This is a genomic window from Gilliamella sp. wkB195, assembly GCF_001690445.1.
GTDB lineage: Bacteria > Pseudomonadota > Gammaproteobacteria > Enterobacterales > Orbaceae > Gilliamella > Gilliamella apicola_E.
Genome location: NZ_LZGP01000026.1, coordinates 1 through 56,600, shown reverse-complemented (window position 1 = coordinate 56,600; position 56,600 = coordinate 1). Strand labels below are relative to the sequence as shown.

66 protein-coding genes and 1 tRNA gene are annotated in these 56,600 nt (G+C 37.8%); 18 read left to right on the top strand and 49 right to left on the bottom strand.

Translation table 11 applies throughout. The features are described from left to right. The first annotated feature begins 700 nt into the window (after positions 1 to 700). A complete protein-coding gene (locus A9G08_RS07195) occupies positions 701 to 1,732 on the top strand; it encodes an acyltransferase family protein (protein ID WP_065563034.1) in 1,032 nt (343 codons plus the stop codon). A 17-nt stretch (positions 1,733 to 1,749) separates the two neighbouring features. Here A9G08_RS07195 and A9G08_RS11680 read toward each other — a convergent pair whose 3' ends face one another. From A9G08_RS11680 to A9G08_RS07170, 6 genes are read right to left on the bottom strand one after another with little or no spacing between them, the layout of a single operon-like run. Beyond that, positions 1,750 to 1,926 carry a hypothetical protein gene (locus A9G08_RS11680; protein ID WP_176701527.1) on the bottom strand — a complete coding sequence of 59 codons (177 nt, stop codon included), beginning with the start codon at positions 1,924 to 1,926 and terminating at the stop codon, positions 1,750 to 1,752. Positions 1,927 to 1,928: 2 nt separating this feature from the next. Then, on the bottom strand, positions 1,929 to 2,723 hold the full coding sequence (locus tag A9G08_RS07190; RefSeq protein ID WP_065563033.1) for a hypothetical protein: 795 nt from the start codon (positions 2,721 to 2,723) through the stop codon (positions 1,929 to 1,931). Then, positions 2,723 to 3,376 carry a DUF2612 domain-containing protein gene (locus A9G08_RS07185; protein WP_065563032.1) on the bottom strand — a complete coding sequence of 218 codons (654 nt, stop codon included), beginning with the start codon at positions 3,374 to 3,376 and terminating at the stop codon, positions 2,723 to 2,725. The genes A9G08_RS07190 and A9G08_RS07185 overlap by 1 nt, the downstream gene beginning before the upstream one ends. Beyond that, entirely contained in the window at positions 3,369 to 4,487 is a 1,119-nt protein-coding gene (locus tag A9G08_RS07180; protein ID WP_065563031.1) for a baseplate J/gp47 family protein, read from the bottom strand. Before A9G08_RS07180 ends, A9G08_RS07185 begins: the two co-directional genes overlap by 8 nt. After that, entirely contained in the window at positions 4,468 to 4,833 is a 366-nt protein-coding gene (locus tag A9G08_RS07175; RefSeq protein WP_065563030.1) for a hypothetical protein, read from the bottom strand. Before A9G08_RS07175 ends, A9G08_RS07180 begins: the two co-directional genes overlap by 20 nt. Next, a complete protein-coding gene (locus tag A9G08_RS07170) occupies positions 4,830 to 5,480 on the bottom strand; it encodes a Gp138 family membrane-puncturing spike protein (protein WP_065563029.1) in 651 nt (216 codons plus the stop codon). The genes A9G08_RS07175 and A9G08_RS07170 overlap by 4 nt, the downstream gene beginning before the upstream one ends. 72 nt (positions 5,481 to 5,552) lie before the next feature. Between A9G08_RS07170 and A9G08_RS11870 the strand changes: the two genes are divergently transcribed. Further along, the gene (locus tag A9G08_RS11870; protein WP_065563028.1) at positions 5,553 to 5,735 is read left to right on the top strand and encodes a type II toxin-antitoxin system HicA family toxin; all 183 of its coding nucleotides are present in this window, start codon (positions 5,553 to 5,555) and stop codon (positions 5,733 to 5,735) included. Positions 5,736 to 5,756: 21 nt separating this feature from the next. Continuing rightward, complete coding sequence (locus A9G08_RS07160; protein WP_065563027.1) at positions 5,757 to 6,203, top strand: type II toxin-antitoxin system HicB family antitoxin; 447 nt, start codon at positions 5,757 to 5,759, stop codon at positions 6,201 to 6,203. 129 nt (positions 6,204 to 6,332) lie between these two features. On the opposite strand, the gene A9G08_RS07155 is transcribed toward A9G08_RS07160, so the two are convergent. The 30 genes from A9G08_RS07155 to A9G08_RS07015 all read right to left on the bottom strand — a co-directional run bounded on the left by A9G08_RS07155 (position 6,333) and on the right by A9G08_RS07015 (position 27,869). Beyond that, positions 6,333 to 7,037, bottom strand: coding sequence for an OB-fold protein (locus tag A9G08_RS07155; RefSeq protein ID WP_065563026.1), 705 nt, complete (start codon positions 7,035 to 7,037; stop codon positions 6,333 to 6,335). 42 nt (positions 7,038 to 7,079) lie between these two features. After that, positions 7,080 to 7,904, bottom strand: coding sequence for a phage protein (locus tag A9G08_RS07150; RefSeq protein WP_065563025.1), 825 nt, complete (start codon positions 7,902 to 7,904; stop codon positions 7,080 to 7,082). After that, positions 7,873 to 8,214 (bottom strand): phage baseplate plug family protein, encoded by a 342-nt coding sequence (locus A9G08_RS07145; protein WP_065563024.1) that lies wholly within the window; start codon positions 8,212 to 8,214, stop codon positions 7,873 to 7,875. Before A9G08_RS07145 ends, A9G08_RS07150 begins: the two co-directional genes overlap by 32 nt. A 1-nt stretch (position 8,215) precedes the next feature. Next, the gene (locus A9G08_RS07140; protein WP_065563023.1) at positions 8,216 to 8,929 is read right to left on the bottom strand and encodes a phage baseplate protein; all 714 of its coding nucleotides are present in this window, start codon (positions 8,927 to 8,929) and stop codon (positions 8,216 to 8,218) included. Continuing rightward, positions 8,929 to 10,707, bottom strand: a complete 1,779-nt coding sequence (locus tag A9G08_RS07135; protein WP_065563022.1) for a phage tail protein — start codon at positions 10,705 to 10,707, stop codon at positions 8,929 to 8,931. The genes A9G08_RS07140 and A9G08_RS07135 overlap by 1 nt, the downstream gene beginning before the upstream one ends. A 145-nt stretch (positions 10,708 to 10,852) precedes the next feature. Continuing rightward, positions 10,853 to 11,269, bottom strand: coding sequence for a phage tail assembly chaperone (locus A9G08_RS07130; RefSeq protein ID WP_065563021.1), 417 nt, complete (start codon positions 11,267 to 11,269; stop codon positions 10,853 to 10,855). Further along, on the bottom strand, positions 11,269 to 11,700 hold the full coding sequence (locus A9G08_RS07125; protein ID WP_065563020.1) for a phage protein: 432 nt from the start codon (positions 11,698 to 11,700) through the stop codon (positions 11,269 to 11,271). Before A9G08_RS07125 ends, A9G08_RS07130 begins: the two co-directional genes overlap by 1 nt. 8 nt (positions 11,701 to 11,708) lie before the next feature. After that, positions 11,709 to 13,220 (bottom strand): DUF3383 domain-containing protein, encoded by a 1,512-nt coding sequence (locus A9G08_RS07120; RefSeq protein ID WP_065563019.1) that lies wholly within the window; start codon positions 13,218 to 13,220, stop codon positions 11,709 to 11,711. 2 nt (positions 13,221 to 13,222) lie between these two features. Beyond that, entirely contained in the window at positions 13,223 to 13,651 is a 429-nt protein-coding gene (locus tag A9G08_RS07115; protein WP_141673948.1) for a phage neck terminator protein, read from the bottom strand. Beyond that, entirely contained in the window at positions 13,638 to 13,964 is a 327-nt protein-coding gene (locus tag A9G08_RS07110; RefSeq protein ID WP_065563018.1) for a hypothetical protein, read from the bottom strand. The genes A9G08_RS07115 and A9G08_RS07110 overlap by 14 nt, the downstream gene beginning before the upstream one ends. Next, the gene (locus A9G08_RS07105) at positions 13,961 to 14,476 is read right to left on the bottom strand and encodes a hypothetical protein (protein WP_065563017.1); all 516 of its coding nucleotides are present in this window, start codon (positions 14,474 to 14,476) and stop codon (positions 13,961 to 13,963) included. Before A9G08_RS07105 ends, A9G08_RS07110 begins: the two co-directional genes overlap by 4 nt. Then, complete coding sequence (locus tag A9G08_RS07100; RefSeq protein WP_065563016.1) at positions 14,473 to 14,850, bottom strand: DUF4054 domain-containing protein; 378 nt, start codon at positions 14,848 to 14,850, stop codon at positions 14,473 to 14,475. The genes A9G08_RS07105 and A9G08_RS07100 overlap by 4 nt, the downstream gene beginning before the upstream one ends. Before the next feature lie 15 nt (positions 14,851 to 14,865). Continuing rightward, on the bottom strand, positions 14,866 to 15,822 hold the full coding sequence (locus tag A9G08_RS07095; RefSeq protein ID WP_065563015.1) for a major capsid family protein: 957 nt from the start codon (positions 15,820 to 15,822) through the stop codon (positions 14,866 to 14,868). Continuing rightward, positions 15,822 to 16,322: a gp53 minor capsid family protein gene (locus tag A9G08_RS07090; protein WP_065563014.1), complete on the bottom strand. Its 501-nt coding sequence runs from the start codon at positions 16,320 to 16,322 to the stop codon at positions 15,822 to 15,824. Before A9G08_RS07090 ends, A9G08_RS07095 begins: the two co-directional genes overlap by 1 nt. Position 16,323: 1 nt before the next feature. After that, the gene (locus A9G08_RS07085; protein ID WP_065563013.1) at positions 16,324 to 17,463 is read right to left on the bottom strand and encodes a DUF2213 domain-containing protein; all 1,140 of its coding nucleotides are present in this window, start codon (positions 17,461 to 17,463) and stop codon (positions 16,324 to 16,326) included. 70 nt (positions 17,464 to 17,533) lie between these two features. Next, complete coding sequence (locus tag A9G08_RS07080; protein ID WP_065563012.1) at positions 17,534 to 18,373, bottom strand: phage head morphogenesis protein; 840 nt, start codon at positions 18,371 to 18,373, stop codon at positions 17,534 to 17,536. Further along, a complete protein-coding gene (locus A9G08_RS07075; RefSeq protein WP_065563011.1) occupies positions 18,330 to 19,598 on the bottom strand; it encodes a phage portal protein in 1,269 nt (422 codons plus the stop codon). The genes A9G08_RS07080 and A9G08_RS07075 overlap by 44 nt, the downstream gene beginning before the upstream one ends. Continuing rightward, the gene (locus tag A9G08_RS07070) at positions 19,595 to 20,821 is read right to left on the bottom strand and encodes a PBSX family phage terminase large subunit (RefSeq protein ID WP_065563010.1); all 1,227 of its coding nucleotides are present in this window, start codon (positions 20,819 to 20,821) and stop codon (positions 19,595 to 19,597) included. The genes A9G08_RS07075 and A9G08_RS07070 overlap by 4 nt, the downstream gene beginning before the upstream one ends. Before the next feature lie 5 nt (positions 20,822 to 20,826). Further along, positions 20,827 to 21,222 (bottom strand): DNA-packaging protein, encoded by a 396-nt coding sequence (locus tag A9G08_RS07065; RefSeq protein ID WP_065563009.1) that lies wholly within the window; start codon positions 21,220 to 21,222, stop codon positions 20,827 to 20,829. Positions 21,223 to 21,231: 9 nt separating this feature from the next. Further along, positions 21,232 to 21,816 (bottom strand): phage antirepressor N-terminal domain-containing protein, encoded by a 585-nt coding sequence (locus tag A9G08_RS07060; RefSeq protein ID WP_065563008.1) that lies wholly within the window; start codon positions 21,814 to 21,816, stop codon positions 21,232 to 21,234. 311 nt (positions 21,817 to 22,127) lie between these two features. Beyond that, positions 22,128 to 22,559 carry a hypothetical protein gene (locus tag A9G08_RS07055; RefSeq protein WP_065563007.1) on the bottom strand — a complete coding sequence of 144 codons (432 nt, stop codon included), beginning with the start codon at positions 22,557 to 22,559 and terminating at the stop codon, positions 22,128 to 22,130. Further along, positions 22,549 to 22,785: an Rz1-like lysis system protein LysC gene (gene lysC, locus A9G08_RS11865; RefSeq protein WP_442902912.1), complete on the bottom strand. Its 237-nt coding sequence runs from the start codon at positions 22,783 to 22,785 to the stop codon at positions 22,549 to 22,551. Before lysC ends, A9G08_RS07055 begins: the two co-directional genes overlap by 11 nt. Continuing rightward, complete coding sequence (locus A9G08_RS07050) at positions 22,682 to 23,041, bottom strand: DUF2570 domain-containing protein (protein ID WP_065563006.1); 360 nt, start codon at positions 23,039 to 23,041, stop codon at positions 22,682 to 22,684. The genes lysC and A9G08_RS07050 overlap by 104 nt, the downstream gene beginning before the upstream one ends. After that, on the bottom strand, positions 23,038 to 23,478 hold the full coding sequence (locus A9G08_RS07045) for a D-Ala-D-Ala carboxypeptidase family metallohydrolase (RefSeq protein ID WP_065563005.1): 441 nt from the start codon (positions 23,476 to 23,478) through the stop codon (positions 23,038 to 23,040). Before A9G08_RS07045 ends, A9G08_RS07050 begins: the two co-directional genes overlap by 4 nt. After that, positions 23,478 to 23,786, bottom strand: a complete 309-nt coding sequence (locus tag A9G08_RS07040) for a phage holin family protein (RefSeq protein ID WP_065563004.1) — start codon at positions 23,784 to 23,786, stop codon at positions 23,478 to 23,480. Before A9G08_RS07040 ends, A9G08_RS07045 begins: the two co-directional genes overlap by 1 nt. Positions 23,787 to 24,005: 219 nt before the next feature. Further along, a complete protein-coding gene (locus tag A9G08_RS07035) occupies positions 24,006 to 24,413 on the bottom strand; it encodes a type II toxin-antitoxin system HicB family antitoxin (RefSeq protein ID WP_065563003.1) in 408 nt (135 codons plus the stop codon). 48 nt (positions 24,414 to 24,461) lie between these two features. Then, on the bottom strand, positions 24,462 to 24,641 hold the full coding sequence (locus tag A9G08_RS07030) for a type II toxin-antitoxin system HicA family toxin (RefSeq protein ID WP_065563002.1): 180 nt from the start codon (positions 24,639 to 24,641) through the stop codon (positions 24,462 to 24,464). Positions 24,642 to 24,888: 247 nt separating this feature from the next. After that, complete coding sequence (locus A9G08_RS11860) at positions 24,889 to 25,197, bottom strand: antiterminator Q family protein (protein WP_442902911.1); 309 nt, start codon at positions 25,195 to 25,197, stop codon at positions 24,889 to 24,891. A gap of 27 nt (positions 25,198 to 25,224) precedes the next feature. Further along, a complete protein-coding gene (locus tag A9G08_RS07020; protein WP_065563000.1) occupies positions 25,225 to 25,443 on the bottom strand; it encodes an Lrp/AsnC family transcriptional regulator in 219 nt (72 codons plus the stop codon). Positions 25,444 to 25,715: 272 nt separating this feature from the next. Next, complete coding sequence (locus tag A9G08_RS07015) at positions 25,716 to 27,869, bottom strand: VapE domain-containing protein (RefSeq protein ID WP_218058436.1); 2,154 nt, start codon at positions 27,867 to 27,869, stop codon at positions 25,716 to 25,718. Positions 27,870 to 28,198: 329 nt separating this feature from the next. Between A9G08_RS07015 and A9G08_RS07005 the strand changes: the two genes are divergently transcribed. The 13 genes from A9G08_RS07005 to dcm all read left to right on the top strand — a co-directional run bounded on the left by A9G08_RS07005 (position 28,199) and on the right by dcm (position 40,184). Beyond that, positions 28,199 to 28,846, top strand: a complete 648-nt coding sequence (locus A9G08_RS07005) for a S24 family peptidase (protein WP_065562997.1) — start codon at positions 28,199 to 28,201, stop codon at positions 28,844 to 28,846. Positions 28,847 to 29,179: 333 nt separating this feature from the next. Beyond that, on the top strand, positions 29,180 to 29,335 hold the full coding sequence (locus A9G08_RS11670) for a hypothetical protein (RefSeq protein ID WP_176701526.1): 156 nt from the start codon (positions 29,180 to 29,182) through the stop codon (positions 29,333 to 29,335). Positions 29,336 to 29,339: 4 nt separating this feature from the next. Next, positions 29,340 to 29,765, top strand: coding sequence for a hypothetical protein (locus A9G08_RS07000; protein ID WP_065562996.1), 426 nt, complete (start codon positions 29,340 to 29,342; stop codon positions 29,763 to 29,765). Between the two features lies 1 nt (position 29,766). After that, on the top strand, positions 29,767 to 31,005 hold the full coding sequence (locus tag A9G08_RS06995) for a DUF2800 domain-containing protein (protein WP_065562995.1): 1,239 nt from the start codon (positions 29,767 to 29,769) through the stop codon (positions 31,003 to 31,005). A gap of 2 nt (positions 31,006 to 31,007) precedes the next feature. Then, positions 31,008 to 31,556 carry a DUF2815 family protein gene (locus A9G08_RS06990; RefSeq protein ID WP_065562994.1) on the top strand — a complete coding sequence of 183 codons (549 nt, stop codon included), beginning with the start codon at positions 31,008 to 31,010 and terminating at the stop codon, positions 31,554 to 31,556. Positions 31,557 to 32,079: 523 nt separating this feature from the next. Continuing rightward, the gene (locus A9G08_RS06985; RefSeq protein WP_065562993.1) at positions 32,080 to 32,919 is read left to right on the top strand and encodes a phage antirepressor N-terminal domain-containing protein; all 840 of its coding nucleotides are present in this window, start codon (positions 32,080 to 32,082) and stop codon (positions 32,917 to 32,919) included. 70 nt (positions 32,920 to 32,989) lie between these two features. Continuing rightward, complete coding sequence (locus A9G08_RS06980; protein WP_065562992.1) at positions 32,990 to 35,089, top strand: DNA polymerase; 2,100 nt, start codon at positions 32,990 to 32,992, stop codon at positions 35,087 to 35,089. A 4-nt stretch (positions 35,090 to 35,093) separates the two neighbouring features. Continuing rightward, positions 35,094 to 35,357 (top strand): hypothetical protein, encoded by a 264-nt coding sequence (locus A9G08_RS06975; RefSeq protein WP_065562991.1) that lies wholly within the window; start codon positions 35,094 to 35,096, stop codon positions 35,355 to 35,357. Positions 35,358 to 35,424: 67 nt separating this feature from the next. After that, positions 35,425 to 36,009 (top strand): Nmad5 family putative nucleotide modification protein, encoded by a 585-nt coding sequence (locus A9G08_RS06970; RefSeq protein ID WP_065562990.1) that lies wholly within the window; start codon positions 35,425 to 35,427, stop codon positions 36,007 to 36,009. 1 nt (position 36,010) lies between these two features. Beyond that, on the top strand, positions 36,011 to 36,274 hold the full coding sequence (locus A9G08_RS11855) for a VRR-NUC domain-containing protein (protein ID WP_065562989.1): 264 nt from the start codon (positions 36,011 to 36,013) through the stop codon (positions 36,272 to 36,274). A 358-nt stretch (positions 36,275 to 36,632) separates the two neighbouring features. After that, the gene (locus tag A9G08_RS06960; protein WP_065562988.1) at positions 36,633 to 37,343 is read left to right on the top strand and encodes a BRO-N domain-containing protein; all 711 of its coding nucleotides are present in this window, start codon (positions 36,633 to 36,635) and stop codon (positions 37,341 to 37,343) included. A 62-nt stretch (positions 37,344 to 37,405) separates the two neighbouring features. After that, positions 37,406 to 38,791 (top strand): SNF2-related protein, encoded by a 1,386-nt coding sequence (locus A9G08_RS06955; RefSeq protein ID WP_065562987.1) that lies wholly within the window; start codon positions 37,406 to 37,408, stop codon positions 38,789 to 38,791. A 31-nt stretch (positions 38,792 to 38,822) separates the two neighbouring features. Continuing rightward, a complete protein-coding gene (gene dcm / locus A9G08_RS11515) occupies positions 38,823 to 40,184 on the top strand; it encodes a DNA (cytosine-5-)-methyltransferase (protein WP_081299527.1) in 1,362 nt (453 codons plus the stop codon). Between the two features lie 215 nt (positions 40,185 to 40,399). Here dcm and A9G08_RS06940 read toward each other — a convergent pair whose 3' ends face one another. After that, complete coding sequence (locus A9G08_RS06940) at positions 40,400 to 41,569, bottom strand: tyrosine-type recombinase/integrase (protein WP_081299526.1); 1,170 nt, start codon at positions 41,567 to 41,569, stop codon at positions 40,400 to 40,402. 169 nt (positions 41,570 to 41,738) lie between these two features. After that, a tRNA-Arg gene (locus tag A9G08_RS06935) sits at positions 41,739 to 41,810 on the bottom strand. Between the two features lie 119 nt (positions 41,811 to 41,929). On the opposite strand from A9G08_RS06935, the gene A9G08_RS06930 reads away from it, so the two are divergent. Further along, positions 41,930 to 42,688 carry an MlaA family lipoprotein gene (locus A9G08_RS06930; protein WP_065562984.1) on the top strand — a complete coding sequence of 253 codons (759 nt, stop codon included), beginning with the start codon at positions 41,930 to 41,932 and terminating at the stop codon, positions 42,686 to 42,688. Positions 42,689 to 42,733: 45 nt separating this feature from the next. Here the strand turns inward: A9G08_RS06930 and A9G08_RS06925 are convergent, their stop codons facing one another. Next, positions 42,734 to 43,513, bottom strand: coding sequence for a TIGR03915 family putative DNA repair protein (locus tag A9G08_RS06925; protein WP_065562983.1), 780 nt, complete (start codon positions 43,511 to 43,513; stop codon positions 42,734 to 42,736). A gap of 3 nt (positions 43,514 to 43,516) precedes the next feature. Further along, positions 43,517 to 44,782 carry a putative DNA modification/repair radical SAM protein gene (locus A9G08_RS06920; RefSeq protein ID WP_065563055.1) on the bottom strand — a complete coding sequence of 422 codons (1,266 nt, stop codon included), beginning with the start codon at positions 44,780 to 44,782 and terminating at the stop codon, positions 43,517 to 43,519. Between the two features lie 310 nt (positions 44,783 to 45,092). On the opposite strand from A9G08_RS06920, the gene fabB reads away from it, so the two are divergent. Beyond that, complete coding sequence (gene fabB, locus A9G08_RS06915; RefSeq protein ID WP_065562982.1) at positions 45,093 to 46,304, top strand: beta-ketoacyl-ACP synthase I; 1,212 nt, start codon at positions 45,093 to 45,095, stop codon at positions 46,302 to 46,304. 77 nt (positions 46,305 to 46,381) lie between these two features. Here the strand turns inward: fabB and A9G08_RS06910 are convergent, their stop codons facing one another. From A9G08_RS06910 to fdrA, 9 genes are all read right to left on the bottom strand, one after another. Continuing rightward, a complete protein-coding gene (locus A9G08_RS06910; RefSeq protein ID WP_065562981.1) occupies positions 46,382 to 47,104 on the bottom strand; it encodes an amino acid ABC transporter ATP-binding protein in 723 nt (240 codons plus the stop codon). Next, entirely contained in the window at positions 47,091 to 47,852 is a 762-nt protein-coding gene (locus A9G08_RS06905; protein ID WP_065562980.1) for an amino acid ABC transporter permease, read from the bottom strand. The genes A9G08_RS06910 and A9G08_RS06905 overlap by 14 nt, the downstream gene beginning before the upstream one ends. A 12-nt stretch (positions 47,853 to 47,864) precedes the next feature. Continuing rightward, the gene (locus A9G08_RS06900) at positions 47,865 to 48,647 is read right to left on the bottom strand and encodes a basic amino acid ABC transporter substrate-binding protein (protein ID WP_065562979.1); all 783 of its coding nucleotides are present in this window, start codon (positions 48,645 to 48,647) and stop codon (positions 47,865 to 47,867) included. Positions 48,648 to 48,902: 255 nt separating this feature from the next. Further along, positions 48,903 to 50,174, bottom strand: a complete 1,272-nt coding sequence (locus A9G08_RS06895) for an MFS transporter (protein ID WP_065562978.1) — start codon at positions 50,172 to 50,174, stop codon at positions 48,903 to 48,905. 192 nt (positions 50,175 to 50,366) lie between these two features. After that, on the bottom strand, positions 50,367 to 51,599 hold the full coding sequence (locus A9G08_RS06890; RefSeq protein ID WP_065562977.1) for a pyridoxal-phosphate-dependent aminotransferase family protein: 1,233 nt from the start codon (positions 51,597 to 51,599) through the stop codon (positions 50,367 to 50,369). 50 nt (positions 51,600 to 51,649) lie between these two features. Further along, the gene (gene allS, locus A9G08_RS06885) at positions 51,650 to 52,573 is read right to left on the bottom strand and encodes an HTH-type transcriptional activator AllS (protein ID WP_065562976.1); all 924 of its coding nucleotides are present in this window, start codon (positions 52,571 to 52,573) and stop codon (positions 51,650 to 51,652) included. Between the two features lie 3 nt (positions 52,574 to 52,576). Further along, the gene (locus A9G08_RS06880) at positions 52,577 to 53,503 is read right to left on the bottom strand and encodes a DUF2877 domain-containing protein (RefSeq protein ID WP_081299525.1); all 927 of its coding nucleotides are present in this window, start codon (positions 53,501 to 53,503) and stop codon (positions 52,577 to 52,579) included. A gap of 3 nt (positions 53,504 to 53,506) precedes the next feature. After that, entirely contained in the window at positions 53,507 to 54,766 is a 1,260-nt protein-coding gene (locus tag A9G08_RS06875; protein ID WP_065562974.1) for a DUF1116 domain-containing protein, read from the bottom strand. Between the two features lie 11 nt (positions 54,767 to 54,777). Then, entirely contained in the window at positions 54,778 to 56,445 is a 1,668-nt protein-coding gene (gene fdrA, locus A9G08_RS06870) for an acyl-CoA synthetase FdrA (protein ID WP_065562973.1), read from the bottom strand. Positions 56,446 to 56,600: the final 155 nt, after the last annotated feature.

The following is a 56,600-nucleotide window of genomic DNA, read 5'->3' as shown; positions in this document are numbered from 1 at the left end:
AAGTGATATCTATTATTCTATTAAAAACTCATTCAAATAAAACAACGATCATAACCTTTTATACACTGATGACGTTATTAATTCATAGTACATTTAAATTAAATATATGAAATTTAGCTTTCGACATTTGGCATATTATACAATCTGTTATTAAGCTTTGCTGATTTGATACCTTCTATGAATTAGTCCTATCACGGTATTTTTGATGTATTATCTCAAAATATTTTCAAATAACTGCAAACAGTTCAGAAAAGTTATCTATTTGGAGTAAATGAAGAGGTTTTTAAGATACATTATCAATGAAAAAATCAGTTCAGATAAGGTTGTATAAAGACGTGTTATTAATTTGGCATGATTAACAAATACGACCCCAGCAGGAATAATTAAAAGAAAATAACAATATGATATTTAATAAATTATTTAATGTTATATGAATTTATACCGTTAAGTATACCGTTAAAGTATTGAAAATGGAATTTATTTGTTTCAATTATTCTAACACTTTTTGCGATCCACTTCCCACAATTTCACTTCAATTCACACTCCAGAAAAATATTAGTTATGATGAATAAAACTAACTAATCTTTCATAACATGATCACAATAAACTACACAAAAACATTTTACATACGTCATTGATCGGTATCGATAATTTTTAATTAATGTTAGAATGACAATACATAAAGAACAAAAAAGTTAGCATGAAGAACAGAATTATTTTTTTAGATTATTTACGATCTCTTTCAATTGTACTAGTTTTTGTCAGTCACATTTTTAAAGATCAATTGCTAAATGTCGCAAACGGGCAATATCATTTGATATTTAGAGTTATTTCTAAATTTATTATTGATAATGGCGGAGAGCTCGGTGTTATTGTTTTTTTTCTCGTGTCTGGTTATATCATAACTAATTCAATTTTACACGAAAACACAAAAACATTTTTGACTAAACGTTTTTTTAGAATTTATCCAGTTTATATTACAGCGATTTTAATGGAAACCGCGTATAATTATATGCAATATGATTATTCCACTCCTTTAAATATATTAATACCTCGTCTAATGTTGCTGGGTGATATATTTAACACGCCAGTAGCTCTTTATGGTGTTGAATGGACACTACGTTGCGAAATTAGTTTTTATTTGTTGATTGCTATTTTTCGGCTTTTAAAAATGATAAATCACACTCATCTATTAGCGATGCTTTATTTAATTATATCAATAACTTTATTTTTACTTCGTCCATTGCCAGTATCAGAATCATTCAATAACGGGAGTTTTTCTCTATTTTTCCCGATTTTGTTTACAGGCTCTCTAATATTTTTGTATGAGATAAAAAAAATAGATTTTTCATTGTTAATATTTGTTAATGCAATAATTATAATTTTATTTGCAATAAATACTGTAAAAATCAGACCAGATAGTTTAAATAGCATGCAAATATTTTACGGGTTAATCATATTTGTGATCACGTGGTTTTTTAGAAAAAATTTTATTAATAATAAAATGATAGAATGGTTTTCAAATTTAACGTATATAATTTATTTATTTCATTTCTGGACGTGGCATATTATATTTGAGTTTACTAGTAAACTATTCAAAAGCGTAAAACTAAGCTATTTAATTTCAACACTGATGTTATTATTGATATGCTATGTAATCAGAAAGGCAATAGAAATACCGGCAATAAATTTCGGGAAAAAATTAATAAAAAAATATAATTCAACAACATAATAAATGACGCAAGCGCGTCATTTATTTAAAACAGGATATCCCTTTTTGTTTGATGTAATTGTAGCGCCCAAGCTCTGTTTTTCAATAAGTTCAGAATAAAAATCGTGAGTTATCTCAACTGCGTCATCTGGTATATTTTTATGCATTACATCTAAATAAAATCCGCCCGTTGATTTACTAAAAAATATTTTCATATTTATTCTCCTATTGCGGTTAAATACAATGCGGGACGCACACGTGGATCATATGACGTTACGGCAACAGTAACTCGTGATAAACTATCAGTAATATTTGCAGACGCACTCAACGTAGCCATCCCGCCCTGGTTTGACATTGTTCCGCATGCAACTGTTACCTGAGCGTTATATGCAGCTCTCAAAAACGAAACAGGCAACACAATAGAATAATATTTGGTATAGTATGTTATGTTACCGATCTCTTGGGCCAAGGATTCACCAACCTCGTTTAACACAACTAACATCCATTGTCTGATAACACCTGTTGGTGAGACCTCAAAACCAACATTTCCGGACTGCAAATAAAAATCAGACATTGCGATCATGTCTGAGTCATTTAGCCGTGGACGTTTTTTAAAATTTAAATCTGAATTTGTTTCATATGATTCATTGGCGATTTTTTTGACTGGTAAGTATTTGTCATCAATAATGGTAGCCCATTTTCCAGTTTCAGTAGATGGTTTTGCGTTATCATTTTCAACTATAGCGGTATACAACACGCCGTTATATTTAATAATTGCATTTACTGGGTAAGTAACCAACTCACTCCATTCTGGCACGCCCTGCTGTAGCAAATACAGCATATTTTTATCAATGCGGTTAAATGCACCATTCATCCATTCCATCGGAGGTTTTGAGCCTGTTTGCTCAATAGTTATCCCCCACCCTCTGCTCACATCTGGGAAGTCATTGACTTCCCCTTTTTTTGCTGAATCTGCAAAAATTAAATAATCTGGTTTTTCTTGAATTTTCATTAATTAATTCCTATTTCTTGAAGTCGCACAAATTTACCTAAATTAAACCCATATGAGTATTTATCATGTAGAAATCCGAATGGTTCATTATTTACTAAAACCAAATAGCGATACATAACGCCTATTGGGCGTACTAAAATATCCATCTTACTAATTGCATATAGCGTTAATGAATTAAGCTGATCGCTATTTACTAACACGTTCATCGTCATATCTTGCGCATCGATGATGTTTCCGTATTCGCCGATAATGAATTTAATTGAATTAACAATGTTTGATATTTCGCCATTTTGGTAGTTTTTTGTTATGCGAGCCTTAATAAGAAAACGATAGTCATTGTCATTTAAAACGACTGATGCATGTAATGCATCACCATTTCTATAAAACTCACCAACATTGAATGAAAGCGCAGTGTCGTCTTCTAACCACCCAAAATACTCTTTGGCAATAGCTGTTGGTAAAACTCTTGACACGCCAACATGTTTACCGACTAAGTCAAGCGCATAACCTTTTGCATCGTCAATATTGAGAATATCTGCTAATTGAACAACATTTTTAAACGTGTTATCGGTTTCTGCGTAGATAGCTCTAATCGTGCCCAAAGCCTTTGGCTTTGTTCGATATTGCCAAATAATAAATTTTTCTCTATTCAATTATCACCTCAACATTGTTTATCTGTGCATATTCTCGATGATCGATATTTGCTATATTTGAGCCATTAACCGTGAGTTCTTTAATATAAAACCCGTCAACTAGGTTAATGCTTGAGATAATGCGTGATGAATAAACATTTTCGCCGATGTCAAAATCAAGATTTTTAAGGTTGCTTTTGATTTGCTCAGTATTGATATCGTTAAATGATTTATAACGACCAATTACCATTGAGACGTTGATATCGACCTTTTTTGGTCTATCGAAATAAACTCTACGCGGTATACCATCTAATAAATAAGAGGATTCAATTTGACCATATAACCCACATCCACCAATTTTCTTTTTAGTAATAACTTCCGCTATTTTTTCATCAGCTCCACCCAAAATAACAGCGTTAAATGAGTGAGCAGGCACACCTTTTTCATCGGTTTTATTCGTATAATTTTCATATACAACGCATTTAGTCACACCTGTTATATTCATTAATGAAGACTGTATACCTTGCCGATCATCGTAGTTATTAATTGAGTGCGATAACATAAACCTTTTTAATAATTGATCATCCGTTTCTTCATCAACGCCACCATAACTTTTAGTATTCGCAGTGACTTTATCTACGCCTATGATTATTGTACTTGGCGTGAACTCGTCCATTGCATTAACAGTGTAATTACCGAGTTCTAACGACCTGAATTTGACGCGAGCGCTACCTAAATTGTTCAATGTTATTGATTCTGTCGTAACCCATTTATTTTTGTTTTTATCTATGTAAATAGAATTATTTGGTATTGTCGTTTTTGCTGAGCCCGTGAAAATTACTTCATCAATATAAGAATATGACGCAGTAATTCGGGTTATTCCTGCGTACATTGCTCGCTGTTCCAGCCAATGCCCAGTTGCTTGGTACGGGTCTAACATTTGCACCATAAAAGAAACAGCTTGATGTATGTTTGCAAGCTCTTGTGAAAATAACCCTAATAATTGACCGTCAGGCGTATCGCTATCGAGATTGACATCATCACCGTATATCGATTTAAATGCGGAAACTAATCGATTTTGAATAGTGTATAAGTCATCAATTTCGATACCTTTATCTGTTATCTGTAACATTAAATGATGCCTCGTTAGTTTTATTGAATTTATCGGTGTATGTGATTTGAATTAGAAATTTGCGGTTATCGGTATCTAATAAAATGTCGAAACTATCGATATTTACAACTCCATCAACTTTAAAAACTTCTGTTCTTACATCAATTTCTAATTGTTTTGTGTTAGGATTTTTAGTTAGATAATCAAACCATGCGATGCCGTCCTCACGATTTAAAAACCAGTCTCTTTTTAGTGCTAATAATTTGGTTTTCACGCATTGCGCTATTGCATTAGAACAATCTAAATAGTTGCCCAAACCATGACCAAAAGTCCAATCGTGATTGTTATCTAAGCCTCTAACTATCATGTCGGTGCTCCTGTTTTTTCATTGCCGCTTTTTACATCTGTGTGCGTATGCGTATTCAAATCAATACCTTTATTGGTTTTAACCTCCTGAGCCGTTATCGTGCCAGAGCTATTTGTATTACCATCTGTTTGATTGTAGCTTCCGATTTGATTCATATTGCCCTCATGCTCAATGTTCCCTTTTATATAGATTGTTCCATTTGTAAGCCTTATATGTGTCGATCCGTCGTCAGTTTGCATCGAAAGGCCATCATGATAAAAATCAGGTATTTTGTTTGGCACACTATTGCAACCGACAATAAAAAAACCATCGCTTAAGTCGTTAATTCGATTATCAAGCGGTTTTGATGCATTACCCGATGCAAACCAACCATCTATACAACGACTCGAAAAGATAACAAGCCCCTCATCACCCGCTGTTATAGGTACGGTAATGCAAAAACCACCCGCATGTGGAAACTGAGCAGGAACATCTACCAACGGTGGGATCGTTATTTCTTGCCCGTTTGCCATTACTCGATTAACCATCACTTGACAGCTAACAGTATGCCCATCAAATGCAATAACTTTAGCTGGTAGCGCAGTGTATACATTCGATTGAGCGCGCTTTATTTGATTTTCAATTGCTTGAAATAGTGAATCTGTCATAATTTACCTAATCAAAAAATATTGATTTATGTGTATATGTGTGTATAATTATTTTCAGGTTAGGAGGTAAACATGAAATCAACTGACCTGATAAAGGAGCTTACTAATGCAGGGTGTGTTCTGAAACGAGTTAGAGGTAGTCATCATATGTTTTACTCACCAATAACTAATAAAACGTTTCCAGTGCCTCATCCAAAATCGGATTTACCGATTGGCACAGTAAGATCAATCAAAAAATCGGCGGGCCTTTTATAGCCCGCCATCTTTGGAGGTATTATGTTTTTTACTCTTGGCATTGAAACACCGAGCGATAGCGACACAGCTTACGGCATTGTCGTGCCTGCGTTATGTGATAATAAATATAGTTGTTATTCTGCTGCCGACAAAGAAAGCGATATCCCAGCAATGGCAACAGAAGCTATCTTGTTAACTGTGCAAGATATGATTGAATCAGGCGATTATGATGTCAAAGATATTCATAATGATCATGTCTCGTATAAAAATAACGATGAGTACGCTCATTGCGATACGTGGGTCATTATTGATGTTGATTTGTCATCATTTGTTGGTAAACAAAAAAGAATTAACATCACATTGCCAGATATTCTTATCGATAGAATAGATAACGCAGTTAAAGCACCAAATTCTTTTTATAAAGATCGAAGTAATTTTTTGGCAGAAGCGGCTATTAATGAATTAGCGTCACAAAATAGAGCGCGTTGATGAATTTTAGTTGTTAATCCATCATTTTCTGGTTTATCCCTGTATACAGGGAACACATTGCACTTGTGATTATTATAGAGGGCGTCTTCTTGCTGATATCAAGATTGAATAAAGCCCTTTCGGGCTTTATTATGGTTTCGGCATTGATATTTCTTGGTTTTCTTTTGTAAAGCCTTCTTTTATAAACTTTGTTATCTCATTAAAATCTGCTTTATTTTTTAGTAGTTCACTAACTGTTTTGTATTTATACAGTACGTTAGGTTTTTGAGTATCAAACTTACACAGCCCCAAATAAATAGCTTCGAACTTATTTGACGGTTTGTCGTTTACTTCTAATTTATTAATATTTTCTATCGTTACTTCAATAAACTTTTGAAAATAACTATCAGCAGTCACACAATTTTTTAATGTTGGAAACATAACATTATTTTTCGTGCCAACACAGATCATATCAATTTTGTTACCTTTATTGATATTCATTGCGTCATCTTTATTTTTTAGCTCAAGAGACACATATTCAAATTGATTTTTACCGTTCGCAACAATATAAGGATCGCCTGACAAATCAGTTTTTACGCCCGAAGCAACTGTTTTAATATTAATTAATTTTCCATTATATGTTTTTTCATATTTATACTGATTGTTACTGTATTCACTAATTAATTGTGATGCTGTAACTCTGCGAATTGTCTCATCAATTAACGAATCACCCCCATCACGAAAGATTGATATATCATCTTTAATCAAGAGTTCTGTGAGTCTTTTTGCATTATCATTGGCTGACACATTAAAACCAATTAACATTAATAGCGAGACAGCGATTATCTTTTTCATTTATTATTTCCCATTCATAAAGACGACAAAATAACAAATTAATCATACTTTTTCAAACTTTCCGCCAACACAAACTAGCTTGCTGTGCCAGTTTGTACCGTATAAATCGCCGTTATGCTCAATCGATTTGACTTTATAATCGCCGTTATACTCGGTGAGTTTTGACTCAATACGAACAAGCGAACCAATTCTATAATGCGGATTGCATAGCGTTGTAACTTCTAGCCCCTCATTAGATTTTTTAGGACTACCAATCATCCCTGTGCTTCTAGAAATAACCCAGCCCTCGTTATTTGCTAACGCTTTATTTTTGGGGATAACAACTAGCTGATCATCTTGTATAGACCAGTCCGCATTATTGTTAATAGCGATTTTATGCATAGCCTCGCGTGTGTCGCACATAAGCACCTTGCCACGAGGCAGAGCCCTATCATTTGGCAAATTAATAGCGCCCTTTTGAACACCAAAACTGCTCACAGCTTCATTTAAAAAGTCGCTATCTTTTTGCCCTTTTTGCATCGTTTTAATAATGGTTTTTTCGGTATAGGCTCGATGTCCATCACCACAACGCATTGTTGTGATGATATCCTGCCCTGTCAGTTTATTTTCAACTGTCAAAATATCACCACAAAATATCAATCTTAATACATCTTCTTTATAGCAGACTGATAACTCTAAAAAATGATATTGTTTACTCGTAATGAGGTTACGATTTGACGCATTGAGATTATAGACTGATATTTCGGCAGTATTTGGCTCTGAAGATAGTGTTTTTTTGATAGAAAACGTAACTCTAAGATTATTAATAACAATGCTTTCTTTACGATTACCTATTTTAAGCTCTAAAACCCTGCCGAATTGCCTCACGATATTCGTCCTTAGTCATGATTAATAATTGCATACGATTTTCTAAATCGTCTTTAGATATTGCATTAATTCCAAGCTTTGACTTGTCATCTAATACCAACACGAAAGGTAAATTGAACTCAATTAAAGATGGACTACCGACTGATAGCCCCTTGTTTTTTGTTATATACTCGTCATTATTGATATCAAATAAATCAAATTGATATCCTGTTGATATTGCGTTATATCTCAACGTTAATCGCAAATTCATATCGTATAATGAAAATGATTGCTCTAACACATCATCTGTTGTTGTTTGTATTATAAACATATCACCCCACAATCTTATCAATAGCCGATTTTCTTTTTTCGGCCGCTTTTGGTTGAGTTTTACCAAGATTTCTTGTTTTTGGTTTAGGCACATTCAAACCGCTCGCTGTCTGGGTATCTACAATGAAAATTTCACGAAACGTTAATACAAATTCACCGCTTGTGTTTTGCTTTTGAGTCAGCCCAACAGATGTCAAAATCATGTTTTTATACTGCCGTGTATTTGTTTGTAGCGTTACAGGCTCACCACTTCGCTGTACAGCTAACAATTTTTCATGAGCATCAGCGATACGGTCTGATGATAAACTATTTAAAAGTGGAGATTGATAATCAGGTAGAAAATCAGCTATAACTTGGTTCACAGCTTTAGCGCCAGCTCTAAAGTGTGATGCAAAACGATTTACCATACTCTCCGCCTGAGCTGTTATGGTTTTAATCGGCATTGGTAGCGGATAATCTGAAAAATTAAAACCCAATAAATTGTCAAATGAAAATGTATTGGTTTCATATCCAACAACTAAACCATAAACAGTCACCTCTTTAGGGTCTAATACCGCATGGTCTGCAATATTAGCCCCGTTTTCGATCGGGTTTTCAGTTACCCTCAGCTTTGATGCATGTTGTTCTACGGTGTTAATATCAAGATTAAAAGTAAAATTATCACTGATTATCAAACCGCTGTCTTTTGATGATTTATTTAATATAGATTGAAACATTAGTTAGACCCCAAAGCTGTTTTTGTGTTATCTGCTAAATTGCGTATCTCTTTCTTAGAAACTTTATTCAATCTATCAAAACCATCTTGTGGAGTCGTGACGTTCATTGTGTTATTTATAGTTACTGCATTGTTATTGTTTACATTTTTATTAGATGGTGTAAGTTTACTAAATTTTGCATTGTCCGTGCTAAGCTTGGCTCGAACTAATCGCTTGGTCGTGACTTCAACCTCGTTATTATCGTCACCACCTATTCCTAACCATGATAATGCGCTCTTTATTTTGCTTTTAATTGAATTAATAAATCCATAAAATTTGTCCTTTATCCACCCCATAGCCTTTTTAAACGGCGCTGTAATTGACTCATGAATTTTTAAAAATGTTTTAGCAAAATTTTGCGTAGTTTTGTTAGTATCATCATTCCAAGAGCTAAATAACCCCTTAACAAACTTCCACGCAGACTTAAACGGCCATGTGATGAAATCCCATATTGCCCACAACGTTTTACCTATCTTGTCAGTTGTCGAGGTAGTGTCATCTTCCCAAATGTCAAATAAATCGTTGACAAATTCCCAAGCGGCTTTGAATGGGGCAGTAATAAAATTCCATATAGCCTTGAAAGTTTCACCAATGGCGTTAACAACATCACCGGCATCAATGCCAAGCCAATCCATTATCGCGCAGATAGCGTTGTATGCCATTCTGAAAGGAAACGTAAGCACATCAATAATAAAATTGAAAATTTTACCGATTCTATCAACCGTTTTACTTGCTTCACCTTCGGACATGCCGAAAAACATTAGTATGTTTTGGAGTGCAGTTGACAATAACGACTTAATACCCGATATTAGCGATTTAAAACCGCCTACTATTGAATCAAATAAGCTTTTTGATAATGATTTTATTTTTTTTGTATCGCCAGACCACAGCGCCTTAAGAAATTCCCAAAATGTTTTTGCAAATTCCCATGCCGCCTTGGCCCCATCAATAAATGGTTGCCAGTATTCACCGAAGAGGCTTTCACCGCCTTCCATATAGACCATCAAGTCATCAATGAGTAATAATAAGCCTGCAATTAAACCTATTACTATGCCTATTGGACTAAACAGCAATGCAGCATTAAACGCTGCCCATACCACACCAAGCGCAATAATTGCATTTTTCCATCCGATTGTGCTTGAGACAATTTTATCAGTGAATTTAATGAAATTAACGACAACCTGAACAACCATCCCTACGGCCTGTATGACTTTTGTAATGCCGTTAGCAATAAGTTCTTTATTTATTGTTAACCAGTTTCTAAATCCACCGATTAAATTCGTTAGCGCAGGCGCAAGATTTAGTGCAATTTTAGTTTTGATACTATCGAGTGCAAGCCCCGTCTTGCTCATTTCTCGTTTATAAAGCTCGGCTTGTTTAAGTTCCTTTTGTGAGATTTTGAACAGTGCGCTTTTTTTTGTTGCCAGCTCTTTTGCTTTATCCATTGCATTATTAAATGCGCTAACAATTTTTTTACCATACAAGACGGCGATCGCAATTAAACCAGCAATACCAATTTTCAACTTGCTAATTTTAGATTTAGTTTTATCTACCGCTTTACCCGCCTCCGATGTTGATTTTTTTGTCTCACGGATCGCTTTATTTGTGTCTTTTTGTATGCTATTTGCTGTATCAGAAAGCCGATTAGCGCCTGATTGCAAATTATTAACTATCTTTGCAATTTCACCAGCTTTTGAGGCGTCAACGCCAATTTTTATCAAAAATTCTTCTAAAACCATTATTGCGCCTCGTGCTGTTGTTTTTCGGCTAGTTTAATTTCAGCTATCACATTATGCATATCAATAACATCATCAAGAGAGTAGACGGTCCGAAGTTCGTGGAGCGTTGCATATCTATTTACGATAACGCCCCACACAAACCAGTCTACATCACTGTCTCCGCCACCGTCTCCAAGCTGGCTGTACTTAGCTTGGATGCAATCCCATTTGGTAAAAAACCCAAAAAATGAAATTTTAAGCCCTCAACTATCACTTGATAGTAATGGCTTCGATGTGTATTGAAAAATTCGCCCGCTTCTTGTGGCTTTTGAAACAAAATTTTCTTACCGTTTTCATCGACAGCAGTAACATAATCAAGGATAAATTTTTCTATTTCTGCAAATTGTTCAGAGCCAATATTTGATGCTAGTTGTCCGATATCAAAACCTGATTTATTACCTTCAAATGAAAAACAGCCCTGAAGTAGAGCTGTTAATTTTTTTAGATATTTATTTGATTTGAAAAAATCAGCTTGCGTGAATGTGTAAACCACATCATCAATAGTAAAATCTGTGCTTTGCATTATAAACCACCTTTAATGTCAAATTCTGCTTTAGTTGCTTTAAATGTCCATGTTACGCCGTTGTGTGACGTTCCGCGCGCGTGCGTTGGTGGTGTTGTAAACCAGCAACCAGTAAGTAAAAATTCATCACCATTGCGCAAATCTCTGTATGTAATTAATTTGCCCGTCGCTGTTGTCGAGTTATTAATTTGAGCATTGCGCAACTGATTTAATTTCTGATTAGTCTCAGAATGCTGTAACGTTTTAATAGTAACAGTTGCGCCACGATTGCAAGAATGAACAAACACCCCTTTTCCGTTGACGCCATACGTGATATCGCCGTCGTCGCCAATCGGTGCGATACTAATAGCATCCTGCGCATTCTCGTAGCCTGTAATTTCCGTGCCGTCGATAGTCAAAACGGCATCTTCTAAAGAAAATGATTTAGTCATGTAAACCTCTATCGATTAAATTGAACAATGATATCGACGCTGTGACCCGCACCAGCTAATTTAAGTGCGCAGTTAATTGGCATCATCTTGCGGGCTTCGCGATCTGCTGTATCTTGCATATCAAATGAATCAGAATAGAAGTAATAGCCATTGATTTGGTCGCCATATGACAGTTCGCCTAAGTCACCCAATGTCCATTTACCCAATCCTAAGAAGCCGTTATTAATAAATTGCTCGCCAACCACTTTGATTGAACTGATTAAAATTTGCTGACCTCGGTCGGTTTGCGGGATTTTAGTCGGTTGCCCCTGTAATGTATTGAAAGCTTGAACCTGAACTGCGTTAATAAAAGCATCCAAGCCTGTCGTTTCATCAATAAACGTACCGCCAAGCATAACGCCCTCGGCCAGCATGTTTACACCTGCATAATCGGTGTAGTAATTAATACCTAGACGTCGGCATTTTGTGGCTTCGTTAATTGTGATTTTATCATCTGATGTAACACTAACTTCCTGCTTGAATTTAACAGTTTTAGCAGTATTAACACCAGTCCAAACGGTAGTTAAGGCAATCCCCATAAGTTCGGCTGCTGCATGTGTATTACCCTTGTTGTTATACTGAACCATCAGACGACCGCTGTTACGTTTTGATAGTGTTTTAAGCACGTTTGTATCAGTATATTCAATGTTAGCTGGCCGTGTTTCTGTGTACGCCATGACTTTTGCATTTTCAACGCCTTGAGCCACCACCCAGTCGTGGGCTTCAACTAATTCAGCGTCAGTGATCGTATTAGCAAAATAAACGCCGTACCAATTCTGGTATTGATTTTGCAACTTGCTCAGTGCTTCGGCAGGTGTTTCTTTGTTGTAAGTTATTGCGTCTTCACCGTTGATTAGTGTACCTCTACCATCAATTAGATTAGTCATACTACCGATATATGTACCGTCTAATTGCGCATCAAACACATAACCAAAATTAGCGCCTTTACCTTCTGTCTCAGATGATAAAATAAATCGACTACCGACTAAGTCATAAATAAATTTAACGCCAATATCGGCTAGTTTTGTATTAATGACATTTGCTACATCTTGCATACTTGAAACAGTAGAGAAATCAAGCTCTTTAACATCGATTTTTGCATCACCAAAATAAAATGTTAGGTAACCATCGGTGATATTTTTAAACTGAATGTATGAAACAGCTAATGCTGAACCGTTAATTTTTGAATTGATTGCGGGAGCTGTAAATCCATTTTGCATATATTTAGCAATGATTGCCGTTTTTGGTTTTGGCCGTGCTGAAAATAACGCAGATGCCGCACGATACACATCTGAATTAGTGCCGAACAATGACGCTACACTGTTGGCATCTGTTACAACAATATATCGTGTATCTGGATTAGTAAACTCGTCGCACATTTCGTGAGTGAAAATAGCAACCACGCTTAAATCACGTTTTTGTGCCCCGCGAGGCGATTGTTGTAGTGTTACATCTACAACTTGACTGATTGGTAAACTCATTATTACCCTCTTTCTATGTTGAATTTTACTGTATCGCCACGGTTTACTGGAGCCTTGACGATTGGATTAATTGAAAATGTAAGATCGACCTGCGCGCGTTGTTCTTTACCACCTGCGATAGTCGTTGGTAGACTACGAATTTGCGAGCATTTTAGATATCCCATACCTAAACGCCTTAGCCTTTGCCAAACTACTGTTAATCGCATTGATTCAGTCAGTTTGCACAACATATCGTAGGCATTTTTACCGTATGCGTTGATTGAGATAGTTACCTCTCTAAGAGTTGACGCTATTTCTTCTTCAGCACCTTTAAATTTAATTTCAGTACCGATATCCGACTGATACGCATTTAGTACCGTGATAAATTTATTCAGCTTTGAAACGTCCTGCATATCGTTAGCATCAAACACCAAGGATTCAGGTAACGTCAAAACCTCCGCTATCATGCGCCTGACTTCCGTCATATCGAGTCGCAAGACAGTCGTAATAGCCATAATCACTCCATATTGATTCTGAAATTATGCGAAATCTCATGCCGTGATGCTGAAACATCATGCCGTTAGTGAGTTTTGCACGAGAAAATACCCGTACCGTTGGGTTATATCTGTCGCCCTCAGGTAATATTTGCAAATCATCATTGCTGGCAGGTTGAATAATGCATGTAATGCTACCCTGTGACTCAAAATTAACTTTGGTTGCAAAAAACGGATCGCTTAAAAATTGTGATATCAATTCACGCTTCATTTTTCCCTGACCTCGTAAGTTATTGATGCTCTTAGTTGCCCAGTGTCGATAAGAGGTTTATCAGCATCTTTGGCTCGCTTCTTTTTCTTATTTTTAACTGGAGTCAACTTTCTTTTTAATGTTTCAGGGGTGTTAGATTGAAATTCTCCATCAGTGATTTTTTCAATAATTTTTCCTTGAAGATAAGCCCCCACTTTAGAAAGAGCATTTTTAGGCGTTATTTGTCCAGATAAGCATTCTGTTACCATAACATTAGTTAATTGATTTAGGTTTTCAGCTTCTTCTGATGCAGTAGAGCGCATAAATGAACGCTCAGGTATGCCTTTTTCAGGTACACCAAACTCATGAATAACTCCAAGCTCAGCATTGGTTATATCCGTGCTAGTGTCTTCTTCTGAGCTTTTACGTGGCTTTCCGTCACTTGGTATACCAACAACTAACTGCATACGGTTTAACTGCTCAGCTCGCTTCATAACCTTTTTTAGTCGTTTTACGATTTCTAATTCACTCATCCAACAACCCCGATAGGTGTTATTAAACGGCGTAAACGTAGATACTCTTGACCGTAAGAAGTTGAAGTTAAATCATAGTCGCTAGGATTGCCTGATGATGTGTTTTGTGATGTGTAGCTAAGAGATAAACTTCCCGCTGATTTACTCGATACTGATTTAAAGTTTTCGCCATTATTGAAAATAACGTTATCGTCTAAATCCCGATTTAAAAAGCCTTTAACAGCCAATCTGTGCGCAGTGTAAGCAAACAAGCCGAGGTCGTATAATTTGCCCCATGCTTTTTTACATACGACTAGCGCACTACTATCTAAGAAATGCTTGATTGTGCTGTCATCGACTTTTGAAAATTCGGGGTATTCGTCACGAAAGCTCATAAATACCCCTATTTATTAGGATTTATAATCTACATACTGCGCAGATTTAGGCTCTTTCCACATTACGCCAGTAAATGCTGAGCGGTAGCCACTTTGATATGAGAGTAAATCTTTTCGCATTACATCTAAGATTTCTGGCATGTGTACTTTCATTTCAAGATAATCTTCATCAGGCGTATAGATTACTAAGCGTGATTTGTTTTTGTTAATGTTTTTTGCGTATCCTGCTGGAATTTTAACAAAGTTGACATTAAAGCTATCATTTTGTGACGCTTTACGTAACGCAGCCATGACACGATCCATTGCTGCAATCGGTAATAAATCCGTGCCGACAATTTGTGGGTTTGGGTCGAATTTCTGCATTGCTGTCATGAAATCTTTTGCATCAATTGCAATATTTGTAGGCTGAATAGCATAGTCGGAACGAGACCAAACGTTATCATATGCATCAAGAATCATTTTAACAAACTCATCAGATGACATTTCTTTCAATGTTTTACCTGACGCCTCGTTATAAACTTCAACCTGCTTCCCAGTTAACAGCCCTTCTTGACCGGGCTTTTGTTCATGCCCAACATAACCAGCATACTGAATTGTTGCTACAGCATTCGCGTACAAATCGTTTTGCTTTTTAGCTGGTAAATTGATACCTAGCTTTTGAGCTTTCTCAATTTCTTGTTGTGTGTATACAAGCCCTTTAGCCCACTGAACAACTGGTGATTTTTTCGCTTCAATGGTACTATCGATTGTTTCAAGCGATGTTGTTTTGATACCAATCACACCATTTTTAACAGAACCACGAACCTCCGTTACACCGTATTCCCATTCTTCCGTTGCAAAATCAAGACCTTCTGTAACAGGTACCGCTTGACCGATATTAATTTCTGGTAATTCTTTTTCTTGTAACTGTTTATCACGCTCTAACAGTTGTTCTGTGATAACGTCACTATAATCTACATTTTCATATGCCATTATGCTTTAGCTCCTCTGGTTCCTGCTTTTACCGATTGAAAATAACCTAATGTAATTGCCGCACAGTGATTACCTTTGCTTACGCGTTCAACCCAGTAGCCTAAATCGATATTGTTTTCTGCCACATTTGTGATTTTTCCTGCATCGTCGCCAGTTGGAACGATATAAACACGCTCACCACGCTTCAACTCGATATCATTTACTGCTAGTGCAACAACAGAATCGCCATGAGAGAAGTGTCCGATGTTGATTTGACGATTATTTGGGTGTTTGTCACCGTAAATATCTCGAACAATAATTCCGTGGATTAAATCATTTGCAGATTCGATTGCTTTAATGCCTCCCTCAGCGTTTACTGCCACGAAAGTACCGCACAATAAATCTTTGCCAGTTAAATTTTCTTCACCCCAGACTTTACTGTCTGAACTTGATACACGGTGAATAGAACCAGGTTGCATTGTCCCTTGTTCAGAATCCCAACTTGTAAAACTGTAACCCATATTATTTACCTCCTAATCGCGCACTGGCTGATTTTGTTTGAGCGGCTTTGCTGTCATTAAGCAAGCTTGAAACAACCCTGTTCTTCTTCGTGCTTGTTGCTACTAAACCAGCATAAGCCGCGCGAATTTCAGCATCTGTTAATTTTGATGCTTGGTCTTTTGTGTAAATACCATGATCCACTAACACACCGACACGAACATCACGACCGCTTTTAGCGTCATTTAGTTTAACTTTTGGGAATCTGACTTTGGCGTCATTCATCACGCTTTCCTTGTCTTTTTCAGCCTCCAGCTCTTCAACTCGTGCTTTCAATTCATCACGTTCTTTTTTGACCTGTTCAAGTTCTACTGTTAACGATGCTATTTGTGCATCTTTATCATCTTCACCTGTTGCTGGTTCTTCATCGTTCAAAGTCTCAAGCTTTGCTTTTAGCTCATCGATTTGTTTTTGAAGTTCGTCAGCTTTTGCTTTTGACTCTTCATCCTCTTTACCTTGAACTTCTTCAAGTTGTTTTGTGAGTTCATCAATCATTTTATTGATTTCCTCTTTTGACAACTCCCCCTCGGCATCATTTAGACGTTTACGAAACGAATCGATCAATGCGAGTAATTTATTTTTTTTAGGCATTAAATTTGCTCCTATTTTGGGTTTACTATCGTTTAATCTGCAATCTGAGCCAGCGCGCCCCTCAGCAACGATAGCAACATGATTGACTTTGATATTTTTGTGATAAAACTTTCCGTTTTCTTCTTGAATATCCGCAGGCTCGTAGCCGACAGATAATTCGCGAATATCTTTGTTTTTGAGTAATTCAATTGCAGACGCATCTTGAATAAATGCATCACATACAATATAATTGCCTTCTGCTCTCGGATTTTGAACATGGCCAACCGTTTTATTTTTCCAGTCTTTAGCATCAACTGATTTTTTATCAGGATGTGTAATTGTGATCGGCATACCGTCAATTGATTTAAGCGTGTCAGGCTTGCTAAGCTCCTCAATTGTGCGGTTAACATCAACAAGCCTATTTGCTCTACTGTCTGTTAATCCAATTTCATGCCCGTAATACTGTAAAACCGTTCCCTTGGTGATTTTAGCGGTTGTTTTTAAGTAGCCTTGTGGCGTTATTTCCCAAGCCATAAAACCTCTCTATGTTTTATTTGGGCGCAAATAGCCCTACTCAGTTAAGAGCATTCAGTTAGTAATTTTGTTAGAATTTAATGTATGGAATCGCTAAACATCGGCACTGAAAGTCTTCGCCACATTTACCAATGAATCCGCCTATTGATTTGCGTTTTTTCCAAGTTTTACCCTCGTCATCTGAGTAGACTGTAGGGTCTGAATATTTGCACAGCATGTTATTTAAAACTAAATGCGATTCGCGTTCTCGTGCGTCACCTGTCCCTTTCCATTTGTAAATGTCGAAACCTAGCTTTTTATTACGCTCTTCTTCAAAATCAGCGTTAATTTTAGCTGTTTGATCTCTTGCAATGAGTTTTGCACGTGAGTATGAAACATTACCTCTTGCACGAATTTCATTGATTAGCTCGCCATGCCTAAAGCCCTTTTTATAGTTTGTGAAAACGTTCGAGCCGATGTCGTTGATAAAGTCATTTTTGATTGATGTTATAAGCTCAACGTTTTGTTGAATAGCCACCGCCATCGTATCACCCAACATCTCTTTTTCAATGATGCCACTTAAATCAATATCAAACGCATTTTTGAAATTGCGCGTAAACTGTGTTTTGTTCTGATAGTGAACCTTGTTAGCGAATCGAGTGGCTAACAAGGTGGCTTTTTCCTCAATGCGCTCACCAGCAATTGACGCCAAAACTTCAATTAACGAGTTAATGTAATTATCATCACTAATCGCTACAGCATCGACGAGATTTTTTTTACTGAGCGCAGTAGTTATCCGATTTACCATTGCTTTGATAAAATCGGCTAATGCTTCACGATAATAAACCTCAGCACGCTTACTCGGTGTTGTTGGAGGTAAGAATCTATCACGCCCCGACAGCGAACTCTTCAGTAGAGAATAAATCCCCATCTCTGAAATCCTCTTCTGTGGTGTTAATTAGAAGTTTGCGAGCAATTAGCTCTGTTTGAGCAACTTTATCAGAAATGATATTAGCGGTAACTAAAGCGGAAAGAGCGCTCGCGAATTGACCGACTCTAGCTGCTTCTTTGTCTTCGTTAACCACTTTTATCGAAGGATATTCAAACGTTAATCCGTGATTAGGCATCATTTTATCGAGAATAAATTTATCGATAAATTCTTGTGCGGGTCGTAATCGATTTTCTTGCAGTGCGTTGATTGTGCCGTGATATGATTCTAAATCTTCCTCACCGGTTGAAAATCCGCTCGCAGATAGCCCAAATAACACTGTAATCGGTCTATCTAATGCGCCAGCGGTAACCGTAATTAACTTAGTTAGAACTTCCGACAACCCAGCGTATGTAGCTGTTTTTTGCTCCCAACGACCTTGCGCTTCACTATTACCCGCATCTAACGCAATAGCATTCATTGACGATTTCGTATGATTGATTAGATTGATGAACTTTCTAATATCATTCTCTTTGCCTTGTGCTACTTTGGCTATCAAATCAGGGATAAACAGCACATCAACATTACTATCCTGAATAATGTCGCCAATACACGTAATCGTTGTATCGAACAAACGAATAGCATTATATTTATTTTGTAAATCAGATGTGCCAAATTGATTTCTATCTGTCAGTTTTGATTTACCTAACTTTAATCTGTGACAGCGTGAATGATGCACCTTATCATTTTTACCGATTGTGTAGTAAGTTGGCTTGCCAAAATTCGCAGATTTTAAATCATCATCGATATTACTGTCAGGGTTAAACTCACCTTTAGTTAACACAATGAAACGTTGAATATCTTCGTCATCCGATAGCGGTTGCGACAAATCATCAGTATCAGTAATAGCGACAATTAACGCATCACCGAGCAATGAGCTAAACGCCAAAAATTTCTCTTTTATCTCGTTTAGCTTTAATCGATTTTCTTTCTCGATAACGAGTTTTAGCAGGTTTTCATCATAATCACCGCTAAACACTCTCGGCAATTTGAGCATGTCATCTGCTGTTTTGTCGATATATTTACCCGTTAGCCACGAACTGCTATACATATTCAATAATTGCCTGTCAGATATTTTCTTATTCGAATATCTCACTGAATCATTTTTGTTACCAAGTGATGTGTACAGGCTTTCTAATGAATCCGTAAGATAGTTAATTTTTGTCATAAAACATCCAAGATTGATAATTTGTTTTTAATGTAACCGTCTAATGAGTACCTGACAGCATCCCAGCAATGATTGTTTGCATCAGCAATAATTGGCAAAACTTCACCCGTGACGCGATCAATTTTATAACTATATAATCGCGCCTCTTCTGCTGTATGCTTGCATCTAGGGTGGATGATGATTTGTTTAAATCCACGCAGAAATGCGATACCGTCCTCAACGCTGCCTTGCCATTTTTTTGCCGCTGAGATATTAAAACCCTTGCGCTTGATATGACTGATAGTTTCAGGTCGCGAGCAGTCGCCTTTAATCGGCCATTTTCTTGATTCGGGGACTGAATCATAAAAGACTGACATCTCGTCGAGCTCAATATTAACGCCGTATGCTTCGTATTCAATATACAAACAATCATTTAGAATAAATGAGCGGATTAATGTGTTCGGGTCATTAGCAAATCCAAAATCTGCACCAAATAATAAGCGATCAGCCTGTTTGTGCAGATTGTTATTGAATTCTTCAACAACATATCGACCACTTAAGACTTGTTTATCAGAGTTTTCGAGATAAGCCCCCTCCCAAATCCAAGCGTATGATGCATAATCCAATCTAGCCAAGTCGTTTAATCGTTCTTGCTCCAAAACATCGGGAAAAAATGGGTTATCGCTATAATTTAGTTCAACAATAATTGAATTTTCAGGTGGTGTTTTTCTGAATCGTTTATCTGTTGGGCTTCCATCTATCTCAGGGTTCCATGTTACCCATATTTCGGAATTTTCCTCACGAACGGTAGGAGTTAGTTTTTTCCATGCTATTTCGGATACGTTTTCCGCTTCATCGACCCAACATAGCAATATGCGCGCTTTTGATTTAATGCTATCAAGATTATGACGTAGACCACAAAATACATAGCTAACTAATCCGTTTTTAGTTCTGATATAGTTCTGCCCAATATCGTAGCAATCTTTTAACCAGTCAATAGAGCGGATAGCTTGTTTAACTTCTTCCATTGATGAGTCAGCTAATGAATTCATAAACTCACGAGCGCAAAGTATTACGCCGCTTTTCCCTTCTTCTGCAAATTGATAACCTTTAACCGCTGTCATTAATGCAAATGAACGGGTTTTAGCACTACCTCGACCACCATGTGCGCCACGATACCTGACATTTTCAGCTACAAACACAGATATCAATTTTTCAGGTAACTGGATTTGTGCTGTTGTCATAGTATTTACTCTTTAGGCGTGACTAACTCTATTCGCGTTGGTTTTGGTGACATTGTGCCGTCGGATGATTGGTGATCTATTTCTTGTTTTTCGCTATAGCCGTGATTAGATAGCATCAGCTTTGTAATGGTTGGATTAAATGAACTAGCTAATCCGCCGTTTATAAGTTTATTTTCTTGTAACGTCTTGATTGCTTCTAACGTGTCGGAAAAATCTTTGTTTTGTTTTGCGTATTCATACATTGATGACTTATGCTTACCAAGATAGCAAGCAAGACCTGCAACGCTTGGAACTACATCGCCAAATGTTTCATAGTCCCCAAGCAAATACTCCTTAGCCTTGACTAAACATTCGGCTAATTCACTTGGGCGACCTATTTTTTTCTTTTCGCCCTTTACCATACTTATTCCTTATGCTGCTAAATGATTAACTCGTAGCCCTGTGCTAATCAATTGGTAATTAAATTTAAGTTGATGTTTATCTTCCCAAGCTTGAATTCGTGACTTGATATTCTTTTTAGCTGCTTTCCTAATATTCATTGCTGAAGATCCTTTGCTCGCTGCTACAAAGGTAACTGAATCTAATTTAGCTATTTCATGGGCTTCTAACTCGGCAACTGATAACAGCATAACTTTTCTAGTAGCCTGACCTAACACCCAATAATCATATAAAGCGGCAAAGCATTCTTCTTGATATTTGATTAATTTACCTCGAAGTGATTCTTTTACCTTCTCAGGGTTAATGCTAAATAACCAGCCGTTTAACTTTTTAAGTGGCACACATAACATCTTGTATTCTTTACCATCCGAGGCAGTTGAGGAGATATGTCTACAACTGAATTTATCTTTTTGTGAATTAAGCTTTTTACGTTGCCCTGCCCAGTCTAAACCAATACCTTCAACAATGGATCGCATTGCTACGTACTCAATGTTATCTTGTTTAACGGTAATTAATTTTGATTGATCGAAGTTTACTTCTGCTTTAATAATATTCATGGTGTTCTCCATTAGAAATGAGTTTTAGTCACACAGGGAACCAGTCCAAGAGAGGTAACCATGAAAACCATCTGGTGCCCTCTAAAACTCATTCCTAAGTGATCTCTTGTTATTGTGAATTGCCGTGTGTTGGCATTATGATTGATTGAAAAATGATTTAAATTTATTCGACTTGTAGATATCGATTTTACAAGTCAGGGGTAATTATGATTAATTAAAAGTTGAATTGGGTTTGTGATGTTTCAAAAAAAATAGGTACAAAAAAACCGCAGTTAAGCGGTTTAAATAAATTTTTTATTACAAAACTATTTTTATAGAGTTTTTATTCCTAATATGAACGATATAAAATAAGAAAAGTTTAACAAAATAGAACTTAATAATATGAATAACCCATAATACAATGTATTTAAGCAAAAAAATTTATCATTTTTTTTAACATATAATTTATAACTTTTAGAAACAACAGAAATTAGCAAAAGAGAAAATAATATTACTGAAAAAGTAAATAATGTGAGATTTTCCTCAGTATGAAATAAAACAAGAGATGAGGATGAAAGGAAAATGAAAGCAACCAATTTATTATATAAATTACCAATATTCTTAAATAAATCAATTAAAGAACAAGTTATAGATTCCATTTTAACTCCCTTTAATATATTGTAAAATGGAGAAATATTATACTTCATATGCTTACAAAGCCTTATTAATTTTTTAAACCCATCCCAACCATCTTTATTTTGCATTACTAATCTCCCTTATTGCCCTTTTATCTGCATTACACTTCTCAATGACATTTAATAAATGCTCGTTATATCGAAGACTATCAGCAAAAGTCATGTGATTAGGTGGTAAATTTGGTAAACAGTCACTTAATAGATTGGCTGGTATAGGTCGATTCACGTATACCTTTCGCTCGGTTGAACACGCTTGCAGAAACAGACATAGGCACAAACTGCTTAGCACAATCATTATCTTTGAGTTGCTCATTAATTTGCTCCTGCCGTTCTAGTGATTGTTTTTCTAGTTCACGTTTTGATAATTCGTTATCTGCGATGATTTGGTTGTTTCTAGATATGGTTTGCTCTAGCTGGTTAATTTGATTAGTTAGCTCGGCATTGGCTTCTTTTAACCGCTTTTTCTCCTGATAATTGTTGTAGCCAAAATAAATAGAGAAAACAAAACCGACAATAAGCAATGCTATGCTTAATAATTTTTCTTTATTCATAATAAACCGTTCTTATAAATCGTCTTACCGCCCTGTCTAACCGCTGTTAATACTATTTGACGATTATTTGTAGGACTAAAACCTATGTGTACCCATTGATTATGCTCTTGGATAAGTTTGTCGAATTGAACACCAGCATCAATCAATCTTTGACATATTTCTTTAGGGGTACCATACAGTGAATGAAAATCGACAGCTAACCCCTGTGTATGCGCACTGGTTGACACTCCGCCTACTCTTGCATTTAATGCGGGGCAACGATAACCAGAGGTAATAATTATCGGCTTACCCAGTGCTTTTCTAACCATCTCTAATTTGATAGCGGTCAGTTGCACATTTGGCATTAAACTTTGGGGTACTGAATTATCAATTTTTAAACGACTAGCAGTTAATGAACGTGTAAATTCTTCTAGAGTGAAATGTTCAGTTAATTTCATTAATCGTCTCCTTTAGCTTTTCTTATTAGCCGTTCTTCTAATGCTTTTATTAGAGCTGCTCCAGACCAGCCAGCTAAACCAGCAATACCGCCTGCTAATTCAAAATCCCAGTTGAAATAACTTGCGGCTAATACAACAAGCGTTCCAGCAAATATCGATATAAATATTTGCGCAAATAACACCCAGATATTGAATTTATTGCCATTTAGAAACTGATAGCAATAACTTGATAGAGAACCAAGCAAAGTAACAAAAAATAAATACACAACAACAGTCCAATTGACGTTGTTAGGGTCTTTTATCGGCATGTTTAAATCTTCTTATTAAATGAGAGGTAGCGTACTAGCTAATGTTTAGTTATGTGTGTGTCTAGCATTGCTACCGATTCCGTGATTGAGTGAATACTCAATATTGATAATAAAAAATACAATCAGCGTAAATATAGTGTTTTGATGTGTGTTAATGCTGATTGCAAAATAGGCATAAAAAAACCGACTTTCGTCGGCTTAAATTAATTCTTTGAAATACTAAATTTTTACAATTTTTTCCATTGATACTTCGGCAAGAAAACCGCTTCTACTTTTGTATTGCGGATTATTTGCAACAATTCTATCAATCTCTTTTAATAATTTTCTTGGAAGGGTTATATTAATCTTCTCTGCCCCGCCCATTAAATGGGTTAGGTCAACATCGACCAATGCAAAAATCATCCCTTTGTAATCATCATTATTTAAAAATGACTCAACATTACTTGGCGCTGGGATTTTTTCACCATCCTCAACCAAAATTTCAATATGACTTGTAATTGCTTCTTTAGCATTACTTAACGCTTCCTCAAATGTATCGCCAGCGGAAAAACAACCAGTAACATCGGGAACGACAACACCATAAGCGTGCTCTTTATCACCTAATTCAATAGCAACCGGATATAACATAGTTCACCTCAATAATTATCGAAACAATAAATAGCAATGTAGCAGGGCTTATAACCCTGCTTGTTTCATTATCGACTTAACTGTTTTTTCTTTTAAGTCTTTTTTGGGGTGTGGTATTGTTACTAGCCCCTTTTTAGTTTGATGTTTGAAGTGATGATGACTGCCTTTAACTCTTACCAAAAACCAACCATCTAACTCTAACATCTTGATTATTTCCTTGCTATTCATTGTCTCCTCTGTTTTGTCAATTCATAGTGGTTATTATACCCACCATTTTAGAGAAGTCAACTATTTATACCCACTATAACCACTTTTTTTATAATTAGGCAATAAAAAAGCCCGCACTTGCGAGCTTCATATGATGAAAGGTATTTAAATGCGCGTTACCGCACTATTTGCATATATTGTTATACGGATATCCGGACAAATCAAGACTTTTTAACAAATCACATTAAAATCCGCAATTTTTTTCATATTATCGACCCTTAAAGTAATTTATAACCTGCCCACGTATGAAAAATTCGGCCTCTGATAACATCGCCGTGATTTTGTCTGTTCTGCAATTTAGTAGCCGGGCTACGCTCGAACATGATTTTTCATGTATATATATTGATTTTATTAAGCTATGTCTCTCGGGGCTATCATTAAACAATTCAGTCATCGCCGTTTCTACTATATCAACCTCATCATCAAGCAAATATTGCCGATTTGCGATCGGTACGTTGTATATTGTCGGTCGGCTTGCATTCGGTAGCCCACTAGCTACAACTGAGTTTGACCACATTTTTAGTAAAACTTTTGTTTCAATCATCTATCGCCCTCCCCCTTTCCTTTGTGGTAGTTGGTTTTTGTTTGTCGTTTTCTTCCACAATTCAACGAGTGTTACTCCTGCTGAAAATTTAGGTTCTGTTACACCTTTCCAGTTAGCAATCGTCCGTTCGCTAACGTTAAGCTCTTTCGCTAACCATGACATCGATATTTTATTCCGTTGTAAATCACTAATAATCTTAAACCAATCTATTTTTTGCATCTTTCATCCTCGGCTTGCAAATTTTTGCAAGTTAGATATTTTTATAGAAGTGTAGAAAATTATAAAACACGATTAAAGCATTACCCCGTAAGGTTTCGTAGCCTTTCTATTTTTTAATTTTCTACGCTTTCTACTGATCTTCTCCTATATATACTTTTAAAGCACTATATACGTCGTTTGTAGGTGTCCATTTATATAACTAGTGTAGAAAGTGTAGAAAGTGTAGAAAACCTTTTATGCACTTGATTGGGTTTCTACACTAATCTATATAACTAGTGTAGATTTCTACACTTCGCAAAAACCCTTAAACTTTTACCACCTACTTTAGTAACTGTCTTTTTATACCCTAATTCTTGCAGAGTTTTACTTATTCTCAGTTCTTCACGTCGTCCGATACTTTTAGCATCCAAACCAATCGCCCCTTTAAGCACCTCAATAGATGTAACGTAATCTTTATCAATCGGTTTCTCATCAGTTATAATATCGGGCTCATGTAACCATTTATTAACAGTTTCCTGCCAAGCATCTTTAATCATATATTGATCGTGCTCTCTTGCCGCCAACTGTTCAGCCACACTGAACTGAATACCACTATCAGCAAACATTTTTTTGGCTTCTGCCCATAGCTGATCACGATTAGCTTTGACGCCTTTTACATTCACGTTATTAACACGGACAGGTAAGAATCGACGATTGCCGGTATCATCTGATAAAAATTCGTCTTGATTTGTTGTACCGATGAAAACTAAACGCCGAGGGAATTGGGTTGCGAACTCTCGATATTTTGGGATCCAGTTTTCATGTGTGCGGGTGATGAACGCTTTAATACTCTCTAATTCTTTTGTATGTAATCCGCGTAGCTCGCCAATTTCGCCAACCAAGCGACCTCTCATCTTTCTTGCCAAATCATCATCCTTTTCTGCAAATGACACCTCGCAAAAATAATCAGGACTCGGAGACAATGCAGCCACCCCGGTTGATTTACCGCAACCTTGGTCACCAACTAAAATTGGTACCATGTCAGCTTTTATGCCCGGTTTGAGAACGCGACCGGCTAGCGCTGTCCACATGTATAACGATACCGCCTCGGTGTATTCGTTTTTTTCAGTATTAAAATAATCAGATAAAAACGTTTTGATACGTGGTACGCCATCCCACTTTAAACGTGATAGCCATTCCGTCGCTGAATCGAAAGGATTTTCATCGGCAACGAGCAAAACAATATCGCGTATTAGTTCACGCCCAATGGGTTTAAATCCGCCCTTTTCTAACCCTATGCGCAATCTTGAATAATCTGCATCTGTAAACGTTTGCCACTGATCGCTATTCACGTGGGTAAACATAATTTCATCGCGAAACTGATCAAACTTAATATTAATTTGACAAATATCGGGACGCTGAACAGCAAGATAAACATTGTTAATCGTCGCCTCAATTTTTCCGTTTTTGTCACGTTGGAATTTGGGTAGCGGTTTTTCGTCTACGGGGAAGGGGATAACATCGAAATCCCGCGAACGATAACCGATAGCGTTCAGAAAGTCTCCGTCGTCTTTATCGATACAATGTGCGTGTAGACATCTAAAATGCCCCTGCTCGAACCCGCCGGTACCAGCAGGAAAATACACCGTTGATGTGCCATTTGATTCTGTTGTGTGGGAATCGGAAAACGGGCATTCAATATAACGCTCACCGAACGAGCCCACACCAATAACCTGCCATTTCTCATCTAAATATTGTGTAATACCGTCGTCCATAACACCCAGATTTTTGGAGACATCTCGAATTTTATTTTCTCGAGTACCGACGATATCCCCCCCGAAAACTTCAGACAGCGACAGCCACAAGCTATTAAATTGTTCAGCTGTCAGCGTAGGTATACTCCAGGGCAACCCGTCGACCCATTGATAGCGTTCGCCGCTCGGGTGCGTACCTGCGGCGATAAACTGTTGCCCGTTTGCCAAAAACTCGATGATGTTATGATCGTCGAGCCTAATAATTTGTTTAGTAAAATTGCCGGGCATAGTAAAAATACATAAAAATTTACTGCTATTGGCGCGAAAACGGCACGGTAGGTTTGCATTCGTGTGCGATGCGATATACGTTTTTATCTCTGCCGCTAATACAGGATCTGACACGTCAACGTCAATCGCCCTAACATGCCGCGTTTGTATACAAATGCCATAATCGGTATTCGTCGCCCAGTTTTCGATCTGTGCTGAGTTAGTGGTAATTCGAGTCCAGTTAGGGATCCCCACTGCTAGACCAGCGTTGTTATACCGTGACGGTGTTTTGCCAATCGATTTTAGTGTACTGTGTTTAGATATAACAGCATTGGGGCTCGACACTACAGGCAATAAATCCGACGTTAAACCCAACCCCACATCAAAATGCAACCAGTCATCCAGTGATGCTCCATATATTTTCATATTAAATATTCTCGTCATCAAATTGGTTAACCGTATCTAGAAACGATTGCAAAGCCGCAACCGTTTGCCAACGAGGATTACATGTAGGGTCATTTAGTAGTCTACTAATAGTCGGCTGTGGTATTTTCGTATGTATTGATACCTCATTTTGGGTGAAGCCCAAAGATAGAATTTCTTTTAGTAGTATTTGTGGATTTTTCACAATAATCACCAATTCATTAATGAATACAAAACAATACTGTAATGTATTTTTAAAGCTTTTACAATATTCATAAATGAATTAAATTGGTTATTTTTATAAAAATAGCTAATAAATGGGGCTTTATATCATGATTGATACAATCGTAAATAATTTAAAATTATTAATGAGGGAGAAGGGGATCGTTAACGTTACAGAGTTGGCTAGAATAACTAAAATACACCAGCCGACTTTGCACCGTCTATTAGCGGGGGAAGTTAAAGATCCCAAATATGCAAATTTAAAACAGTTAGCTGACTACTTCGGCGTTACGGTATCCGATATAGTTGAAAAGGATATGTCTAACATGCCGAAAGTCGATACTGTGAGTTTTAAATGGGCGCCTGTCCCGATAGTAGGCAACGCCCAACTAGGTGATGGAGGATTTTGGACTGATATGGAATACCCGGTGGGAACAGGCGACGGTTTCATCCCGTGGCCAACAACAGATAAAGATGCGTACGCATTAAAATGTAAAGGCGATTCTATGATGCCGCGGATAAAAAACGGCGAATTTGTAGTTATAGAACCCAACCACGGCTATATACCCGGTGACGAAGTACTAGTAGTGACCACGGATAGTAAAGTTATGGTGAAGACATATTTATATGCTCGAAGCGGGGTTGTATCGTTGGTGTCGATTAATGAAGAGCACCCGCCGATCAACATCCCTGAAAGCGAAATAGCAACTATACATTATGTGGCAGGCATTGCAAAAGAAAGCCTTCGCAGTGAATAATAGTATCAAAATACCCTTCCCTTCTTGCTGTTAAAAAATAGAAACAGTTTATAACACGTCAAAAATAACCCGCAAAGCGGGTTTTTCTTTTTCCTATAAAAAAAATAATTCATTTTTGAATTGACAGCGTATGCATTGTCGCATAATATATATTCGTAAATGAATTTTATATTCAATAACGAATATAAAAATATGACAGTCGAACGGCGCGACTTTAAACCCTGCGTCGGGTGCTTGGCGGGTCAGGATGACGGCAATAAGACACGATAAATAATCAAACTAAATGCCTTTCAATGAGAGCTATTTAGTTTGAAAACAAAAAGGAACGAAAACATGACCGATTTAAACGCTAAAAGATTAAAACAGGCGCAGGCTACACGTAATCGTCACGTAAGTTTGGAGCCCCAACCGCCAACACCGTGGAGTCCGATATTACTTATTGTATTTTGCGCCATTTTTATTGCAGCATATTTATCATCAGGAGTATAAGAAAATGTCATTAGAACAAGCCATCACAGAAAACACAGCGACAATGCGTGAACTAATAGAAGCGATATCAAAATCCTTTGCTGTTTTTGGACAAACACCGCAAAAATTGGGACAGCTAAACAAAGATAAGGGACAAGAAACTGCGAAAACGGGGCAAGAAACTGCGAAAACGGGACAAGCAAAACCCGAACCAAATACCCCGTTAAAAGAATCGAAACTAACCGAGCCGCAAACCCCACAAGCCCCAAGCATACCCACCGAACAGGAAGCTATTCGTTGTCTTATGGAACTTGCTAAAAAAGAACGTACCAGAGCAGTAGCGATATTAGCCCAGTTTAGAGTCAGTAAAGCCAGCGAGCTAAAAGAAGATCAGCGAGCCCCATTTATGGAAGCGGTTAATTTACAACTAAAAGAGTTGGAAGGTAAATAATATGACAAACCATGCGTTAATATCCCCATCCGGTGCTGAACGTTGGTTTAACTGTCCCGCCTCACTGTGGCTTAGTAAAGATGAGCCTGATCAGTCATCTGAGTATGCAAAAGAAGGCACCACCGCACACGCACTAGCTGAATACTGCTTTAATTTCAATAAAAAAGCGGACGGCTTAGTGGGTATGAAAACAGTGGTCAATGATATTGATGTCGATGAGGAAATGGCCGAAGCGGTTCAAATTTACGTTGATACTGTGAATGGTATCAGATCCTCCATGTCTGATGTTTTAGTGTTTGATGTCGAACAAAAGTTAGATTTTAGCGAGTTACTGGATATCAGCACAAACATAAACACCATGAATACCGACTATAAACCGGAAAAATCGTTTGGTACTGCCGACGTTGTGTTACTTGGCGACGGTGAGCTACAAGTGCACGATCTTAAATATGGTAAAGGTGTACGTGTTAGCGCTGAAAACAATAAACAGTTGTTGATTTACGCACTTGCAGCCTATTACTACTACAGCCTAGGTTGCGAAATTAATAAAATTTCAGTGCACATACATCAGCCCCGATTAAACCATTACTCCGACTTTACCTTAACACCTGACAAGCTTTTCGATTTCGGCAAGCAGTTAAAAGAAAAAGCAGGCATCGCCTACAGCATCTACTTAAATGGCCCCCAAAGTGATACTGATTTTTGCGCAGGTGAATCGCAATGCCGTTTCTGCAAAGCAGCAAGTAAATGCGAAACACTAGCAAATCATGTAGCACAAACCATCGAAGCTGATTTTGAAAACCTAGACGATACTTTTGTCGAGCATGTAGATAAATTATCAAACGAAGCGTTAGCAAAAAAATTCAAAGCTATAGACATGATCAAGTCATGGATAAAAGCAGTCGAAACCCGGGTACAAGCTCAAATACAACAGGGCAATGCTGTACCGGGGTTTAAATTGGTTATCGGCAGACAAGGCAACAGGGCGTGGATTGACGAAGAAGATGCCGAAAACGCGTTAAAAAGTTTCAGATTAAAACAAGACGAAATGTACAGCCGGAAACTTATTAGCCCCACGCAAGCCCTTAAAGTTTTGAAAGGCTCGGAGATACGAATCAAAAAACTTGAAAGCCTCATAACCCGCCCCGAGGGCAAACCAACGGTCGTACCAGAATCAGATAAACGCCCCGCCATTTCACCTGCGGACGATTTTACAGACTTAACACAAGAGGAAATTTAATAATGAAAGTAAAACTACAAAACGTACGATTAGCATTCCCCCGACTATTCAAAGCTGAACAGGTAAACGGTGAAGGTGATCCGCAATTCAGTGCAACGTTTATTTTGCCTAAAAGCCACCCGAACGTGAAAGATATTGAAAATGCCATTTTACAAGTAGCTAAAGAAAAATGGGCGGATAAAGCCGATGCGATATTGAAAAAAGTCAAAGCGGAATTAAAAACCTGTCTAAAAGATGGTGATTTAAAAGCCGACCTCGAAGGTTTCGCCGGCAACTACTTTTTAAGCGCTAGCAATAAAACCCGACCATACGTTATCAACCGGGACAAAACCCAACTAAACCCCGACGACGGTGTGATTTACGCAGGTTGTTACGTTTACGCAGTTATCGATATCTGGGCGATGGATAACAGATTTGGTAAACGTATTTGCGCATCACTATCGGGAGTCCAATTTTACAAAGACGGGGACGCATTCACAGGCGGCGGGATCGCTTCAGATGCGGACTTCGATGATCTGTCCGTCGATAGCGAAGAAGAGTTTAGCGTGTAGTATAGAACAAAGCGCACTATATGAAGGGGTGCGCTTGATTGTGTACTATTGACAATAATTTTATCGGGTTGTATAGTTGTAAATACTACAACTTTACGCGGACTTCCGCACCCGATAGCCTAGCGGTTTTTTTATGCCTGTTATTTAGGTATTTGATCATATCTATGATCGGGTCGAGAAGACGAAATACAACACCAGAAATGGGAAATAGTCTCGCCGTCGTAAAGCGGTAGTTGAAGCCCGATCACCCACTAAACCTTTTTCTTATTTACTACATTTTAAAATGTTGACTTCAACTATCATATTGCGATATATTGGCTATAGGTGTCAGAACCTACAGCCATAAGCGGATTAATCGCCCCGTCAGTGTGATTTTTTTATGCTCAAAATCTATGCCGAGAGGGCGAGGAATAAAAGACCGGTAACGGGAATAACTCCAGCCCTGCTTATGGTGGGCTTCTGAACCTCTTGGCACCCATGTCAGAATGGGTTTTAACAGAAAAAACCATAAGGGGGCATAACTATGTCAAACACAAAACTAGAAACAATTCCGTTTCGCAATCAACAATTAATCGTTCTTAATCACAAAAATAATCCCTATATTGCAATGAAACCCGTATGTGAAAATATCGGGTTAGATTGGCACGCTCAAAGGCAAAGAATACACAGACATCATGTGCTCAGTAAAGGTGTGGTTATGATAACCTTACCCTCTAAAAGCGGTGACCAAGGGTACTTGTGCTTGCCGATTTCGATGATAAATGGGTGGCTATTCGGCATTGAAACTAGCCGAGTAAAACCCGAAATCAAGGATACCTTAGAACAATATCAGTTAGAATGTTTTGATACCCTATACAATCACTTTATGTCTAAATTAGCGCAGCCTTATACTAGCACGACAAACGTTACACCTAACCGTGAAATTCTACCAAAAATGGTTTATCACAACAAAAGCGCACACAAACCCTACCGAGCGTACGTATACGATATGTCTCTAAAAAAAGAGGTATCGGTCGGCACGTTTGCCACAATAGAAGAAGCGCTGGATGCGCAGAAAAATTACTTTCAAACAAAGGACACCAAAACAGCACATATACCTAACCACGGTAGGTGGCTAGTGATTAGTGATGCTGACGGGCTGGATGTTAAAAATATCGACGACTACAATTGTGTAAATTACAAACATTTCACGCGGTTACAGTCGGATGCACGAGCGTACGCCGATGAAACAATCAAACTACTGCATAAAGTTCAGGATATAGTGTCATTGAGCCACGAGTTCTTATATCGATTAAAGGTTTTGGAATGCGATAAAAGCGCCTCACGGCTCGCTACGCCTCTTCGAAAACTAATTAAAAGTTAACCCGCAAAAAAGCAGCTCAATCGCTGCTTTTTTTACGCCTATAAAACACCATAATTCAGGAAATAACGCAATGCCTCAAATTTTGTATCTAGATACTGAAACCTACAATGAACAACCGATTGCTAACGGGGTGTACGCGTACGCCGAAACGGTAGAAATCATGCTGTTTCAATATGCATTTAATAACGGGCCGGTATACGTTGTTGATTTAGCCAACGGGGCAAAACTACCCCAAGAAGTGATAAACCTACTATTGAACCCAGACGTGCTACTATTCGCCCAAAATTCGATGTTTGACAGAACGGTTTTAACCAGAGGGAATCTATTTAAAGATAGACCCGATATTATCGACGCAATCAGTCAACCGGAACGCTGGCGGGATAGTATGATTATTGCATACGCGCATAGTCTAAAAGGTAGTTTGGGCGATTTGTGTGAGATATTTAAACTCGAAACAGACAAAGCAAAGGATAAGGAAGGTAAAGCCCTCGTCCAACTCTTTTGTAAACCGCGCCCGAAAACCAGCAAAATCCGCAGAGCAAATAACAAAACACACCCCGACGAGTGGGATAGATTCAAACAGTATGCTAAACAAGATATCGTTTCAATGCGTGAAGTTGTTAAAAAGATGCCTAACTGGAATATGCTGGAGAACGGCTTCGAGCTATCTTTATGGCATTTAGATCAGCGTATCAATGATCGTGGCGTTTGTATTGATGTCGATTTGGCCGAAAAAGCCGTTGAATGTATCGACATCGAACAACGGCGGTTAGCAGATGAAACCCATAGTATGACCGAAGGAGAAGTTCAAACGGCAACACAACGCGACGCAATGCTAAAACACATTGCAGGCGCTTATGGCATTACGTTAGATGATTTAACAGCCTCGACAATCGAACGCCGGTTAAATGACCCCGATTTGCCTGACGGGCTAAAAGAGCTGCTCGCCGTTCGGCAGCAAGCGAGTACAACAAGTACTAGTAAATATAAAGCGCTACTTAATCGTGTTAATAGTGACGGCCGACTAAGAGGTACATTGCAATTCATGGGCGCACCGCGTACGGGTCGCTGGGCAGGTCGAGGATTCCAACCCCAAAACTTAACACGCCCTACTTTACCACAATGGCAAATTGATCTAGGTATCGAGGCGATAAAATCCGGTAACGCCGACCTGTTAACGGATAACATCATGAAGCTAACAAGTAACACATTAAGGGGGTGTATATGTGCTCCTGAGGGAAAAAAGTTAGTTGTCTCGGATTTATCCAATATTGAAGGTCGAGTACTGGCGTGGCTCGCTGGTGAAAGTTGGAAAATAAAAGCATTCCAAGATTACGATAACGGTACGGGTCACGACCTCTACAAATTATCGTACTCAAAATCGTTCGGAGTCAACCCGGAGTACGTAACTAAAGAGCAGCGCCAAATAGGCAAAGTCCAGGAGCTGGCATTGGGTTACGAAGGCGGCGTAGGAGCTTTTATTACTTTCAGCACAGCATACGGCATCGACTTAGACGATATGGCGGATATAGCTATCAAAAATGTAGATTTACGTATTCTGGACGAGGCTAAAAATGCATACGAATGGGCTTTAAAAAATAAACGTACATACGGGTTGTCGGAAAAGGCGTATATAGTCTGCGATGCATTTAAAAGGTCATGGCGCAAGGCGCACCCTAATATCGTTGAGCTATGGAAAAAACTTGATTCAGGCGTACGTTATGTGATTACGGGAGAAGCTAAAACTTTACGCATTAATGAAAACCTAGTAATCGATAAAGTCGGAGCATGGCTACGCATTCAATTACCGTCGGGGCGATATCTATGTTACCCCGGTGTACGTATCGATGAAAACGGCAAAATAAGCTACATGGGATTAAATACATATTCACGTAAGTGGGAACGTATTAACACCTACGGCGGAAAAATTGCGGAAAACATTACTCAAGCCGTGGCTCGTGATGTGATGGCGTGGTCTATGCCATGTATAGATGAAATTGGTTTTAACATAGTGCTAACCGTACACGATGAAATCATCACCGAAGCGCCGGACGTGCCCGAATATTCGCATGAATACCTCAGCCAAATTTTATCAACCGCGCACGAATGGGCAAAAGGTCTACCGCTCGCTGCGGCGGGTTTCGAATCGTACAGATATAAAAAGGATTAATACAATGCAATATCCAGAACAACTACTTAAATATCGGCATAAAAAGGAGGGGCAAGAAAGCGTTGATTATTTCAAATTCGATAACGGATTATGCGTACACGTTCTCACGCTTTCCGAACAACCCACCGAAGAGCGCCCGGTTAGAGAAATTGGTATATACACAAAGGCTTTAACCGGAGAATGGCTACCGGATAATCTATTAATAGAGCCCTTAACCGAAGAAGAAGTTAATAAAATTTTATGGAGGGTACACGATGAAACTTGCTGAATAATTAATAAGTGTACCCTGATATTCAAAGATTTTGAACCATACAGATATAAAAAGGATTAAAAATATGACCAGACTAAACAAAGATATTAAAGCTAAAATTTTACAAAACGCACTAAACGCAGCACCTGTAAGCAAAAGATTAGAAGAGCTAAATGCGATGAAGCATCAATTAGCAGTTGACATTTATGACCATGTAACTAACGGACACAATCCCGCAGACTACGCCATACAATTAAAAACGCTCGTAGATAAATCGCCGTTCTATCTAGGTTTAACCGATGCATATACCGACGTAACAAAAATAGATTATATTTTTTGTGCGTTTGGTGGTATGCAAGAATATTTATATTTTCCGGATGACGGCGCCGTCCGATACCAAGTATTGCGCACTCGTTTACGATTCACAACAGATCATTATTTTTCTGTTCGGTTTACAAAAACAGAACAGGAATTAAAAAAATGCGAAGAAGAAAAAGAAAATCTGGAAATTGATATACAAACAATCTTAAACAGTTGCCGAACCGCCGCCCAACTCGAAAAATTCTGGCCCGAGTCTGTTAACTTCCTCGAGGGCTGCGAGGTGTGCGCCGAAATTAAGGGCGTACCTACGGTCTTAGTTAATGATTTGAACGCCAAGCTAGGTCTATGATATGCGTGAATCCGTAATCGAAAACAACCTCGCCCGCAGGGTTGAAGACCTCGGCGGGATAACTTATAAGCTGTCTCCTATTGGGCGGGTAAATAAGCCCGACCGATTAGTAATGTTACCCGGCGGAAAGGTTATTTTTGTTGAATGCAAACGCCCCGGAGAAAAGCCCCGATCGGGGCAAATAAGGGAGCACGAACGCCTACGAAAATTAGGTTTTCGTGTTGAAGTTTTGGATTCCCACGATGTGAGATTTTTATATGAATAAATAAATCCGAATTTTCGCAAGGGATGACTGAGAACCTCAAATTGGGGTTCTCAGGGAATTAAGTTAAAACCGTACGCTTGTTTTCCTTGCGTGGGTATTAGATATCCTCGATAAAGAGGTAAGACAATTTGACAAATATCGCAAAAATGGTTTATATTCGCTGTTAGTGGTTCACACCCACATCAACAAGCGGACACCGCACCCGATAGCTTTTGCGGTATTTTTGTATCTCCGATTTATGTCGGGTGGCGTACGGCTATATGCGCAAGCTAAAACCGTGGACTGTCTTGTTGCAGGTGTGAAGCACCCGACACCCTATTCACACTAGGGTTTAATAAATCAACAAGGAGATATAAACATGTCTAATCAATCTATTTTTACATTCAACGACCACCAACTACGAGCGCATTATCTCGATAATCAAATCTGGTTTGAATCAAAAGATGTCGCTACGGCGTTAGGGTATGCTGACTATCGTTCTGTTACAGGACTTTATGCTAATTACAAAAAAGAATTTAAAACGGGTATGACCGATGTGGTCGAATCAACCACCTCGTTGAATTTAAAGGTGCGAACCCGTATATTTTCACTGAGAGGGGTACATCTAATCGCAATGTTTGCACGTACCCCCGTAGCGGAAGAGTTCCGCAAGTGGGTGTTAGACATCCTCGATAAAGAGGTGGGCGAATCGCCTATCATTATTAAACCTAATCGGGAAGTGCTGCCTAAAGGTATTTACCATTGTAAAAGCAAATATAACCCCTATCGAGCATGTGTATGGAACGGTAGTGAGATGATCCAGGTAGGTGTGTTTCCGACAATTGCTGACGCCGTTGCAGCACAAAAACAATTCACGGCTACCGGCGAAACAAAACGAATTCAAAAACCACGCATAAATAAAACCGAGGCCACATCGATATCAAATAGCTTTACCAAAGCAGATACTTTTGCGCACATCAGTATGTTCTTAGAAACCGCGCAAATGCTGAGTTTCTACCCCTGCGGTAAATCGCTATCACTTGATCTACTAACCTTTGTTCAAGAAGAAGCATTACGACAAAGCCATTAATTTAAACAAATAAGTTTGCGATACGGGATTTCCCGTATCGTATTGCTATGGGGAATTTCTGTATGAATAGCAAATCTTTTACCCCCCGACCCTATCAAAGCCTAATTGTAAACCACCAACTGGATCTATATAGAGGCAATACTTGGGCAGGTATGGGTATGGGGAAAACATCATCAACACTATGCGCTTTAGATATCGCGTACATGAGTGGTCACTATACCGCCCCGACTTTAGTTATTGCCCCGCTCCGTGTGGCGCAATCGACATGGCCCGACGAAGTAAGCAAGTGGGACTTTAAAAGCGTTGGTATTCAACCTATTGTCGGCACACCAACGCAACGTTTGCAAGCACTACAAAACAAACATGCAAATGTTTTCACAACTAACTATGAAAATTTACCATGGCTAGTAGAAACACTAGGCGATAGTTGGCCGTTTCAACAAGTTGTTGCCGATGAAAGCACAAAACTTAAATCGTTCAGGTTACGTGGCGGTGGTGTTCGGGCGTCGGCGTTACGTGGCGTTGCATTTAAACATGTGCGATGTTGGCAAAATCTGACAGGCACACCCGCCCCTAACGGTTTACTGGATCTGTGGGGGCAAAACTGGTTTATAGATGGCGGACAACGTTTAGGACGAACCTTAGGTGCATTTACGGATAGGTGGTTTAACAAAATTCCAATCGGTGATTATTTTAAAATAACGCCAACCGAATTTGCGCAGGAACAAATACAAGAAAAGCTCAAAGATGTTTGCATTACGTTAGAAGCCAAGGATTGGTTTGACATTAACGACCCAATCGTTACACCCATATATGTTGATCTGCCGGATAAATTACAACGCCAGTACAAACAGCTTGAACGCGAAATGTTTTTAGAAATCGGTGATAGCGAAGTCGAAGCGTTAAACGCCGCGGCTAAAACAATCAAATGCCTACAATTTGCAAACGGCGCGATTTATACCGACAGTCACAATAATTTTACTGAAGTGCATGACCTAAAAATCCAAGCATTAGAAAGCATAGTAAGTGAAGCCAACGGGATGCCGGTACTGGTTGCATACCACTTCGAGCATGACAAAGTTAGATTAATGAAAGCATTTAAGCAGGCGAGACTACTCGACAACGACCCAAAAACGATTCGGGATTGGAATGCGGGTAAGATTCCGATATTACTAGCACACCCCGACAGCGCCGGACACGGTTTAAATCTACAGGACGGCGGTAACATTCTTGTCTACTTTGCTCACTGGTGGAATCTAGAAAGCTCAGACCAGATACTCGAACGAATAGGACCAACCCGCCAAGCCCAATCAGGCTACGACCGCCCCGTATTTGTTTATGAAATTATCACCCGCGGGACTGTCGATGAGAATGTTATCGACCGTAAAAAAACTAAACGTAGTATGCAAGAAATACTACTCGAATCAATGAAAAAGAAAGGGTACTAACGCCCTATTCAACCCACCAAGGTTTTTAAAAATGAACGTACTATCACTATTCGACGGCATGAGTTGCGGTCGTGTTGCACTCGAACGTGCAAATATCAATGTAACAAAATATTACGCTAGCGAAATTGACAAATACGCAATCCAAGTTAGCCAAAACAATTACTCGGATATTATTAGGCTTGGCGATATAAATAACTGGGAAAGTTGGGATATCGATTGGTCCAGTATTGATTTGATATTAGCCGGGTCACCGTGCCAAGGTTTTAGTTTTGCAGGTAAACAATTAGCGTTTGACGATAAACGCTCAGCGCTATTTTTTAGATTTGCTGAAATATTAGCGCATGTTCAGTCACTCAATCATAGCGTTAAATTTTTGCTCGAAAACGTCAGAATGAAAAAAGATTACGAACATGTAATAACGTCAATTGTAGGCGTTGATCCGGTCATGATAAATAGTGCGTTGGTATCAGCGCAAAACCGTAAACGATTATATTGGTGTAACTGGAATGTAGAACAGCCAGAAGATAAAGGGGTTTTGTTGAAAGATATTATTCATGAAATAGTTGATATAACAAACCATGACAAATTACCAAAATTTAATTGCAACCCTAGCGGTAAAGGGATGAATGGTATTGTTACTCATATAACTAGCGATAAAAGTATGACACTCACAACAAATAAAGGTGAAGGAAGCAAAATAGCAATCCCGTTGAATGCGGTTGTAGGGATAAAACAAAATCCTCGAGGTAAAAATCGTGGGGGGATTCATACGGACAAAAGCCCAACCTTGACAAGCAACTCTTTTGAACACAATAACAAAATTGTGTATCTCGTTGATAGAGAAAAAAGCCATACGATTACAGCATCATATAGTAAAAAAAATGACAAAGATTATTTTACCAGTAGCAAGGGTCAAATGGTTTTTTGTATAAATCCGTATATTGTTCCCTTTGATAAAACCTTGCAAATCATAGATACGGAAGCTATTAAAGGTAAAATTGGTTATTTCCGCGCCGACAGCCAAGCAAATAGAGTTTACAGCATACATGGTAAAGCCGTAACCCTTTGCGGTGACGCCGGCGGTGGTGCTGCTAAAATGGGTCAATACCTGTTTGGCTGCATAACCCCCGATAGAATCGAAAAACGACAAAACGGTCAGCGATTCAGTGAGGGTAAAAAGTTCTACACACTAACAGCCCAAGACAAACACGGTATTCTAATCGACGGCTACATTAGAAAACTTACACCCATTGAATGCGAACGTCTCCAGACACTGCCTGACAACTACACAGCGGGGGTTAGTAACTCCCAACGCTATAAAATGTTGGGGAACGGTTGGACTGTTGATGTTATTTCTCACATTTTAAAACACATGAATAGTATAGATATCTAGAGGAAATAATAATAATGACAAATAAACTAATAGTAGAAAACCCACTATACAATAAGGCGCAAGTTTGTGCGTACATCAGTATAGATGATAGAACATTGGATAGATGGGTTTCGGCTGCAAAGTTTCCAAAACCAGATCTATATTTGGGGCGACATCCTCGCTGGAAGCTATCCACTGTCAACGCATACTTATTTCAAAAAGAAGAACAATACCAATCATGCGGTTAAACTATCAATGTAATCCGCATACCATTGCATCATCTGACGCCTACCCTCCAAATATTGTGCGTGATTGTACACGCCACGCACACCCTCCTCCTCGTGATTTAGTTGTTTCTCTATCCAGTCACGGTTAAAATCATGCTCATTTAAAACACTTGAAAACTGATGCCTAAAACCGTGCCCTGTTGCACGTTTGGCAAACCCCAACCTTTTTATCAATCCCAAAATAGCACCATTTGACATAGGCGATTGGATGTTATTTCGCCCCGGAAAAACAAAATCACAATTCCCAGTTATTGGATGTAAAAACCGTAGGATATTTATAGCCTGCTTTGATAACGGGACTATGTGCACCCTGTCTTTTTTTATTAATGTTTCTGGTAGTAAAATGTAACGTTTCTCCAGATCGACATACTCCCATTTACATCGTAACAACTCCACAGTTCTCACCGCAGTTAATATTAATAACTCGGTAGCATACCGTACGAGAATATTACCCGAATATGTTTGCAAGGCTTTCATAAACTCCCGCATATCATCTTCAATTAAAAATGCATAATTTTTAGGTGTACGCGTCACCATTGCTTTTGACAGTTCTCGGGCTGGGTTATTCTCTGCTCGCTCTGTAATAATTGCATATTGAAAAACTTCAGTACACCGCTGCCTCATTTTTTTAGCGATTTCTAAAGCCCCTCGATTTTCAATTTGCTTCAAACAATTGAGCATTTCAATGGGTTTTATTTGCGAAACGTCCATATCACCGATATACGGGAAAATATCTTTTTCAAAATAGGTAAGCATGGTTTTCCTAGTGCCTAGTGACCAACTCCTTTTTTTGCTTTCGTACCATTCCATTGCTATTTTGCTGAACGTATTACCCTGCGCCATGTTTGAGAGTAAAGCTTTCTTTTTGCGTTCTACCGAAGGGTCTCGACCGTGCGCTAATAATTGTTTGGCTAGATCTTTTTCATTGCGAGCATCGGATAAACTGATATAAGGATATTTACCTATTGTTAGCGTTTTTCGTTTGCCGTTAAACTGGTAATCATATCGCCATGATTTAGTTCCACTAGGTGTAATGTACAAATACAGGCTTTCATAATCAGGCAGTTTGTAAGGTTTCGCTTTTGGCTTTGAGGCTTCGATTGCTTTAATTGTTAGCATGATTTACGGTATTTTTCATTTCGGCATTAAAATATACCGTAAATATACCGTAGAAAGGTTTGCGTTGTCAAACGTAATAGAGAGTAAACCTGAGTGATAAAAATACAACAAACCCAGTTTTATAAAAGAGTTAAGCGTAAAGGAGAGTCATGATAAGTTTAAGGGAATTTGACCCCAGCAGGAATCGAACCTGCAACTAGCCCTTAGGAGGGGCTCGTTATATCCATTTAACTATGAGGTCATCTCGGGCGGTTATTCTAATAAATTTATCAAGATATTACTATTTAAATAATGAAAAATTTTCTATTTTGAACAAACATGATACAATCTTAACATTCGTCAATTATGATTTATAACATTATGAAAAAAAGAATAATAGGTATGATGTTCTCGGTTTTAGCACTGACAAGTTGTGCCACTTATCAAGCTGAAACCAACAGTTATAGTGACCCATTATCGGGTTTTAACAAAACCATGTTTGATGTTAACTATTATGCCCTTGATCCTTATATTTTACGCCCTGCAGCTGTGGTATGGAAAGATTATGTACCAACACCTGTGCGTAAAGGCGTTGTTAATTTTTCATCTAACCTTTCTGAGCCAGCTTCAGTAGTTAATAGTGCACTACAAGGCGAAGGCCGTGAATCTGGTAAACATTTAGCTCGATTCTTTATCAATACCGTTTTTGGTGTGGCGGGTATATTTGATGTTGCTGGAATGGCGGATCCTCAATTGCAAAAAGGCTCTAAACGTAGTTTTGGTCAAACATTAGGTCACTATGATGTCCCTTATGGTCCTTATGTAGTATTACCTTTCTATGGTTCTGCTACACTTCGCCAAGAAGGTGGTGACATCGTTGACACCTTATACCCACCACTTGTTTGGTTAGATTGGGAATGGGCGTTAGTTCGTGGTGTTGTTGATGGTGTTGAAGCTCGTGCCGTGGCTATTGAGTATGAAGATCTGCTTAAAAATAGTGATGACCCTTATAACTTTATGCGTAATGCTTACTTCCAACGTAATGACTTTAATGCGTCAGGCGGTAAAGTTGATGAGAAAAAAGAGAAACAACGCCAAGAAAGCATCAACGGTATTATTAGCGATATCGACGCCCAATAGAATTTTCCCTACATTAATAAAAAACGCCGGCTTGTTCGGCGTTTTTTATTTTTGCTGCATTTCAGGTAAGTGTTGCCAAAATCGTCTTGGCATATTTTGTCGTTGTAATTTTGGGTTAATTCTTTCTTTTATCGTTAGTGCATTACAATAACGGTACCACATGGTCTGAAAAAGTTTTTCATCATCAGTTAAATAATCTTGGTTAATTTTGTTATTAATAATTAGATCATCGTTTAACGATATTTTCTCCAATTTTTCTAAATCATAAAAATAACCATACTGGCGTTTTTCATCATAAATAGCCCATTTTTGGTCGGCATAACGATCTTTAAAGAATCGTGTCGTTAATGGTAAAGCATTATAAATGGGACCAATAACCGCAAAATAGATCTTTTCATCACTTGTTGGATTTTTGATAGCATTAAATCGAACAAATTGTTGGATATGGTGTTTTTCTTTATTCACTTTTTTAGCGATATCATGAATGGCTAATACATCTGGATCGCCAAAATCAGTTTCAATTGAATAGTTAGATTTAAATACTTTGCAAATATAACGAAAAATGATTAAATCACTTTCAGGCAGCTCTGATAACCAAGTAAATAAGATCTGATTTAGTGCAATCTTGGATAACTTTTTTTGTAGCGCCGAGTATACCCTTTCATACTTGCTATTACGAAATTCAACATGGTGAGAATCAGATACCAAAAGCGGTACAACATCATCATCCGACAACAAGCATTCCGGCATTTTTTTAAGTTTAAACGCATCAAAAACCGCGCATAACAATCCTTCGAAAGATTTGTCATAATAAAAAGCTAGCATAACTTACCATCCCATCACAAGCTGCTGAGGAATAGGATCTTTTTTAGCTTCAAGTAATGGCGGATCTTGCAGGTTCAGTCGAATATATTCAGCAGATGACTCGAGCAATTTATAGGTACTCATTTCGTGACATACAATAAAAAATTGCGCACGTTTAAGCACCACGCCTATGCGTTTTAACGCTTCAATATTAAGTTTTCGATGTCGCCTTGCCATCACTATTAATTTTGCTGATTTAACACCAATGCCAGGAACTCGCAAAATTTTTCGATAACTGTCACGATTGATATCTACCGGAAAAAACTGCGGATTACGAATCGCCCAAGACAATTTTGGATCGACAGTTAAATCAAGATCAGGATGTTCATCATTAACAATCTCATCAACGCTAAAATCATAAAAACGAAGTAACCAATCAGCTTGGTATAAACGATTTTCGCGAACGCGTGGAACTTCTTGCAATACCGGCAATCGCTTGTCATAACTATTGACCGGAATAAACCCCGAATAGTAAACCCGCTTCATGCTTGGGCGTTTATAAAGTTTGGCGGTAAGTTGTAATATTTGATTATCGGTTTCATCTGTCGCCCCAATAATAACCTGGGTGCTCTGCCCTGCTGGTACAAATTTTGGAGTAGACTTAATTTTTTTGCGATCTTCAATATTTTCCATCAAATTTTGTTGAATATGACGCATTGGTTGATAGATCGTTTGATGATCTTTATCCGGTGCAAGTAATTTTAAATTACGTTCAGTAGGAATCTCTAGATTGACACTCATTCTATCTACTAATAAACCGGCTTCTTTGATAAGCTCATTACTTGCGCCAGGAATAGCTTTCATATGGATATAACCATTAAAATTGTATTCTTGACGTAGAATTTTGACTACCCGAATCATTTTTTCCATTGTGTGATCAGCACTACGCATAATGCCAGAGCTTAAAAAAAGTCCTTCGATATAATTGCGACGGTAAAATTCAATGGTTAAATCGGCTAACTCTTTTGGAGTAAATCCAGCTCGTGGGATATCATTACTTTGGCGATTAATACAGTAAGCACAATCAAACATGCAGTAATTGGTTAGCATAATCTTTAATAATGAGACACATCGACCATCGGCGGTAAAAGAATGACAGATACCACAACGAGAGGCACTACCAATACCTTTATTTTTATTATTGCGTGAGGTACCGCTTGATGCGCACGAAATATCATATTTTGCTGATTCTGCCAATATCTCAAGCTTTGACATCATTTTGTCTTGAATCATAATTACCACCAATGACTGTATATATTTACAGTATTATAGCTATTTTACTTGCATCTGCAAGTAAATTATCAGATCAAAAATAGGAAATATTTGCTCAATAAAACTGCATATAAACTCTACTTTATTAAGAGACTATAAATAAAATGTAAAAAGCGGGAGTATCATTGATTACTTATTCCACTAACCCTATCTTATTTAAAAATTGTGAAATAAAATCAATCATAGGGTATTGTTCAGCTTACAAGTGTACGCTATAATCACACCAATTTTTCATACGAAGCTGGTTAATTTAGGAGTAAAGCATTAGATGAAACGTGTAGTAATCACAGGATTAGGTATTCTTTCAAGTATTGGGAATAATACCAAAGAAGTTTTAGAATCATTAAAAGTGGGCCGAAGTGGTATTACTTTCTCTCAAGAAATGAAAGATAGCGGAATGCGCAGTCATGTATGTGGTAATGTAAAATTAGATACAACTGGGCTTATTGATCGCAAAGTTGTCCGTTTTATGAACGATGCATCTATTTATGGTTATCTGGCTCTACAGCAAGCAATCGAAGATGCAAAATTAACCCCAGAACAAGTATCTAATCCTCGTACAGGTCTAATCGCTGGTTATGGTGGCTCAACCAAAACTCAATATAATGTCGTTGCCGGCATGAAAGAAAAAGGTTTAAGAGGTGTTGGTCCTTACGCAGTAACTAAATCAATGTCATCTGCAATATCTGCATGTTTAGCCACACCATTTAAAATTAAAGGTATTAGCTACTCAATGACATCTGCTTGTGCAACATCAGTTCACTGTATTGGTCATGCAGCAGAACTTATCCAACTTGGCAAACAAGACATTGTATTTGCTGGTGGTGGAGAAGAACTTTGCTGGGAAATGTCATGTGAATTTGACGCAATGGGCGCATTATCAACCAAATACAACGACACCCCAGAAAAAGCATCACGCGCTTATGATAAAAACCGTGACGGTTTCGTTATCGCTGGCGGTGCTGGAATGGTCGTTGTTGAAGAACTTGAACACGCCCTTGCACGTGGTGCACATATCTATGGTGAACTAGTTGGTTACGGTGCAACATCTGATGGTTATGACATGGTTGCACCATCTGGTGAAGGTGCAATGCGTTGTATGCAACTTGCTATTCAAGATCTTGACGCACCGGTTGATTATATCAACACTCACGGAACGTCAACACCAGTTGGTGACGTTAAAGAATTATGGGCAATCAAGCAAGTATTTGGAGATAACATTCCAGCTATCTCTTCGACTAAATCAATGACTGGCCACTCATTGAGCGCAACCGGTGCTCAAGAATTAATCTATTCATTACTTATGCTTGAACATGGCTTTATCACACCAAGTATCAACATCGACGAACTCGCTGATGAAGCAGTTGGAATGAACATTATTACCGAGCCAACTGAACGTGAATTAACAACAGTAATGTCAAATAGCTTTGGTTTTGGTGGCACTAACGCTTCAATTGTCATGAAAAAATATAAAGCTTAAGTCTGATAGTTGATGTTTAATAAAAAACCGCACTCATTAGTGCGGTTTTTTATAGCTTAATCAATCAAGTAGATCAATTATAATACTTTACTTAAAAATAGCTGTGTTCTTTCATTTTGAGGATGATTAAAAATTTGCTCAGGTGAACCTTGTTCTTGAATGATGCCCTGATCGATAAAAATAACACGAGTTGACATCTCTCTAGCAAAACCCATCTCATGCGTGACAACCACCATGGTCATCCCCTCTTGAGCAAGTGCCTTCATCACCGCTAAAACTTCACCGACTAACTCAGGATCTAACGCCGAAGTAGGTTCATCAAAAAGCATAACTTTCGGGTCCATCATCAATGATCTAGCAATCGCGACACGTTGTTGTTGACCACCGGATAATTGATTTGGATAAGCATCAATCTTATCAATCAAACCAACCTTAACTAATAAACCTTCAGCCTTATTGATTGCATCATTTTTTGGCATCTTCTTGACATCCATTGGTGCCAAAATTAAATTTTCCAATACCGTCATATGTGGAAAAAGATTGAAACGCTGAAAAACCATGCCAACTGATTCACGGAGTTGATTGATATTGGTTTTAGCATCTGGCAATTTAAACCCATTAACTTCAATCTCGCCTGAAGTAATATCTTCTAATCCATTAATGCAACGTAAAAAGGTGCTTTTACCTGAGCCCGAAGGGCCAATAATAGAAATCACCTCTTTTTCCTGAATATCACAAGAAATACCTCGTAGCACATGAATATCGCCAAATTGTTTTTGTAGATTTTTAATGTGAATCACTTTTGCCTAACCTTTTTTCTAAATATTTTACTAATAATGAAAGCAAGAATGTCATTACCCAATACACAATAGAAATCACAATATAAGGTTCAGTATAAGACCCATATGCAGCTCCAGATGTTCTTGCAGCAAAAGCTAAATCAGCCAAACCGATCGCTGCGCCGAGTGACGAATCTTTCAAAATAGCTATTGCATTATTGCCCAAAGGCGGAAGCATACGTTTAAAAGCCTGTGGTAAAATTACTTTACGCATGGTACTACCATAGCTCATTCCAAGTGACCTTGCAGCTTCCATTTGTCCTTTATCGATTGATTCAATCCCTGCTCTAAAGATTTCGGAAATATAGGCACCGGCATTTAACGTAATTGCCGTAACACAGGAAATAAACGCCCCATACTCAGTACGCCAATAACGAGCGGTGGACATTGAAATAAGATTATCGGAAACCAATAATCCATCACGAGGGTTTAGAAAATATGGCATTAACACATAATGCACTACCATGATTTGAACAAATAGTGGTGTACCACGAAAAGCACTAACATAAATTTTAACAGGCCATTGTACACCATAGTGAAGCACCCATTTCCAAAAACCAAATTTAGCTGATGCGGTTCGCCCAATACCTAACGTCAATCCCCATAATGTCCCTAAAATGACACAAATAATAGTACATTGAACGGTTAATTTTGCCCCCTCGATAAAGAGGGGCGTATATTCTTCAATAATTTGCCAATTAAATGCCATGACTATTCCACTTTACTCTTTAGAATCTAATGGTAAAGATAGAACATTATTATCGAACCATTTTTTATAAATTGAAGCATAAGTACCGTCTGCAACAATTTTTTTCAGGCCTTCATTGATGCTATTGCGTAATTCAGTATTACCTTTAGCAACGGCAATACCAAAATATTGCGATTCAAAACTATTATCATAAACTAAATTGAAATCTTTACCGGGATGCATTTTAATATAAAATTTAACCACACCAACATCAGCAACAGCTGCACTTATGCCTTCTTCATAAAGCTCTTGTAGCAATAACGGCGTATTATCAAATCGTTTGATTGCAGTGCTATTTTTACCGAGTACTTTAGAAACAACCACATCAGCCGTACTACCATTAACCACTCCAACAGTATGATTACTTAAATCAGCAATTGACTTAATTTCAGTTGTTTTTTGAGAAACAATAACTTGCTCAGCCGGAAAATACGGTAATGAAAAATCAACAGAGTTTTTACGCTTTTCAGTTATAGTAATACCTGAAATGATAATATCGCGCTCACCATTATCTAAAGTAGCAAAAATACCTTCCCATGGCGTGTTAATTAATTTGATTTTAAAATTTTGAGCTTCAGCAATCGCTTTAATAAGATCAATATCAAAGCCTTCTAACTGCTTATCACTATTTTCATACTCAAAAGGACGATATGTTCCCCCTGCTCCAACCACATAAGTCTGCTCACTGGCAAAACTAAATGAAGATGTGAATAATAAAAGAGAAGACAAAATTACAGAAAAAAAAGAATTACGCATACAGATTCCTATCTATAAATAAATATTTGCAACATAATAACTTTTAAGCAAAATATTTCAACAGAATATTTAACTTGATTGGTGATTAATTAATGCTTTTATAGAGGCTAAAAACCCCGCTCCTCAACTTTTTTTGCATTTAAAAAATGCACTGATTAATAATTAAATTACTCTTAGAATAAACCATTCATCAAAGAAAAAAATACTCAAACCAAGTTTGAGTATTTTCCCAATATATCTCATCATATTGATTAACTAAATATTCATCTTTTTAATGAAAAAGGTCAATACCGCAGAGCTTATTAACGCGATCACCATAAATAAGAAGGCGTGGTTGTAGCCTCCGTTGGCGTTGTCGATAAGGAAGCCGATGATGAATGGTGATAATACGCCTGCAACTTGTCCACCAAAGTTGACAATACTTGAGGCTTTGCCCATGATTACCGGCGGAATCATATGCATTAGCATTCCCCAAAAGATAGCAAATGCGATAAACATAAAGAGTGCTGATACGCATTGGAAGACTATAGCAGCCTCAAGATTATCGACTTGGAACATTAAGAAAAGAAATATCCCAGAGATAAAAGCGGTTAAACCATATACATATTTTAATTTTTGTTCGAACTTATCAGCAAAATAACCACCAACTAAAGTTCCTAACGCACCAAATAAGAATGGGATTGCAGCTAAGATACCGGTTTTGGAGAGCGATAATCCTCTTGCCTCAAGTAAATAACTTGGTAACCAAGTGGTGAATCCCCAAAATGTGATATCAAATAAGAACCAAATTAGCGATAACTTCCAGAGTATTGGCATTTTCAATACATCTATTAACGAAGACGAGCTCTCTTCGACTGAGACATTATCGTTGATTATTTTTAATTCTTGCAGTTCATCGGCACCAATCAGACTATTTTCAGATGGATTATTGCGAATAAACTTATAGATAAAAAAGCCTAATATAAAACCAGGAATACTTAAGATGATAAATACATCGCGCCAACCTAACCATTCAATAATGGCAACTGCCACAATTACAGATATTGCTGGTCCTAATGTATTGACGGAAGATTGAATTGCTGTTGCTCGTCCTCGTTCTTTGGCAGGAAAATAAGTAGCGATAGTTTTCCAAGACGAAGCAGGGAAACAACCTTCACCGGCACCAAACATAAAGCGAGTCAGTAACATTAATGGCAATACATAAATTAGACCGGTAAAAAGCGTAAACATCGACCACCAAATAATGGCAAAAGCCATCACTTTACGCGGACCAAATTTATCTGATAAATAACCACCGGGAATTTGGAACAGTGCATAACCAATAAAAAATGCACTAATAATTGAACCTTGTACAGTTTTATCGATACCAAGATCATGGCCAATAAACTTCAATGATACATTCATTACCATACGATCAAGAAACGAAAGTAACCAACCTGACCATAATAGCAATAAAATGGTATAACGCCCTTTCCATTTTTTTTGCTTATACCCAGAGGTAGGAATTTTAGTATTCAATTTATTCATAAAATTTCCTTAAATAATATCATCCCAATTAACTTAAAGTTAACATTTTTGCTACTATTTTAAATTTACTCTATTTTTAGAGTAATTTGTTGACAATTTGACCAACAAATTACTTCGTTCTAAATTAAAAGCTCAAAAATCCAATGGGTATAATTCCGCTCACTTCAGTGAACTTTTATTATTATTTTATTATTAGCTGTTATAAACGTTCCAAGCAGCTTGTAAACCAGCCCCTTGTACTGTTTTAAAACCAACTCGATTTAACACAGCTTCAAACGCGGTTAATGTTTGCATGACACAAGATTTTCTAGCATTGTAACCCATGGTACCAATACGCCATACATTGCCTTTAAGCGGACCGAATGAAGCACCGATTTCAATACCAAAATCATTTAACATTAAATTGCGAACTTCAAGGTCATTAATATGTTCCGGACGAACCACACCAACGACATTATTCATTTTATGATCGAGATCGCCAAACAGCTCAAGTCCCATAGCTTGTAAACCAGCAACCATTGCAGCCCCATTAACGCGATGACGCTCAATCACGTTATCTAAACCTTCTTGTAACACAATTCGAGCACATTCGCGTGCAGCATAAAGCATTGAGGTCGCTTCAGTGTGGTGGTTGATACGTTCAGAACTCCAGTAACGGATAATCATATCGATATCAAAATAGTTAGAATAGATCATCTCATCTCGACCACCCGCATCATTTTCAGCACGAATACCCAGCTCAACACATTTACGAGCTTGAATAATTTCGACCATTTTTGGACTTAAAGTAAGAGGAGCAACACCTGGAGGTCCACTTAAACATTTTTGTAAACTCACTGAAACGCCATCAAGTTGCCATTTATCAACTTCAAGTGGGTTACCCACAATCGAAGCAGTTGCATCGACATAAGACAACACACCATGACGACGACAAATTTCACCAATTTTATCCAATGGTTGCAATAATGTGGTTGAGGTATCACCTTGAACGCAAAGTAATAGTTTGGGTTTGACTTTTTTGATAGCATCTTCAATAACATTAGGATCAAAAACTTCACCCCATGGCACCTCAATAGTGTGCACATCAGCACGACAACGGTGGGCAATTTCACAAAGTAATAAACCAAAACGACCAAATACGGGTACTAATACTTTGTCACCTGGTTTAATTGTTGACACAAGAACGGCTTCAATACCGGCTCTTGCAGTACCATCAATAACAAAAGTTTGTTCATTTTTGGTTTTAAAAATATCTCGATAAAGTGACATAGTCTGATTCATATAATCAGTCATAACTGGGTCAAACTGGCCAATTAAAGGTGCTGCCATCGCTCTAGTGACACGAGGATCAGCATTGATTGGACCTGGTCCCATTAATAGTCGCGTAGGCGGATTAATTTGGTCATATTTATCTAGGTCTAACATTATTTTTTCCTTTATTAATATCGAGTTAATTGTTTGAAGATTACACTAACTCATCTTCTCTTATCTATATTTTTCAAAAAATTATTGGCAATGGGATGATGAAACTTAAACAGATTAACAATTTCATTCATCACTTTGCCCATATGCGATTTTTTCCATGCTAATGACAATGGCGATGGCTTACGCTCATTAACCACTTTACAGGCAATCAATTCACCTGAATCTAAATAAGATTGGCAGATTGATTTGGGTAAAAAACCAATACCTAATCCTCTTAAATGGCAAGCCAACTTAGTGGTAATATTTGGCACAATAATCTCAGATTGACTTGGTAATAACCAAGCCACTCGTTTATTCATATGCACAGAGGTATCTTCAACATTAATTGCCGGATACTTACGTAAAGTATCATTAGATAACGCCCCATCAATTTGGGTGATCGGATGATTTTTGGCTGCCACAAACACCCAACTTACTTCACCAAGAGGTAGTATATTAATCATCGTATCAAGCGATTCAGTGCCTGTTGCGCCAATCGCTAAATGGCACTCACCATGCAATAACGAATCCCACACTCCCATATAAACTTGTCGATTTATATTGAAAGTAGTAAAAGGGAATTTTTCTTTTAAAAACGTCAACAAATCGGCTACCGCCTCAACATCATAGAGCAGATTATTGATGGTAATATTAATTTTTCGCTCAACACCATCACGAATCTGTTGTAACTCATCAGGCATGGTTGATAACCAAAGCAACCATTGGCTACATTGCTCATAAAGATGTTGCCCTGCCAGCGTTAGTGTCACAGTCCGTGTGGTTCGTTCAAAAAGTTGAGTATTAAGATCGGCTTCCAATGATTTAATACGATAACTAATCGCTGCTGGTGTTTTGTAAAGTAGCTTAGCCGCTTTTGAAAAGCTATTGCTCTCAACTACTTTAATAAAGGTCCGCATGGTTTCTGTATCTAGCACGATTTAATCCCTTAAAACAAAACGATCAATACCTAACCATATACCAAGTAAGAGATCGGATCCAGAGGTGTGACCATAATTCGATAAATTTTTTATTGATGAATGGTGATATTTATGTTGTGCAAATGAATTAATCACTTGTAGCACCAACAACGAAAATTTACCTTGAAGTGCATAAGTCAAAAAACTAGCACTAACAGTTGTGGTTAACAAATGTAATGACAAACGCTCAAAGGCGAATTTAAGCTGTCGAATTTGATTGTCAAAACGGCAATCGCTTGAGATAACCGCCAACATCCCCACGATAATATCATCAAAACTTGGCGTTAAACCCGGCCCTAAGCCAATAAACGACGTAATATCATCTGCTTTACCATTCATCAAATTAGTCATGGTATTACATAATAATTCGAGTTGATATTGACCAGATAAATTGTCACTTAATTTACCAAATAAGCCGGTAGGATTTTCTATCTCTTTCAATAGATTAGCAATTTGTGATTTATTAACTAATGAATGTTTTTTTATATTTAATTGACAAACATGCGTATCAAGTGAAATTAAAAAAATCCCAACTTGCAAATCACCCGTTGCCGATTGATAAATAGATAAATCACTACCTAACGACAAAACATAATCAAAATCAGACGATTTAAGTACTATGCCCATGGGCGACAAACCGCTGTTATAACGATGTATAGTAATTAATTGCTGATCATCATTGATTAAATTAATCGTTTGCTGATGAGTACTAAAGAGCGACAACTCACCCGCTTTTATCGGAATATCCGCACTAACTAAAAGTGGTTTGATAATATGAGATGCTTGCGACAAACCACGCTCTTGCAAATAATCAACAGCGGGGATAGTAAGTCGCTGATTATTTAGCGACTTATTTAAACATTCATCATCTACATACATCAAACTCATAGCCTATACGTCTAGTTTTTTTGCTAATGCCTCGAGTGCTTTTTCAAAACAAGCTAACGGTGCTCTAACTGTACCTGCACCAATTTGGCCCACTCCTGCTTGTTTATGGGCAATACCAGTATTAATTAATGGCGTGATCCCGGTTTCGACAACTAAACGAAGATCTAAGCCTAAACAGCATCCTTGGAAATTCCATGTAGGAATTTGGAATAACATATTATGTTCTAAATAGATTTCACTCATCTCTTCAGATACTTCATATGCAACATCCGTGCCACCGGCACCAACAAAGCGAGTTACTCCTGGCGCTGCAACCATAGCCGCCCCGCCTATACCAAAGGTTTCAGTAATAGCACTATCACCTATATCTGGGTTTGCATCTTTTTGTGAATAACCAGTAAAGAATAGGCCTTGTGGAGTATTAACTGGCGCGGTAAACCACTGATCGCCAAGACCACTGACTTTAATACCAAATTCTTTACCATTACGGGTCATTGCTGTAACGATAGATCCCTCTTTGATTTGCGCTGCGCTATCCATAATTGATTTACAAAATGCCATAGCAACATTTAAGAAGAACTGATCTGTCACGCTTAAAAAGCTAAAGATTTTCTCCATTTCCGCTTTACTACGATCAAGTAAAATTAATTTTGGTGAAAGCGTTCTTAATAATAGTGCTGAAGCGGCAATATTACGTTGATGGAATTCATCACCCATTGTAATAGCTTGTGCCATCAAAGCGGTTAAATCGATACCATTATCAAACAGTTTTAATGCATCATTCAAGGCAGGCCCTAACGACTCTTTCATCCAACGATGACGGTCTAAAACCTCCTGACCATAAGCACCAAAACGCATCACTTTACCAATACCTTCATTTAAATTGCAGTAAGCACGATTACCATGGGTAATGTTTTCAACCACAATCATTGGCATATTGGCTGACGTAATTCCTCCCATTGGACCAACTGCATTAACAGAATGACAAGGGATAAATTCAACTTGACCTGACTCTAATAAATGTAAAGCTTGCTTCTCATCTTGAGCCCATCCTTCAAACAAGCAAGCACCAATACAAGCACCTTGCATTGGCCCAGTCATATCATGCCAAACAATCGGTGGTCCAGCGTGAAGTAATTTTTTACCTTGCGCCAAGGTTGGTACAGCTTCTTTAGCGGATATAACGCCTACCCAATGAGGTCTAGCAGCTTTAATTCGTTCAATAATTTTTTGGTTTGCTTCATTTATTGCAGTACGTAACATATCAAAACCTCTTAATTTAATTTTTGCAAAATAGCCGCTAATTTTTTATTACCGCCGGCTATTGGCGCCCATTGATAATGCACAACAGGAATATTCGATGATTGAAGATCTTCAGCAAAACTTCTTAAACCAGCATTAATCACACTAATATGGCTTAATAAAGGATATGGTTTAATGAAATTATTTGATTTAACCGGTGTAATCAGTTTTTTGGCTAACAAAATAGCTTCCGGTAAATTATTCATTACAACAATATTCGCTGATTCTAACGCCTCAATTTGCTTACTACGACATTGCGGATCTTGCTCTGAACCAGTCACGGTTGCGATAGCTATCAATGGATGATTATCACCTCGTTTAGCACAGGCTTTTTGATAACCTGAAATAACTGACTCAGCCGGATTGGCATTTGCGCCATAGCCAATAACCAAATCAACAAGTAATACACCTACGTCGTGATTTTCACCAAGCTGAGCAATTTTATCTTCGCGAATAGATGGATCAATCATAGGATGAGGTTTACCTACAGTGTAAAAATCATCACCTAAATCAATAATTTTATGCCCCTGTTGATCTAACATAATCCCTTTATCGTGATGATGACTGGTAGTGAGATTTAGTTCTTGAGCAAGCAACATCGCCGCTTCTGAAGCTAAGGTACCGCCAGTATATAACCCTGTAATCGTTTTATTGGCTAAATTAGGCAACTTATTCGCTATCGCTTCAACTGGACTTAATAAACAGGCTAATCGAGCTGCTTCATCTAATGTTCGTGCAAAATAGATATTATCGTCTTGAGGTTTATCGATTTTCGAGCCCAAAAATAAAGCCACCACCGGTTTAGGGATTAACTTCATGGCTGAAATCACTTTTTCCCGCACACTGTCTGCTGGCGGTTTAGAAATAAAGGTAATCACTTGTGTATCAGCATCGGCAGCAAGCATATTTAAGGCAGTAAGCGCACTAATCCCCCCAACTTCAAGCGATAAATCACGCCCACCCAAACCGATAGCTTGCGTAATACCTTGATTCAATAGAGCGATTTGTGAAACCACTTCTTGAATACCCGTACCAGACGCCCCAATTACCCCAATATTCCCTTTAGGAATAACATTAGAAAACGCTAAGGGTGCCCCCGCGATAAAGGCCGTCCCACAATCGGGGCCCATCACAATTAAATCTTTTTTAGACGCTTTAGTTTTTAAACGGATTTCATCTTCGATTGATACATTATCAGAAAAAATCATCACATTCTTATTATCATCTAAAGCTTGATCGGCTAACTCAGCGGCGTACTCCCCAGCAATCGAAATTAACACTAAATTAGCATCAGGTAATTTTTTCGTTGCGCTAGCTAAACGCCTTGCTTTAAGTAGTTTTGCACCACCTTGCTGAGCTTGAGCGATATTTTTTAACGCATCCTCAAGTTGTTGACTAATCAACTCGACAACATCATTAGAGTCATCTTTGGTTTTAATCGCGACACAAATATCATTTGGCGTTGCATCATTAAAACTATCACTCCAAAAACCTGTTGCGGTTAATAAAGATTTATTGGCAGGAGTACCCATCATGACAGATACTTCATCAACCTCATCAAGATTACTCAGTTTTTTTGATATCAACATCAAACTAACAGAATCTTGAAAGCTTCCCTTTTTTATAAAAGATTGAATCATGAGAATAGGCCCCTCAAATAGGATAAATACTGTTAACTTTGAACCTCATTAAGCTCATTAAAAAAATCTAATAGTTAGATTATATTTATATATTACGGAAAAAATAAACAATAAGCAGGTTATACATCACAAAACATTAACGATATCAAAAATAT

What these genes read in the sequence shown, in the direction of transcription:
- A9G08_RS07195 (WP_065563034.1), top strand. Translation starts at nt 701, where the DNA reads ATGAAGAACAGAATTATTTTTTTAGATTATTTACGATCTCTTTCAATT.
- A9G08_RS11680 (WP_176701527.1), bottom strand. Translation starts at nt 1,926, where the DNA reads ATGAAAATATTTTTTAGTAAATCAACGGGCGGATTTTATTTAGATGTA.
- A9G08_RS07190 (WP_065563033.1), bottom strand. Translation starts at nt 2,723, where the DNA reads ATGAAAATTCAAGAAAAACCAGATTATTTAATTTTTGCAGATTCAGCA.
- A9G08_RS07180 (WP_065563031.1), bottom strand. Translation starts at nt 4,487, where the DNA reads ATGTTACAGATAACAGATAAAGGTATCGAAATTGATGACTTATACACT.
- A9G08_RS07175 (WP_065563030.1), bottom strand. Translation starts at nt 4,833, where the DNA reads ATGATAGTTAGAGGCTTAGATAACAATCACGATTGGACTTTTGGTCAT.
- A9G08_RS07170 (WP_065563029.1), bottom strand. Translation starts at nt 5,480, where the DNA reads ATGACAGATTCACTATTTCAAGCAATTGAAAATCAAATAAAGCGCGCT.
- A9G08_RS11870 (WP_065563028.1), top strand. Translation starts at nt 5,553, where the DNA reads ATGAAATCAACTGACCTGATAAAGGAGCTTACTAATGCAGGGTGTGTT.
- A9G08_RS07160 (WP_065563027.1), top strand. Translation starts at nt 5,757, where the DNA reads ATGTTTTTTACTCTTGGCATTGAAACACCGAGCGATAGCGACACAGCT.
- A9G08_RS07155 (WP_065563026.1), bottom strand. Translation starts at nt 7,037, where the DNA reads ATGAAAAAGATAATCGCTGTCTCGCTATTAATGTTAATTGGTTTTAAT.
- A9G08_RS07145 (WP_065563024.1), bottom strand. Translation starts at nt 8,214, where the DNA reads ATGTTTATAATACAAACAACAACAGATGATGTGTTAGAGCAATCATTT.
- A9G08_RS07140 (WP_065563023.1), bottom strand. Translation starts at nt 8,929, where the DNA reads ATGTTTCAATCTATATTAAATAAATCATCAAAAGACAGCGGTTTGATA.
- A9G08_RS07135 (WP_065563022.1), bottom strand. Translation starts at nt 10,707, where the DNA reads ATGGTTTTAGAAGAATTTTTGATAAAAATTGGCGTTGACGCCTCAAAA.
- A9G08_RS07130 (WP_065563021.1), bottom strand. Translation starts at nt 11,269, where the DNA reads ATGCAAAGCACAGATTTTACTATTGATGATGTGGTTTACACATTCACG.
- A9G08_RS07125 (WP_065563020.1), bottom strand. Translation starts at nt 11,700, where the DNA reads ATGACTAAATCATTTTCTTTAGAAGATGCCGTTTTGACTATCGACGGC.
- A9G08_RS07120 (WP_065563019.1), bottom strand. Translation starts at nt 13,220, where the DNA reads ATGAGTTTACCAATCAGTCAAGTTGTAGATGTAACACTACAACAATCG.
- A9G08_RS07110 (WP_065563018.1), bottom strand. Translation starts at nt 13,964, where the DNA reads ATGAAGCGTGAATTGATATCACAATTTTTAAGCGATCCGTTTTTTGCA.
- A9G08_RS07105 (WP_065563017.1), bottom strand. Translation starts at nt 14,476, where the DNA reads ATGAGTGAATTAGAAATCGTAAAACGACTAAAAAAGGTTATGAAGCGA.
- A9G08_RS07100 (WP_065563016.1), bottom strand. Translation starts at nt 14,850, where the DNA reads ATGAGCTTTCGTGACGAATACCCCGAATTTTCAAAAGTCGATGACAGC.
- A9G08_RS07095 (WP_065563015.1), bottom strand. Translation starts at nt 15,822, where the DNA reads ATGGCATATGAAAATGTAGATTATAGTGACGTTATCACAGAACAACTG.
- A9G08_RS07090 (WP_065563014.1), bottom strand. Translation starts at nt 16,322, where the DNA reads ATGGGTTACAGTTTTACAAGTTGGGATTCTGAACAAGGGACAATGCAA.
- A9G08_RS07085 (WP_065563013.1), bottom strand. Translation starts at nt 17,463, where the DNA reads ATGGCTTGGGAAATAACGCCACAAGGCTACTTAAAAACAACCGCTAAA.
- A9G08_RS07080 (WP_065563012.1), bottom strand. Translation starts at nt 18,373, where the DNA reads ATGGGGATTTATTCTCTACTGAAGAGTTCGCTGTCGGGGCGTGATAGA.
- A9G08_RS07075 (WP_065563011.1), bottom strand. Translation starts at nt 19,598, where the DNA reads ATGACAAAAATTAACTATCTTACGGATTCATTAGAAAGCCTGTACACA.
- A9G08_RS07070 (WP_065563010.1), bottom strand. Translation starts at nt 20,821, where the DNA reads ATGACAACAGCACAAATCCAGTTACCTGAAAAATTGATATCTGTGTTT.
- A9G08_RS07065 (WP_065563009.1), bottom strand. Translation starts at nt 21,222, where the DNA reads ATGGTAAAGGGCGAAAAGAAAAAAATAGGTCGCCCAAGTGAATTAGCC.
- A9G08_RS07060 (WP_065563008.1), bottom strand. Translation starts at nt 21,816, where the DNA reads ATGAATATTATTAAAGCAGAAGTAAACTTCGATCAATCAAAATTAATT.
- A9G08_RS07055 (WP_065563007.1), bottom strand. Translation starts at nt 22,559, where the DNA reads ATGCAAAATAAAGATGGTTGGGATGGGTTTAAAAAATTAATAAGGCTT.
- lysC (WP_442902912.1), bottom strand. Translation starts at nt 22,785, where the DNA reads ATGATTGTGCTAAGCAGTTTGTGCCTATGTCTGTTTCTGCAAGCGTGT.
- A9G08_RS07050 (WP_065563006.1), bottom strand. Translation starts at nt 23,041, where the DNA reads ATGAATAAAGAAAAATTATTAAGCATAGCATTGCTTATTGTCGGTTTT.
- A9G08_RS07045 (WP_065563005.1), bottom strand. Translation starts at nt 23,478, where the DNA reads ATGAAATTAACTGAACATTTCACTCTAGAAGAATTTACACGTTCATTA.
- A9G08_RS07040 (WP_065563004.1), bottom strand. Translation starts at nt 23,786, where the DNA reads ATGCCGATAAAAGACCCTAACAACGTCAATTGGACTGTTGTTGTGTAT.
- A9G08_RS07035 (WP_065563003.1), bottom strand. Translation starts at nt 24,413, where the DNA reads ATGTTATATCCGGTTGCTATTGAATTAGGTGATAAAGAGCACGCTTAT.
- A9G08_RS07030 (WP_065563002.1), bottom strand. Translation starts at nt 24,641, where the DNA reads ATGAATAGCAAGGAAATAATCAAGATGTTAGAGTTAGATGGTTGGTTT.
- A9G08_RS11860 (WP_442902911.1), bottom strand. Translation starts at nt 25,197, where the DNA reads ATGTGGTCAAACTCAGTTGTAGCTAGTGGGCTACCGAATGCAAGCCGA.
- A9G08_RS07020 (WP_065563000.1), bottom strand. Translation starts at nt 25,443, where the DNA reads ATGCAAAAAATAGATTGGTTTAAGATTATTAGTGATTTACAACGGAAT.
- A9G08_RS07015 (WP_218058436.1), bottom strand. Translation starts at nt 27,869, where the DNA reads ATGAAAATATATGGAGCATCACTGGATGACTGGTTGCATTTTGATGTG.
- A9G08_RS07005 (WP_065562997.1), top strand. Translation starts at nt 28,199, where the DNA reads ATGATTGATACAATCGTAAATAATTTAAAATTATTAATGAGGGAGAAG.
- A9G08_RS11670 (WP_176701526.1), top strand. Translation starts at nt 29,180, where the DNA reads ATGACCGATTTAAACGCTAAAAGATTAAAACAGGCGCAGGCTACACGT.
- A9G08_RS07000 (WP_065562996.1), top strand. Translation starts at nt 29,340, where the DNA reads ATGTCATTAGAACAAGCCATCACAGAAAACACAGCGACAATGCGTGAA.
- A9G08_RS06995 (WP_065562995.1), top strand. Translation starts at nt 29,767, where the DNA reads ATGACAAACCATGCGTTAATATCCCCATCCGGTGCTGAACGTTGGTTT.
- A9G08_RS06990 (WP_065562994.1), top strand. Translation starts at nt 31,008, where the DNA reads ATGAAAGTAAAACTACAAAACGTACGATTAGCATTCCCCCGACTATTC.
- A9G08_RS06985 (WP_065562993.1), top strand. Translation starts at nt 32,080, where the DNA reads ATGTCAAACACAAAACTAGAAACAATTCCGTTTCGCAATCAACAATTA.
- A9G08_RS06980 (WP_065562992.1), top strand. Translation starts at nt 32,990, where the DNA reads ATGCCTCAAATTTTGTATCTAGATACTGAAACCTACAATGAACAACCG.
- A9G08_RS06975 (WP_065562991.1), top strand. Translation starts at nt 35,094, where the DNA reads ATGCAATATCCAGAACAACTACTTAAATATCGGCATAAAAAGGAGGGG.
- A9G08_RS06970 (WP_065562990.1), top strand. Translation starts at nt 35,425, where the DNA reads ATGACCAGACTAAACAAAGATATTAAAGCTAAAATTTTACAAAACGCA.
- A9G08_RS11855 (WP_065562989.1), top strand. Translation starts at nt 36,011, where the DNA reads ATGCGTGAATCCGTAATCGAAAACAACCTCGCCCGCAGGGTTGAAGAC.
- A9G08_RS06960 (WP_065562988.1), top strand. Translation starts at nt 36,633, where the DNA reads ATGTCTAATCAATCTATTTTTACATTCAACGACCACCAACTACGAGCG.
- A9G08_RS06955 (WP_065562987.1), top strand. Translation starts at nt 37,406, where the DNA reads ATGAATAGCAAATCTTTTACCCCCCGACCCTATCAAAGCCTAATTGTA.
- dcm (WP_081299527.1), top strand. Translation starts at nt 38,823, where the DNA reads ATGAACGTACTATCACTATTCGACGGCATGAGTTGCGGTCGTGTTGCA.
- A9G08_RS06940 (WP_081299526.1), bottom strand. Translation starts at nt 41,569, where the DNA reads ATGCTAACAATTAAAGCAATCGAAGCCTCAAAGCCAAAAGCGAAACCT.
- A9G08_RS06930 (WP_065562984.1), top strand. Translation starts at nt 41,930, where the DNA reads ATGAAAAAAAGAATAATAGGTATGATGTTCTCGGTTTTAGCACTGACA.
- A9G08_RS06925 (WP_065562983.1), bottom strand. Translation starts at nt 43,513, where the DNA reads ATGCTAGCTTTTTATTATGACAAATCTTTCGAAGGATTGTTATGCGCG.
- fabB (WP_065562982.1), top strand. Translation starts at nt 45,093, where the DNA reads ATGAAACGTGTAGTAATCACAGGATTAGGTATTCTTTCAAGTATTGGG.
- A9G08_RS06905 (WP_065562980.1), bottom strand. Translation starts at nt 47,852, where the DNA reads ATGGCATTTAATTGGCAAATTATTGAAGAATATACGCCCCTCTTTATC.
- A9G08_RS06900 (WP_065562979.1), bottom strand. Translation starts at nt 48,647, where the DNA reads ATGCGTAATTCTTTTTTTTCTGTAATTTTGTCTTCTCTTTTATTATTC.
- A9G08_RS06895 (WP_065562978.1), bottom strand. Translation starts at nt 50,174, where the DNA reads ATGAATAAATTGAATACTAAAATTCCTACCTCTGGGTATAAGCAAAAA.
- A9G08_RS06890 (WP_065562977.1), bottom strand. Translation starts at nt 51,599, where the DNA reads ATGTTAGACCTAGATAAATATGACCAAATTAATCCGCCTACGCGACTA.
- A9G08_RS06880 (WP_081299525.1), bottom strand. Translation starts at nt 53,503, where the DNA reads ATGAGTTTGATGTATGTAGATGATGAATGTTTAAATAAGTCGCTAAAT.
- A9G08_RS06875 (WP_065562974.1), bottom strand. Translation starts at nt 54,766, where the DNA reads ATGTTACGTACTGCAATAAATGAAGCAAACCAAAAAATTATTGAACGA.
- fdrA (WP_065562973.1), bottom strand. Translation starts at nt 56,445, where the DNA reads ATGATTCAATCTTTTATAAAAAAGGGAAGCTTTCAAGATTCTGTTAGT.